The following is a 54,456-nucleotide window of genomic DNA, read 5'->3' on the forward strand; positions in this document are numbered from 1 at the left end:
GGCCCCCCCCAACACCCCCCCCCCCCCCCCCCCCCCCCCCGGCGGGGGGGGGGCCCCCCCAACGCCGGAACCGCGAGATTCCAACGTTCCCGATACTCCCCCACGACTACCATTCGTCGGGGGCAAGTTCGAGCTCTACTACGACATCTGATCGGTCGTAGGAGCAGCACTCGACGCTTCGACGTCACCCCGAAGGCCCCGGCACCCGCCGGGGCCTTCGTCGTTCCGTGATGATCGAACTGGTCCGGAATGATCGGGCGCGGACGCCTCCCGTTCCCGGAGGCTGGTACGCGGAAGGAGGCCCGCGATGTTCGCAGCACTGAACCGCCTGATGGACGCCGTCGAGGAGGCGGCGGCCGAGCAGGTCGACGTCGCCCGGGTGGCGGCGGAGCACGGGACGACGGAGCACCACCTGCGACGGATGTTCTCGTCGCTGGCGGGCATGCCCGTCTCCGAGTACGTCCGCCGCCGCCGGATGACGGTCGCCACCGCCGACGTGGCGGAGTCGTCCGACGACCTGCTGACGCTCGCTGTCCGGTACGGCTACGGCTCGACCGAGGCGTTCGGACGCGCGTTCCGCGCTGTCCACGGCGTCGGGCTCAGCGACGCACGCCGCACCGGGGGTCCCTTCCGCAGCCAACAACAGCTCAGGTTCCGCCTGACCGTCGAAGGGAACAGACCCATGCACGTCCGCCTCACCGAACGGCCCGACCTCCGCCTCGTCGGCCACGCCACCCGGGTGCCGCTCGTCCACGAGGGCGTCAACCCGCACATCCAGGAGCACGTCGCCGCGATCCCGATGGCGGAGCACCTGCGGCTCAAGGAGATGAGCAACACCTCCCCCGCCGGCCTGCTGCAGGTCAGCGACGAGCTGGCCCAGGACAGCCCGGAGGGCACCGAGCTGACCTACCTGCACGGGGTGGCGGTCAGCGACGGCACCCCCGTCCCCGACGACCTGGACAGCATCGCCGTCCCCGCCGGGACCTGGGCGGTCTTCACGACCGAGGGACCGCACCCGCAGGCCCTGCAGGAGGCCTACGCGGCCACGGCGTCGGAGTGGTTCCCGTCGAACCCGTGGCGACTGCGACCCGGACCGTCGATCGTGGCGGTCCTCGAGCATGACGAGGACTTCACGACGGCCACGTGCGAGATCTGGCTGCCGATCGAGCGCGCCTGAGCGATCGGCACCCGGGCCATGGGTGAATCCCCTGAGCCTGCCCTGATCTCCGACGCCAGGCCTATCGGCCGCTGACCTGCACCGCTAGCGTGAGGCGCGTGCCAGTCATCTCCACGGAACGCCTCACCAAGCGATATCCGGGTGTCACCGCCCTCGAGTCGCTGTCCATCGACGTCGGCGACGGCGTCACGGGACTTGTCGGTGCCAACGGCGCCGGCAAGTCGACGCTCATCAAGATCCTCCTGGGGCTGACCGGTGCGACGTCGGGCGGAGCCCGGGTCCTCGGCCACGACATCGAGGCCGACGGCCTGGCCCTGCGCAGCCGGGTCGGCTACATGCCGGAGCACGACTGCCTGCCGGGCGACGTCTCCGCCACCGAGCTGGTGGTGCACCTCGCACGCATGTCGGGACTGCCGACGTCGGCTGCCCGGGAGCGCGCCGCCGACACGCTGCGGCACGTCGGGCTCTACGAGGAGCGCTACCGGCCGATCGGCGGGTACTCCACCGGCATGAAGCAGCGCGTCAAGCTCGCCCAGGCGCTGGTGCACGACCCGGACGTCGTGTTCCTCGACGAGCCCACCAACGGCCTGGACCCCGCCGGCCGTGACGAGATGCTGGCGTTGGTACGGCGCATCCACACCGACTTCGGGATCTCCGTGCTGGTCACGTCGCACCTGCTGGGCGAGCTGGAACGGATCTGCGACAACGTGGTGATCATCGACGGTGGCACGCTCCTGCGGTCGTCGTCGGTGGCCGACTTCACCCGGTCCAGCGCCCAGCTCGCCCTCGAGGTCGTCGCGGAGCCTGCCGCGGCGCTCGCAGCGCTGCGGAGCGCGGGCCTGGAGGTCACCCAGGACGGGGCGCTCCTGCTGGTCGAGCTGCGGGGCGACGAGACGTACGACCTGGTGCGCGACGTCGTCGCGGACCGTGGGCTCGGGCTCGTCCGGATGGAACCGCGGCGTCATCACATCGCCGAGGTGTTCGACGAGGAGGCCACCCATGTCGCACGCTGACAGCTCGCCGACGGGCGTCATCCACAACATCGGCTACCGCGGCTACGACGGCGAGCGCCTCGCCCGCCGCGCGATCACGCTCAGCCTCTACACGCACAGTCTGCGCGGCGCCTTCGGCCTCGGCCGGGCAGCGCGGTCGAAGGTCGTCCCGATCGGCATGTTCGTCGTCCTGCTGCTGCCGGCCGTCGTCCTTGCCGTGGTCGCCGTCGTCGGCGCCGGGATGGGCCAGATCACGGGCCCGGTGGTGCCGTACACCCGGTACGCGATGATCATGCAGGCGGCGCTGGCGATCTTCGTCGCGGTGGCGGCACCGCAGGCGGTGTCGCTCGACCTGCGCTTCCACTCGCTGCCGCTCTACCTCGCCCGGCCGCTGGAGCGCGTCGACTACGTGCGGGCCAAGCTCGCCGCGACGACGACGGCGGTGCTCATCCTGCTGGCGGTGCCGCTGGTCGTGCTGTACCTCGGGTCCTTGGCCGCCGGGTTCGACGCCGGGCGCGAGTCCGTCGACCTCGCCCAAGCCCTGCTGGGCGCGGTGCTGTTCTCCGCCGTGCTGGCCAGTCTCTCGGTGCTCATCGCCTCCTTCACCGCGCGCCGCGGGTTCGGGATCGCAGCGATCGTCACGGTGCTGGCGCTGAGCTACTCGATCGTCTCGAGCCTGCAGGGCGTGGTCGCGTTCGACGCCGACGACCCCGACACGGCCGGATGGATCGGCCTCTTCTCCCCCATGACCCTGGTCGACGGCGTGCAGGTCTGGGCGTTCGGCGTCTCGTCCTCGACGCCCGCGGGTCCGCCGAGCGATCTCGCCGGACTCGTGTTCCTCGTCGTGGCGCTGGGGGTCGTCGCCCTCGCCTACTGGGCCCTGACCCGGCGCTACCGGAAGGTGAAGGTCTGATGGCCACGCTCACGATCGACACCTGCTCGCGCTGGTTCGGCAACGTCGTCGCGGTCAACGACGTGACGATGTCCATCGGCCCAGGGATCACCGGGCTGCTCGGACCGAACGGCGCCGGCAAGTCCACCCTCATCAACATGCTCGCCGGGTTCCTGCCGCCGTCGGCCGGTTCCGTGACGCTCGACGGCGCCGAGACCTGGAAGAACCCAGAGGCCTACCGGGTGCTCGGCATCGTCACCGAGCGGGAGGCCACCTACGACTTCCTCACGGGGCGCCAGCTCGTCGTCGCCAGTGCGGAGCTGCACGGCCTGGCCGACCCGGGTGCCGCCGCCCAGCGAGCGCTGGAGACGGTTGCGATGCAGGAGGCGCAGGACCGCAAGATCGGCGAGTACTCCAAGGGGATGGGGCAGCGGGTCAAGATGGCCTCCGCGCTGGTGCACGACCCGACGGTGCTGCTTCTCGACGAGCCGTTCAACGGGATGGACCCGCGCCAGCGTCTGCACCTGATCGAGCTGCTGCGCCGCATGGGCGCCGAGGGGCGCACGGTGCTGTTCAGCTCCCACATCCTCGAGGAGGTCGAGCAGCTCGCGCACCAGATCGAGGTGGTGGTCGCCGGCCGGTACGCCGCGTCGGGCGACTATCGCGAGATCCGGCGCCTGATGACCGACCGCCCGCACCAGTACACCATCACCTCCAGCGACGACCGCGCGCTGGCCTCGGCTCTCGTGGCCGACGCGTCGACGGCCGGCGTCAGCCTGGAGGACGGGGTGCTGCGGGTCCAGGCCCGGGAGTTCCTCCGCTTTGCCGAGCTGCTCCCCCGCGTCGCCCGCGACGCGGACGTCCGCCTGTTCGAGGTCTCGCCCGCGGACGAGTCGTTGGAGAGCGTGTTCTCCTACCTCGTCGAGAACTAGGAGCCATCGTGAACCGCACCATCGTCCGCCTGACCGCCCAGGGCATGCTGGGCGGCCGACGCCTGTGGCTGCTCGGCGCCCTGGCGCTGCTGCTCGTCGTCATCGCTGTGGCCACCCGGCTGCTCGCCTCGGTCTCGGAGGCCGACGCCGCCGGACTGCTGCGCGCGATCGCTTTCTCGACGTTCCTGCCGCTGTTCGGTCTCATCGTGGGCACCGGGGCGATCGCCCCGGAGATCGACGACGGTTCGATCGTCCACCTGCTGGCCAAGCCCGTCTCCCGGCACACGATCGTGCAGAGCAAGCTGCTGGTGGCCGTGGGGACCGTCGTCGCGCTCGCCGTCGTGCCGACGATGCTGGCCGCCGTCGTGCTCGGCGCAGGGCCGCGTACCGTGCTCGCGTTCGGTGCCGGGGCGCTGGCCGCCGGGGCGGTGTACAGCGTGCTCTTCCTGCTGCTCACCATCGTCACCCGGCACGCGGTCATCATCGGCCTGGTCTACGCGCTGATCTGGGAGAGCCTGGTCGGCAGCTTCGTGCCGGGCGCGCGCAACCTCAGCGTGCAGCAGTGGGCGCTGTCGGTGACCGAATCCCTCGCGCCCTCCGGCCTGCTCACGGCAGACGTCGGCCTGGGGCTCGCGTACGCGCTGATCATCGGCGGCTTCGTCGCGGCGACCTGGTTCGCGGGCAGCCGGCTCAACGCCCTCACCCTCAGCACGGAGGACTGACGCGGAGCGCAGCGCAGGGTGGGACCGACGAGGTCCACCCCGCAGCGGCAGTCCGACCAAGGGATCGGAGGACTGACGCGGAGCGCAGCGCAGGGTGGGACCGACGAGGTCCACCCCGCAGCGGCTCAGTCCTCGCCGTACACCACGCGTTCCATGACGGTCCTCGCCCGTCGCGACGTCCGCAGGTAGAGCTCCTCGAGCTCGACGCCGCTCCCGACGTCGCCCATGAGGTCGGCGAGCCCGGACAGCGCCCAGGAGTCGGCGGGCAGCACGTCACCGCGCGGCCCGCCGACCTTCCCGGACCAGAGCACGAGCGCGGACCGCAGGCGCGAGGCGAGCATCCAGGCCTCGCGCAGCCATTCGGCGTCGAGGTCGTCGAGGAGCCCGGCCGATTCCGCGGCGTCGAGCGCTGCGACGGTCTCCGTGACCCGCAGCGCCGGTACCTCGTGAGCGTGCTGGAGCTGCAGGAGCTGGACGGCCCACTCGACGTCGGAGACGCCGCCGCGACCGAGCTTGAGGTGCCGCGTCGGGTCGGTGCCGCGCGGCAGCCGCTCCGCCTCGACGCGTGCCTTGATGCGGCGGATCTCGCGCGACGCCGGTTCGGGCAGACCGCCCGCCGGGTAGCGATGCCGGGCGATCATCTCGGTGAAGCGCCGCGCGAGGTCGGCATCGCCGCTGAGCGTCCCCGTGAGGGGGCGGGCCCGGAGCAGGGCCTGCTGCTCCCAGACGTCGATCCAGCGTTCGTAGTACTCCGCGTAGGAGCCGAAGGTGCGGACCAGCGGCCCTTGGCGACCCTCGGGACGCAGGTCCGCGTCGACGGGCAGGTTCGGCTCGGGGCCGACGGCGGAGAGCATCTTCTGCAGCATCCGCGCCGTCCGCAGGGCGAAGTCCTGAGCCTGCTGGGTGTCCGCTCCGGGCACCGGTTCGTGCACGAACATGACGTCGGCGTCCGACCCGTACCCCATCTCGCGGCCACCGATGCGGCCCATGGCCACGACGAGGGTGCGGGTGGGGTTCGCCGCGGCGGCCGGGCCGAGCCCCATCTCCGCGCGCACCGCGTACTCGGCCACACGCATCCCACCCAGCAGCACCATGTCCGCGGCATCGGAGATCGCGGCCTGGGTGCGGACCGGGTCGAGGACGCCCAGCACCTCGCCGGCGCCGGTACGGGCGAGCTCACGCCGCCGCAGCGCCCGCAGCTTGCTGGCTGCGGTGCCGGGGTCGTCGGAGCGGGTGAGGACGGCGTCGGCCTCGGCGGCGAGCCGCTCGGGTCCGCGCGGCTCCAGCCGCGTGGTGTCGGCCAGCCACTGCACCGACTCGGGCGACCGGGCCAGCGCGTCGGCCAGGTAGCGCGACGAGGCCAGCAGGTGCGCCAGGTGATACGCGGCGTTCCCGGAGTCGCGCAGCAGCCGCAGGTACCAGGGCGTCGCGCCGAGGGTCTCGGAGAGCTTGCGGAAGGCCAGCAGCCCGGCGTCGGGGTCGGCCCCCTCGGCGAACCAGCCGAGCATGACGGGCAAGAGCTGGCGCTGCAGCGACGCGCGCCGCGACGTCCCCTCGGTGAGCGCCACGACGTGCCGCATCGCACCGTCGGGGTCGCGGTAGCCGACGGCGGCGAACCGCGCCCTCGCTGCATCCGGCGCGAGCGACAGCTCGTCGTCGGACAGCTGGGCCCACGCCGGTAGCAGCGGCCGGTAGAAGACGGCCTCGTGCAGCGCCCGGACCTCCCGGCGGGTGTCGCGCCAACGGCGCATCAGGTCGTCCGCGCCCTGGCCCCGCATGCCCAGCGACCGGGCGAGCCGGCGCAGGTCCTCCTCGGATGTCGGCAGCAGGTGCGTCCGGCGGAGCCGGAAGAGCTGTACCCGGTGCTCCAGCGAACGCAGGAACCGGTAGCACTCGCCCATGCGTGCCGCGTGCTCGCGCCCGACGAACCCTGCGCTCGCGAGCGCGTCCAGGGCGGAGAAGGTGTTGGCGCCACGGATGCTCTCAGCCGTCCGGCCGTGGACGAGCTGGAGGAGCTGGACGGTGAACTCGACGTCGCGCAGCCCGCCCTTGCCGAGCTTGATCTGCCGGTCCGCCTCCGCGGCGGGCACGTTCTGCTCGACGCGACGGCGCATCGCCTGCGCGTCCTCGACGAAGTGGTCACGGTGCACCGCTGCCCACACGAAGGGGTCGACGGCGGCACGGTAGGCGGCGCCGAGCTCGGCGTCGCCCGCGACGGGCCGCGCCTTGAGCAGGGCCTGGAACTCCCACGTCTCGGCCCAGCGTTCGTAGTAGGCCAGGTGGCTCTCGAGCGAGCGCACCAGCGGGCCCTGCTTGCCCTCGGGCCGCAGCGCGGCATCGACCTCCCACAACGACGGCTCGGTCGACGTCCCGGCGCACACCTTCTGCAGGCGGGACGCGAGCTGCGTGCCCACCCGCATGACGGCGGACTCGTCCATGGCCGGCGTGCCGTCGCTCGCCCGCACGGGCTCGCACACGTACACGACGTCGACGTCGGAGACGTAGTTGAGCTCGCGTCCTCCGGTCTTGCCCATGCCGATGACGGCGAGGCGCACGCCCGCCCCGTGGTCCGGCAGCTGCGAGCGGGCGACGGCGAGCGCCGCGTCCAGGGCGGCGACAGCGAGGTCTGACAGTGCCGCGGCCACGCCGGGCAGCACGGTGAGCGGGTCGGTGGTCGTCAGGTCGGTCGCGGCGATCCGCAGCAGCCGTGCCCGGTAGGCACGCCGGAGGGCGTCGGTGGCGGTCCGGGCGTCGGCGTCCGGCCACGACGGCGGCTCTTCCGTGCCGGCCGCCGGGTCCGCGGCGGCCACGGGCACCTCGGCGGCGGGGTCGGCCCCTACCGCGCGCAGCATCCCGGCTCGGACGGCTGCGGGGTCCGCGCCGGTGCCCGGCTCCTCGTCGGCGAGCACGTCGAGGAGCTCTGGGCGGCGCGCGATCTCGTCCCCGAGTGCCGACGACGCACCCAGCACCGCGAGGAGCCGCGTGCGGGCGGCTCCCTGCGGCGTAGCGGCGTCGGCGGTCAGGAGATGGTCCACGCGGTCACCGGCACCCGGCGCGCCCGCGAGCCGGACGAGCTGGAGCAGGGCGAGGTCGGGGTCCGCCGTCGTCCCCAGCGCCCGCAGGAGAGACTCGCCGTCGTCCTGTCCGAGCCGGCGTTGGAGGTCGTCGTCGGTCCACAGGGAGGCGGATCGGGTCAGGTCCGCGAATCCTGCCCGCAGGAGCCTGCGGGTCAGGGTCTCGCGTCTACCGGTGCCGGACGTCGTCGAGCTCACGTGTCGACCCTAGCGGCACCGTCCCCGACCAGGGCTCAGAGGAACTGCAGCGACGTCTGCAGCTCGTACGGCGTCACCTGGGCGCGGTACGCGTCCCACTCGTTGCGCTTGTTCCGCAGCACGTAGTCGAACACGTGCTCGCCGAGAGTCTCGGCGACGAGCTCCGACGACTCCATGAGCTCTATCGCCTCGTCGAGCGAGTCGGGCAGCGGCGCGATGCCGAGCGCCCGCCGCTCGGCTCCCGTGAGCTCCCACACGTCGTCCTCGGTCGCCTCGGGGAGGTCGTAGCCCTCCTCGATGCCCTTGAGACCGGCGGCCAGCAGCACCGCGAAGGCGAGATAAGGGTTGGCGGCGGAGTCGAGCGCGCGGTACTCGACCCGCGACGAGTTCCCCTTGCCCGGCTTGTACATCGGCACCCGCACCAGCGCGGAACGGTTGTTGTGGCCCCAGCAGATGTAGCTCGGCGCCTCGGCACCGCCCCAGAGCCGCTTGTACGAGTTCACGTGCTGGTTGGTCACGGCGGTGATCTCACCGGCGTGCACGAGCAGGCCGGCGATGAACTGCCGGCCGGTCTTCGACAGCTCGAACTGCGCACCCGGCTCGTGGAAGGCGTTGTGGTCCTCCTCGAACAGCGACATGTGGGTGTGCATGCCTGAGCCGGGCTTGTCGGCCAGCGGCTTCGGCATGAAGGAGGCGAAGACGCCCTGCTCGAGCGCCACCTCCTTGACCACGGTGCGGAAGGTCATGAGGTTGTCCGCCGTGGTGAGCGCGTCGGCGTAGCGCAGGTCGATCTCGTTCTGGCCGGGGCCCGCCTCGTGGTGGGAGAACTCCACCGAGATGCCCATCGACTCGAGCATGGTGATCGCGGCGCGGCGGAAGTCGTGCGTGCTGCCGCGGGCCAGGTGGTCGAAGTAGCCGCCGTGGTCGACCGGCACCAACGGCTGGTCGGCCGCGGACATCTGGTTGAACAGGTAGAACTCGACCTCGGGGTGCGTGTAGAACGTGAACCCCTTGTCGCTCGCCTTGGCGAGCTGGCGCTTGAGGACGTTGCGCGAGTCCGCCAGGGACGGCTCGCCCTCGGGGGTCAGGATGTCGCAGAACATCCGGCCGGTCCCGTGCCGTTCCCCGCGCCAGGGCAGCACCTGGAACGTCGTCGGGTCGGGCTTGGCGATCATGTCCGCCTCGTAGACCCGTGTCAGCCCTTCGATCGAGCTGCCGTCGAACCCGATGCCTTCGATGAAGGCCTGCTCGAGCTCCGCCGGGGCGACCGCGACGGACTTGAGCACCCCCAGCACGTCGGTGAACCAGAGACGGATGAAGCGGATGTCGCGCTCCTCGACCGTGCGGAGAACGAACTCCTGCTGCCTGTCCATGACCCCATCCTGCCCGATACCTGTTAACCGTGGGTGACGTACCGCTCCGGCACCGCCGACCGGAGCGAGACAGGGTCCCGACCGGCTGTCGCCTACGCTATCGACCATGGCAACCACGAGCCAGAACTCTCCTGCCCCGAGCGACCCCACGTCCGGTGTGAGGTCCGTCACCTCAAGCGGCGGAGCACCTGCCGGGATCGCCGCGGGCGCCCGGCGCGTGCGGGTCCACCACCTGCGGCAGGCCAAGGAGCGCGGCGAGAAGATCACCATGCTGACCGCCTACGACGCCCCCACCGCGGCCGTCATCGACGCGGCCGGCATCGACACGATCCTCGTCGGCGACTCCATCGGCAACACGATGCTGGGGCACGCGACCACCCTGCCGGTCACGCTGGACGACATGGTCCGGGCCGGTCGCGCCGTCGCGTCGGTGACGCAGCGCGCGTTCGTCGTCGTCGACCTGCCGTTCGGGACCTACGAGGCAGGACCGGAGCAGGCGCTCGCCTCCGCGGTACGGGTCATGAAGGAGACCGGTGCCTCCGCGGTCAAGCTCGAGGGCGGACGGCGCTCCGCCGCCCAGATCCAGGCCATCAGCGCTGCCGGCATCCCCGTCGTCGGGCACCTCGGCTACACGCCCCAGGCGGAGAACTCCCTCGGCGGGCCGCGAGTCCAGGGCCGCGGGGACGACGCCGCGGAGGAGCTGAGCCAGGACGCCCTCGCCGTGCAGGAGGCCGGTGCGGTCGCCGTCGTGCTGGAGATGCTGCCGGTGGAGGTCGCCGCGCGCATCACCGAGTTCCTGCAGATCCCGACGATCGGGATCGGCGCCGGGCCGGACGTCGACGGTCAGGTGCTCGTGTGGACCGACATGGCGGGGATGACGGACTGGTCGCCGCGCTTCGCCCGGCGCTACGCCGAGCTGGGCCGCGTGCTCGGCCAGGCGGTGGCCGACTTCGCGGCAGAGGTGCGCACCGGTGCGTTCCCCGCCGCGGAGCACTCGTTCCAGCAGTAGCGGGCGGTCGACCTCGGGCCGGCGTCAGGACGGGTCTCGCCAGTCGGCGTCCTCGTCCTCCCATGCCTCGTTGCGCCGCGAGGCGGTGTCCAGCGCTTGCTGGGCCGCCTCGCGCGTGGGGTAGGGCCCCATGAGGTGCTTCCACGACGACTTCTGCGCCGCCTCCTCCACCTCACCGGTCTCGGTGTTGTACCAGTACTGCGCCTGACGTGGACTGTTCTCGCTCATGGCACGATCCTGCACCAAGATGGTCCCCATGGCTGAGCAACGAGAGCACCAGGTGGCCTTCGGCATCGACATCGGCGGCTCCGGGATCAAGGGCGCACCCGTGGACCTGACCACCGGAGAGTTCACCGCGGACCGGCAACGGGTCCGCACTCCCGACAGGTCGACACCCGAGGCCGTGGGCAAGATCCTCGCGGAGCTCGTCGGGGGCTTCGACCTGGCCGACGACGCCCCGATCGGGGTGGCCTTCCCCGCGCCGCTGGACCACGGCGTCGTCCGCTTCATCGCGAACCTGCACAAGTCCTGGAAGGGTGTCGACCTGCCGGCCCTCGTCCGTGAGGCGACCGGGCACGACGCCGTCGCCGTCAACGACGCCGACGCAGCCGGCGTCGGCGAGCAGCGGTACGGCGCCGCGAAGGGACGCGACGGCGTGGTCCTCCTCGCGACGCTCGGCACGGGCATCGGCTCGGCGCTGCTGGTGGACGGTGCGCTCGTACCGAACACCGAGCTCGGACACCTGGAGATCGACGGGCACGACGCCGAGTCCCGCGCCGCGGAATCGGCCCGCGACCGCGAGGACCTGTCCTGGGAGAAGTGGGCCAAGCGGCTGCAGCGCTACTTCGAGACGGTAGAGATGCTCCTCTCACCCGACCTCATCGTCGTGGGCGGGGGCATCAGCAAGCAGCACGAGAAGTTCCTGCCCCTGCTCGACCTGCGGGCCGAGATCATCCCGGCGACCCTGCGCAACCGTGCGGGGATCGTCGGTGCCGCCTCGCTGGCAGCACGCCCCCACTGAGCCCGGGACGCACCGGTGCCGGTCACCCGAGGAGTGACCGGCACCGGTGGATCGGCTCAGCGTACGACGAGCGAGTCGAGCTCGAGCGTGCGCAGCGCGTCGCGGATGGTGGCCGGCGGATCGTGCAACGTGACCTGGAGCCCTTCGTCCTGCCCGATGCGGCAGAGCTGGACGAGGAAGGCGATGCCCGCAGAGTCGATGAACGTCACCCTGGAGGCGTCCACGACCACGGGCAGGTCACGCTGGAAGGCCCCGGAGAGTGCTGCCGAGGCTTCGTTGCGCAGGGCGATGTCAACTTCGCCCCACATCGTCACCACACACACCGACGAGCGCTCGGTCAGAGCGATCCCGCCGGTCTGAACCTCACTGGTGAGGGTCACTTGTCACACCTTCGTCCCTGGAGTCCACGCCCCCTGCGTGCCACGGCGTGGCAACCGGCGATCAGGACACGCGACCACGTTGTCGCGATGGCGCAAACGTACACCAGCCGACGCCCGAAGTGAACCCCGTCACAGGAGGCTTCTTGACCAAACGCTCACGTTCAGCCAATGTTCTTCACATGTTTCACCCGGGCGCCCAGCGCGCAGCAACGATCACCACCGTCGTGGTCGGCGGCACGTTCGGTGCCGCGTGCCGCGAGGGGGTCACCTGGGCGGTCCCGGACCTCGACCAGCTGCCCGTCGCGACCCCGGCCGTCAACGTCGTGGGCGCCTTTCTCCTCGGCTACCTCTATGTCGCTGTGACCTACCGGCTGCCCGGCGACCCTCGCGGCGCACGGCTCAGGCTGCTCCTCGGCACAGGCTTCTGCGGCGGCTTCACCACGTACAGCTCGCTGGCCACCGACACGGTGGTGCTGCTCGACGGCTCGCGCACCGACCTGGCGACGATCTACGTACTGACGACCTTGCTCCTCGGTGCTGTCGCGACCTTCGCGGGGATCGTGGTGGCGTCCCGGGCGCATGCCCGGATCCAGCCCGGTCAGGAGGAGACGCAGCGATGACCCTCGGCGTCTTCCTCCTCCTCGCGGTCGCAGGCGGCCTGGGCGCAGGTACCCGATTCGTCGTCGACGGCCTCATCAGCTCGAAGCTGACGAGTGCGTTCCCGTGGTCCACCGTCATCATCAACACGTCCGGGTCCCTGGTTCTCGGGGCCATCACCGGGCTGGTCGCCAGCAGCATCCCGGCCACCGACCTCGGTCCGGTCGTCGGCGCAGGATTCCTGGGCGGGTACACCACGTTCAGCACCGCCAGCTACGAGACCGTGCTGCTGATCCGAGACAAGCGCTACGGCCACGCGTTCGCCTACTCCGTCGGAACCTTGGTGGCATGCGTGGTCCTCGCCTATGCCGGCTACCGGTGGGGCGCCTCCATGTGAGCCGCCGTGCGCACGCCGGACGGCGGAGGGCCACGGTGCGCCACCGACGGGCGACCGCTAGCGTCACCAGACATGACGGCTGAAGCGCACGAGCCGCCCGCCCGGCACGCACCGTCGACCGGTGTGGTCGTCGTTCTGGCGCTGCTGCTGCTGGCGCCCATGATCGGGTTGAGCGTCTCCGCCTGGCACACGAACGGCTCGCTCTGGTACCTCGGCATGCTCCCCGTCGTCATCGGGCTGTTCGCCGGGACGCGGGTGGGGTTCGCGGCGGCCTTCGTCACCCCCGCGCTCATCGGGACGTCTCTCCTTCTGCACGACCTGCCGATCGTCGGCGCGCTGTACATGGCGGCGATCGGCGTCGCGACAGGACTCACCGCGCTGCGCGGCTGGCACATGATGCTCTCGTTCGCCGGCCCGCTGGCGGCCCTCGCCCTGATCGGCGACCTCGACGTCCGGGTCCCCTCCGGCACGGTGGCCGCAGAATCGTCGCTGACCTCCGGCCTCGTCACCGTCGGCGTCGTCCTCCTGGGAGGCCTCTGGACCGCGGCACTCGGTCAGATCCTCGTCCGAGCGTTCCCCGTGCAGCCGCCGAAGACATTTCCCCTGCACACGGCCGGCTACTTCGCCGCAGCGCTCGGACTTCTCGTCGGGACCGCGACCCACGTCGCCATGACCGGGCTCGGTGCGGACTCGTGGTGGTTGATCCTGACCTTCTTCGTCGTCGTCCAGCCGTACTACGTCGACACCGCCAGCCGCGTGGCGGCACGGGTGGCCGGGACCCTCGCCGGCGCGTTGGTCGCGGTCGCGATCGTCGCGGCGTTCAAGGACCTGCCGGCGGTGATCACCGCGCTGGCTCTCGTGCTGACGGTCGCGGCCGCGTGGGCGAACATGAAGCTCCCGTACTGGGCGTTCGTCACCGTCCTCACACCGGCAGTCGTGCTGCAGACCGCCGGCGGCTCGGACGCCATCGTCGACAGCATCGTCGACCGGGCCCTCTACACCCTCGTCGGAGCCGTCATCGCGATCGTCGTCATCGCCGTGGGCCACACGGTCGTCACGAAGAGGCCGGTGCACGAGAGCGACCGGACGCCCTGACAAGACGGGCCGACCGGCCGCATCAGCGGTAGCGTCCCGGCCATGACGGAAGGGCAGCTGCTCGTCGACAACCTGGCTTCGGTGTGGTGGATCGCGCTGGTCGCCTTCCTCGCGCCGGTCCTGGCCCTGGTGACGCGCCGCAGAGTTCCCGACGTCGTCTGGCTGCTGGTCTTCGGGACTGCCATCGGCCCGCACGCGCTCGGTCTGGCCTCCGCCACGGCCCCCGTCGAGTTCCTGCGCGAGCTCGGTCTGGGCTTCCTGTTCCTGCTGGCCGGGCTCGAGGTCGACATCGCCGACATGCGCGGTCGCCAAGGACGCCAGGCGGCGATCACCTGGTTGGTGTGCGCCCTGCTCGGGCTGGGTGCGGGCCTGCTCCTGGTCGACGGGCAGGTACACGTCGCCGTCGTCCTGGCCATCGCCTCGACCTCCACCGCGTTGGGCACGCTCCTGCCGATCCTGAAGGACTCCGGGACCACGGGCACACCGCTCGGACGCGCGGTCATGGTCCATGGCGCCTACGGTGAGCTGCTCCCGATCGTCGCGATGTCGTTGCTGCTCTCCACGCGAGGCACCTGGCAGGCCGCCGCCGTCCTCGTCGCCTTCGCCGCGGCGGCCGCCCTCGTCATCGCAGTCCCCCGTCGGGTCTTCCGGGCCGCACCTCTGCTGAGCGAGGCGTTCGCACGGGCGTCGAACACCACGATGCAGACGACGCTGCGCCTCACCGTGCTCATCCTGATCACGCTCATGCTGCTCACCGCCGTCCTCTCGCTCGACGTCGCCCTGGGCGCCTTCACCGCCGGCATCCTCCTCAACGCCGTGCTCAAGGGTGCGGCTCCGGACCATGCGCGCGAGATCACGCACAAGGTCGAGGTCGTCGGATTCAGCCTGCTGATCCCCGTGTTCTTCGTGACGAGCGGTATGAACATCGACCTGTCCGCCGTCGCGGCCGGGTGGCCCCTGCTGCTGGGGTTCGTCACCATGATCCTGCTGGTGCGCGGGCTTCCTGTCGTCGTCCGCGAGCAGTGGACCACCACCCACTCGGGCCTGACGACCTTCCGAGAACGGGCCGCCCTCGGCCTGTACGCGTCCACCGGACTGCCGATCATCGTGGCCGTGACCCAGATCGCCGCGTCCTCGGACGTCATCAGCATCGACCTGGCGTCGATCATGGTGACGGCGGGGGCCGTCACGGTGCTCGTCTTCCCGTTCTCCGCCGCCCGGCTCAGCGCCGCTTCCCAGAACTCGCCTCAGTAGTCGATCCGCATCACGCGACGACGCGTCGTCGGGGCTGAGACCTGCTGCATGCCGGTGGCCGCGAAGATCTGCGGGGTGCCCACGCTCGCCTCGTCCCAGACGACCTCACCGCCGCCGCGGGCGACGATCGGGTAGCCCTCGAGCGCCGTCGCACCCTGGCTCCGTGCGAAGTCGACGGCCGCCTGGGCGAGCTCGTACGTCAGTCCTTGCCCGCGAGCGCCGGCGCGGACGATGAAGCACGCGACGGCCCACACCGACGGGTCCTCACGGTCCTCGTGCCGGCCGGTCCAGACGACGGGGCTGCGTCCGTAGTAGCGGCGATAGGTCGGGCGCGGCGCGACGGCGACCCACCCGATCGGCCCCTCGGTCGAACGGCACGTCGTCGAACGGCACGTCGTCGGCCGGACGGAAGGTGAGCACGCCGGTGTCGCTCATGCCACGAGCGTACGACCTGCGGGGCGGACGAGTCGGTCTGTACGCCGGGTTCTGTCCCCGTGCCCGGTTGCCCCGGCACGGGTGACGGTCATCCATCTAGGCCCTGCGTTGCCGCAGGGCTCCAGCGGTCTACCCGACTGCGCTTCTCCGAAGAGAATCGGGCGGGCCGCCCTCCGACACAGTCTGTCTGACCTTGCTCCAGGTGGGGTTTACCGAGCCACGACCGTCACCGGCCATGCTGGTGGTCTCTTACACCACCGTTTCACCCTGACCTGCACGCCGAAGCGTGCGGGCGGTCTGTTTTCTGTGGCACTGTCCCGCGGGTCACCCCGGGTGGCCGTTAGCCACCACCTTGCCCTTCGGAGCCCGGACGTTCCTCGGCACCGCCGAAGCGATGACGCGACCGTCCGACCGACTCGTCCGCCCGGCAAGGATACCCGCCCTCAGACGTCCACCCGGTAGTCCAGCTCCAGCTCGTCCGCGCTGCGGCCGCGGATGCCCCAGTTCTCGCGGGGGCTCTCCACGACGACGACCTCCAGGTCGTCCTCCGCGAGCCCCAGCGCCGGGGCGACGTCGTCGTACATCGCTCGGACCAAAGCCCTCTTCGCCGCCGCCGTGCGACCGGTGAAGCACAGGATCTCGATCACGAGGTAGGCCTCGGAGCGCGGCGCGACCAAATCGCCGTCGTCCAGCAGCAGGAAGCGGTGGAACCGCTTGCCCTCGGGGAGCTGCCACGCGCCGACCAGGGCCGCATGGACGGCGTCGGACACCTGCGCCCGTCGCTCGCCCCACACCGACCGGTTCCCGTAGATCTTCACCTGAGCCATGGCGCGATCCTACGGACGTCACGGCCTCAGTAGGGAGACTTGCCGTCGAACGCGGTCCAGGCCTCGAACGGCGCCAGCGCACGGTCCACGGACCGGCGCTCCACGGGCACGGGGCCGGGTGCGCGGCCCGCGAGCACGTCGTGGAACATCCGGTCGTCGAAGCCGGCTGCCGCGGCGTCGTGGCGATCAGCGGCGAACACCACCCGGTCGACGCGCGCCCACAGCGCGGTCGCCAGGCACATGGGGCACGGCTCGCACGAGCTGTACAGCACGGCGCCGGGCAGCCAGTACGCGGCGACCTCCTGGCAGGCCGCCCGGATCGCCACCACCTCGGCGTGCGCGCTCGGGTCGAGGTCGACCGTCACACGGTTCGTCCCCTCCCCCACGGCCTGGCCGTCGCGCACCACGACCGCTCCGAACGGGCCCTGTCCTGACGGCACGCCGGTCACCGCCAGCTCGACCGCTCGGGTGAGCCACTGCTCGTCGGACGTCATGCTCCCGATGCTCCCACAACGAGGCGGACCACCGGCCAACGACCAGGAGCCGCCCGCCAGGCTCTAGGGTGTCCGGGTGCTGATCTGCCTCCCGCCCTCCGAGGGCAAGACGCCCGCGCCCGACGGCGGCGCCCCGGTCGACCTGCGGGCGCTCGCCGCGCCGCAGCTCGCCCCCCAGCGGGAAGCCGTCCTGGACGCCCTCGCGACGGTGAGCGCCCGACCCGACGCCACGAAGGTCCTGAAGGTCGGCGCGACGCTGGCCAAGGAGGTCACCCGGAACACCGCGTTGCGCACGGCGCCGGCGGCACCGGCCACGGACGTCTACAGCGGCGTGCTCTACGCGGCGGCGGGCCTCGGCGACCTGACAGGTCCGGCGGCGGCGCTCTGCGCGGACTCCGTCCGCATCTTCTCCGGGTTGTGGGGGGTCGTCGCGCCGCAGGACCGTATCCCGGCCTACCGGCTCTCCATGGGCGTCGACCTGCCGGGCGTCGGCAGGCTCGCCACGGCCTGGCGTCCGCACCTGGCGGACGCGCTGACGGGGCGCGCGGCGGGCGACGTCGTCGTCGACTGCCGCTCCGCCGCGTACCTGGCGGCGTGGAAGCCCACGACCACCGGTCCCGACGCCGCCGACTGGGTCACCGTCCGGGTCGTGCGCGACGTCGACGGTCAGCGCACCGTCGTCTCGCACAACGCCAAGCACACCCGCGGCGTGCTCACGGGTCACCTGCTGCGCCGCGCGGGCGCCCCGCCGTCGTCGGCAGAGGCGCTGCTCGACGCGGCCCGCGAGCTCGACGGGCAAGTCATCGGCACCGAGATCGGCACCGGCCTGAGCTATCGCATGGTCGAGGCGACGCTGGGCGACGCGGCGGGCCGGGCGCGCAGCGGTCCGCGCACGCTCGAGCTCGTCATCGCCTAGAGAGCCGGCCCCGGCCGCGTCAGTCCGCGGCCGGGAACCCGACGACGCTGACCTCGCGGGCGCCGTCGGGCCAGAGCCTCAGCAGGGACAGCGAGCCCGGCGGGACACGCACCCGGCCCCAGGCGTTCGGCGGGGCGTCGAGCGCCAGGCCCACCAGCGTCCGGATCACCGCGGCGTGCGCCACGACGACCGACGTGGAGCTCTCGGCTCGCGCGACGACGTCGTCCAGGGCCGGCTGCACGCGCGTGGCGAGGTCGGCGTACGACTCGCCACCGGGCGGGGCGAACGTGCCCTCGGTGACCCACCGCACCAGGTCGCCGGGCCAGCCGGCGTGCACCTGCTCCGGGACCATGGCCTCCCACTCGCCGAAGCGGATCTCCGCGAAGCGCTCGTCGGTCCGCACGTCGGCCCCGATCCGCCGGCTCACGGCCGCGGCGGTCTCCTGGGTGCGCACGGTGGGCGAGGCGAACAGCGCGTCCGGGCGCGGCACGTCCGGCCACAGGTCCTTGCCGATCCGGAACACCGCGTCGGATGCCTGCGCCGCCTGCCGCTGGCCCGCCGTCGTCAGCGAGGGTCCAGGCACGTCACCGCCGGACAGCGCACCGACCTCCGTCAACGGGGTGACCCCGTGGCGCACGAGGACCACGGTGGCCGGGACCACGCCGTCGTACCGGGCGAGCGCGCCGGACGGAGGGCGCCGCATCAGCCCTGGGCGGCTCGGACGAGGATCCGGCCGCACTCCTCGCACCGGACGACCTGCTCCGGCGCGGCGTTCTTGGCGGCGGCCAGGTCACCGGCGTTCAGCTCGAGCCGGCAGCCCTCGCAGCGGTTGCCGTTCAGCGCGGCCGCGCCCGACCCGCCGAGCTGGGCACGCAGCCGGTCGTAGAGGGTGACGAGCCCTGCGTCCAGGCCCTCGGCGGCCTTGGACCGCTCGGCCGTCACTCCCGCGGCCGTGCCGTCGATCTCGGCGAAGGCCGCGTCGCGCTCGGCGATCGCCTTCTCCTGGGCGGAGACGAGCTCGCCGTGCGCGGCCTCGACCTTGGCCAGCGCCTCCTGGTGCGCCTCGAGCCGTTCCATGAGCTCGAGCTCGGCCTCTTCGAGGACGTTCTGGCGGCGCGCGAGCGACTCGAGCTCGCTCATGACGGCCGTCGCGTCCTTCGCCCCGAGCGCGCCGGCGTCCAGGCGCTGCTGGTCGCGCGTCGCGCGGTTGCGGACCTGCTCGACGTCGCGCTCGGCCTTGGTGACCTCCCGCTCCAGGTCGGCGACGGCGGTCCGCGAGTCGACCAGGGAGCCGTGCAGGTCGCGCATGCGGGCGTCCAGCTCGGCGATCGTGGCGAGCGCCGGGTGGTTCCGGCGCTGGTGCGCGAGCTGCTGGAGCCTGGTGTCGAGGGCCTGGACCTCGAGCAGGCGACGCTGGTCCTCGACGGGTGCGGTAGCCATGGGTGGGTCCTCTCGTGCAGCTCTTCAGATGACGGTCAGCGACCCGTGCTCGCGACCCGGGTCGTCCACGGGTCCGTCACCAGGGTGCTCACTCTGGTGGTCACCGTACCGTCTCCCAGTCGGTCGACGAGATCGGTCGCGGCGTAGGCCAACCAGGGCCACTCGGAGGCGAAGTGGGCGACGTCCACGAGGAAGGGACGCCCCGACCCGGCCGGCGTGTCGCGCCCCGCCTCGAAGGCCGCCCGCTCCCGCAGCTCGGACGCCGGGTGGTGCCGCAGGTCAGCGGTGACGTAGACGTCGACGGCGGCGGCCCGGACCGCGTCGAACAACGAGTCCCCGGAGCCTCCGACGACGGCGGCAGTGGTCACCTCGGCGTCCAGGTCTCCGGACACGCGCACACCCTGGGCGGTGTCGGGCAGGACGTCGGCCACCCGCCGGGCGAGCTCGCCCAGCGTCGTCGGCCGCTCGAACGTCCCGACGCGACCGATGCCTCGCGTGGTGTCGTCGACGTGCGCCACCAACGGGCGCCGGTCCGCGATCCCGACGAGGTCCGCGAGCGCATCGGCGACCCCGCGCGGCGCGGAGTCGGCGTTGGTGTGCGCCACGTGCAGACCGCAACCGGCGGCGAGCAGCCGGTGGACCACGCTGCCCTTGAACGTGGTGGCGGCCACGGACGTCACCGGCTTGAGGAACAGCGGGTGGTGGGTGACGAGCAGGTCGGCGCCCCACGCGATCGCCTCGTCCACGACCGCGTCCACCGGGTCGACGGCGAACATCACCTGGCGCACCTCGCGGTGCGGGTCGCCGGCCACCAGGCCGACCGCGTCCCAGCCCTCCGCCGTCGACGGCGGGTACAGGTCGTCCAGGGCGGCGACGACGTCGGCGAGGGTGCGGGGCGCGGAGCTCATGGGCCGACCCTAACCATCGGCTCCCCCCGGCACTGGATTTAGCGATCCCTAAATCCATTGGTGCGATCTCACCGTGGACACCCAGCCCCTGTACACCGTCAAGGCGGACCTCTTCCGCGCTCTCGCCCACCCGGCCCGTATCCAGGTGCTCGAGGTCCTGGCGGTGGAGCCCGACCGCACGGTCCTGGTCCCCCGCCTGCTCGAGGCCACCGGAGCCGAGCCGTCCGCGCTCTCCCAGCACCTCGCGGTGCTCAAGCGGGCCGGTGTCGTCGAGTCCCAGCGGTCCGGCAACGCCGTGCGCTACCGGCTCACCGAACCACTGGTCGCCGAGCTCCTCGTCGTCGCGCGCGCGTTCCTGCTCCGGCGCCTCGCCGCCGACGACGACGCGAGTCGCCTCGACGTGGTCCGCAGGCTCCCCACCCTGCCCGGCGCGACGGCACGCGGCGTCCTCGACGCCGCCGAGGCCGACCTGCCTGACAAGGTCCGCACGACCGTCACGGAGGAGTCCCGGTGACGATCCGCGACGCCATCGCCCGGCTCGACGTCCGCGACCTGCTCCCCGGGCGGTCCGACTACGACCTGCGGCCGCGCACGCTCGGCGCCGACCTGGTCGCCGGCATCACCGTCGGCGTCGTCGCGCTGCCGCTGGCGCTCGCTTTCGGCGTGAGCTCCGGGGTCGGGCCCGCCGCGGGTCTCGTCACCGCCGTCATCGCCGGGATCGTCGCCGCGGTGTTCGGCGGCTCCAGGTTCCAGGTCTCCGGGCCGACCGGTGCGATGGCAGTGGTGCTCGCACCGGTCGTCGCGGCGCACGGCGTCGGGTCCGTCGCACTCGTGACCGTGCTCGCAGGAGTCCTGGTCCTGGCGCTCGGCCTGCTCCGGCTCGGCCGGGCGGTGACCTACATCCCGTGGCCCGTGGTGGAGGGGTTCACGCTCGGCATCGCCGCCATCATCTTCCTGCAGCAGGTGCCCGCTGCGCTCGGCACGGACGCGGCCGTCGGCGAGAACTCCCTGGCCACCGCCGTGAGCTCCGTCGCGACGACGGCCACCGACCCGGGCACCGAGACGGCGTGGACCCTCGGCGCCGTGGCCGTGGTCGTGCTGCTCATGGTGCTCCTCCCACGCCTGCACCACGCCGTCCCCGCCTCCCTCGTGGCCGTCGTCGTGGTCACGGCGCTGGCCGAGATCACCTCCGCGCCCGTCGCGCGCATCGGCGCCCTGCCCGACACGCTGCCCTCCCCCGTCCTGCCGAGCCTCGACGCGGGTGCCCTGCGGGAGGTGGTGGGCGCCGCCGTCGCGGTCGCCGCCCTCGCGGCGATCGAGTCCCTGCTGTCCGCGCGCGTCGCCGCTTCCATGGCACCGGGCGGCTCCGTCTACGCTCCGGACCGCGAGCTCCTCGGTCAAGGCCTCGCGTCGGTCGCGTCGGGACTCTTCGGGGGGATGCCAGCGACCGGCGCGATCGCTCGCACCGCCGTCAACGTGCGCTCCGGGGCCCGCACGCGGCTCGCCGCCCTCGTCCACGCGATCGTGATCCTCGGCGTGATCTACCTCGCCACCGGACCGGTCTCCCAGATCCCGCTCGCCGCCCTGTCCGGCGTGCTCATGGTCACCGCCACGCGCATGATCGGCCCTCGCACCGTGCGGGCGATCCTGCGCTCGACGCGGTCCGACGCCAGCACGTTCGCCATCACGGCGTTCATCACCGTCGCGTTCGACCTGATCGAGGCCGTGCAGATCGGGCTCGTCGTCGCCGCGTTCTTCGCGCTGCGCCACGTCGCCCGGGCATCCACCGTGCACCGCGAACCGCTGCCCGGTCCGGCGCACGAGGGCGACGACCGCATCGCCCTGTTCCGGCTCGACGGCGCGATGTTCTTCGGCGCGGCGGACCGCATCCTCACCGAGCTCACCGAGGCCTCCACCCGCGGCGACGTCGAGGTGGTGATCCTGCGCCTGTCCCAGCTGCAGATGGTCGACGCCACCGGAGCCAAGGCTCTGGCCGACCTCATCACCGAGCTCGAACGCCGTGGCGTCACCGTCCTCGTGAAGGGAGTCCAGGACCGACACCGCTCCCTCATCGTCCGGGTCGGGGTGCTCGACGAGCTCCGGCACGAGAAGCACGCCTTCGACACCCTCGCCGACGCCGTCGAGCACGCACGCTCGCACGTCCGCCGGGCAGCCATCGGTTGAGCCGGGCGCTGCGTGCGGGCTGGGCGGCCGGGCTCACTTCGCGTCGGCGTACGAGTCGACGGTCGCGACCGTGAGCGGGAACGAGACCGGGAAGTCGCCGAACAGCAGGCGCCCGGCCTCGACCGCCGCCTCGCGCAGCTCCCGTGCGACGTCGGCGGCGAGCGCCGCCGGGGCGTGCACCACGACCTCGTCGTGGAGGAAGAACACCAGGTGCGCACGGTCGGCGAACGGTGCGGGCCCCTCGTTCGAGCGGGTGGCGACGGGCAGGTTCCACAGCCGTCGCCGGATGGACGCGATCCAGCACAGCGCCCACTCGGCGGCGGTGCCCTGCACCACGAAGTTGCGGGTGAACCGTCCCCAGGACCGCGCCGAGGAGCGCGCCAGGGTGGCGGCGTCGGCCGGCGCCCCGTCCCCGAGCGCCCCGGACTGCGCCGCGTCCCACGCCTCTCCCGGCGGTGGCGAGGTGCGCCCGAGCCAGGTGCTGACGACGCCGCCCCGCTCGCCGGTGCGCGCGGCATCCTCGACGAGCCCCATCGCGCGGGGGAACGCGCGCGACAGCCGCGGCAGCACCTGGCCGCTCGCGCCCGTCGTCCCGCCGTACATCGCGCCGAGCATCCCGACCTTGGCGAGCTCACGGGTCGGCACCGCGCCCGTGGCGACGATGCCGGCGTACAGGTCGCCACCCGCGCCCGCGGCGGCCATCGTCTCGTCCGCCGCGAGGCCCGCGAGCACGCGGGGCTCGAGCTGTGCCGCGTCGGCGACGACGAGCACCCACCCGGGGTCGGCCTGGACGGACCGGCGCACCGACCTCGGCAGCTGCAGCGCCCCTCCGCCGGTGGACGACCAGCGCCCGGTCACGACCCCACCGACCACGTAGTCCGTGCGGAAGCGACCGTCGCGCACCCAGTGGTCGAGCCACGACCACCCGTTCGCGGTGTAGAGCCGGTACAGGTTCTTGTACTCCAGCAGCGGCGCGACGACGGGGTGGTCGATCTTCTCCAGCTCCCACTTGCGCAGGCTCCGCGCGCCCACGCCCGCGTACTCCATGGCTCGCAGCAGGTCCGGGTGGGAGTCCGGGTTGAGAGTGGGTGGCGCGTCGAGGGCAGCACGGATCTGCCCCGCGAGCGCCTCCAGCTTCTCGGGCCGCCGGCCCTCGGCAGGCCGGGGACCGAGCACCGCGGTGAGGATCTCGTCGTGGACGTCCGCCCGCCAGGGCAGCCCGGCGTGGTGCATCTCGGCCGCGGCGAGCGCTCCCGCGGACTCGGCGGCGAGGAGCAGCCGCAGCCGGCCCGCCCCGGTCGACCCGGCGACCGCGGCGTGCTGCGCCGCCAGCTCGGCGAGGAGGTCGGGCGCCCGGCCCGTCGACGGCCCCGCCGGGCCGGCGCCGCCCCGCGCCGGGGCGGGCGCGGCGCGGGCGCCCAACGACTCCTCCTGCGGACGGCGCAGCGCGCCGACGGCGACCTCGCCGCCGGGCGGGGTGAGGCCCATCGCGTCCCAGTCGCCGGGCGGCGCCGTGGCGAGGGCGGAGCCGGCGGACAGGCTCGAGCCGCGCAGGATCCGGTGCGCGAGGCGCAGGTCGTGCCCGCGCTCGATGCGCACGCCCGCCGTGAGCAACGCCGGGTACCACCGGTTGGTGTCCTGCCCCGTCCACCGCGGCGGGACGGCGGCGGACGCCTCGACGTCCCGCACGACGGCGGGGAGGTCGTCGGGGGCGACCACCAGCGAGTCCGCAACGCCCTCGTCCCCCGGTGTGCCGCCGTCGTCGGCGACGCGGACCAGGCGGACGGAGCCCGCGGGCTCCGGGGCGAGGACGACGTGCACGGGCCCATCGTGCCCGGTGCTACCGACACTCCGCCTCGACCGCCCCCGGTGGGAGGGCGTCGAGGACGGCGTCGTGGCGGCGCAGCGTTGCCGGACCCGGGGCGCAGGGCACGCAGTGACGGCACGCGCTCAGCGATGACACCCTGGTCCACGAGGCTCCCGCCATCATCGGCCGCCTCTCCCCCAGCGCGCTCGCCCACCACCCACACCCCGAAGGAGCACGATGACCATGTCCGACGGCGGCACGCCGCACGTCCGGGCCGTCGCCCCCGACCTCGCCCGCGGCCTGATGCTCCTGCTCATCGCATTGGCGAACGTCCCCTGGTTCCTCTACGGGTCCGAGGTCGCCCAGACCAGCGCGCACCGCCCCGGGGCCACCGGGCTCGACGCGATGTGGCAGACCGTCGCGATCATCGCCGTCGACGGTCGCAGCTATCCGCTCTTCGCCTTCCTCTTCGGTTACGGCATCTGGCAGTCCTTCACGCGCCAGCGCGCCGCGGGGCTCGACGAACGGACCGCGCGGCGGGTGCTGCAGCGTCGCCACCTCTGGCTGCTCGCCTTCGGTGCCGTCCACGCGGCACTGCTCTGGTACGGCGACGTCCTCGGCGCCTACGGACTGGCCGGGCTCCTCGTCGTCTGGCTCTTCCTGCACCGCCGCACCAGGACCCTGCTGGTGTGGGCCGGGGCTCTGACGGGCCTGCTGGCGATCGGAGCGGTCATCACCATGGCGGCGGGAGCGCTCCTCCCTCCCGAGATCACCGCCATGTCCGGCGACATGACGCCCGGGCTCGCCGGCATCAGCCCGTACCTCGCCTCGATCCTGCCGCGGCTCGCCTTCTGGCTGCCCATGACGGTCACGCAGGGAATCCTCGGCCTCGTGGTGCCCGCCGCGATCCTCCTCGGCATCGCCTGCGCACGCGCCCGGGTGCTGGAGGAGCCTCGCGCCCACCGCCGGCTGCTCGTGCGCACCGCCGCCCTCGGCATCACGCTCGGCTGGGCCGGAGCGATCCCCTCGGTGATGATGCACCACGGGGAGTGGGCGCTGCCCGAGTGGGCGCCGACCCTGCTGCACCTGGTGACGGGCCTCTTCGGCGCGCTCGGCTACGCCGCGGCCTTCGCGCTGGTCGCGGCACGCTTCACGGACGAGCGCCGGCCAGGACGTGTCGTGGAGGCGCTGACGGCCGTCGGCAAACGGTCCCTGACCAGCTACCTGCTGCAGTCGGTGATCTTCGCCCCGCTGCTGTGCGCCTGGGGACTGGGGCTCGGCGGTGTCCTGGACCAGTGGCAGGCCGCGCTCGTGGCGGTGGCTGCGTGGCTGGTCACGGTCGCCGTCGCGGTGACGCTCGACCGCCGAGGTCTGCGCGGGCCTGCGGAGCGGGCGTTGCGCGCCCTGTCCTCGCGTGGCACGGCGACGTCTCCGACGCCCGTCGGCCGCAGCTCCACGTGAGCGCGCCGGGTCACCGGCGCACCAGGAACGCGCACGTCACGCCCCCTAGCGCCTATCCTGTGGGGGCTGATGACTGAGATGACCACGACCTCCCGCCCACTCGTGCCGCGGTGCACGGCAGCCTTCGTCGACGCCCCGTCCGGGCAGAGGTGCACGGCATGACGCCCACCGGGCCGACCGAGGAGCCGAGCGACGGGCAGGTGGTCCTTGGCGGGAAGTACGTCCTGGGCGACATCCTGGGCACGGGCGGTACCTACACCGTCTACGAGGCCGCCCGCCTGCGGGTCACGGACGCCGAGGAGACCGCCACCGAGCCCGAGGCCGCGCTCCTGGTCAAGGTCCTGCACCCGCACCTGGTCGACGACGAGACGGCCCGCGCCGCCATGACCCGCGAGATCGTGGCGTCGGCCCTGGTGAACCACCGCGGCGTGGTGAAGGTGCTGGACACCGGAGAGGACGAGGTCGCGGGGGCCGACGTGCCCTGGCTCCTGACCCGCCGCCTTCCTGGTGCACCGGTCTCCGAGGTGGCCGGCGGAGACGGCCTGCCGTGGCGAGAGGCACTCGCCCTGATCGACGGGCTGCTCGACGCCCTGGCGGCGGTCCATGCCGCCGGGCTGGTGCACCGCGACGTCGGTCCGCGCAACGTCGTGGTGGACCGGCGCGAGGACGGCGGGCTGACGGTCGGTCTGCTCGACCTCGGGCTCGCCGGCCCCGCCGGCGGGGACGGCGACGGCAAGACGGTCGCCGGGTCCGTGGTGGGCATGTCGCCCGAGCAGGCCCAGGGCCGGCCGCTCGACGCCCGTAGCGACCTGTACGGGGTCGGGGCGCTGACCTACTACGCCCTCACCGGACATGCGCCGTACGAGCGCGCCCGGCCGGAGGACGTCCTGCGGGCCCATGTCGGAGCACCGGTCCCCGCGCCGTCGGCACGGCGAGCCGCAGTCCCGGTCTCCGTCGACCGCTTCGTGGCACAGGCGATGGCCAAGGACCCGGCACAGCGGTTCGCCTCCGCCGACGCGATGCGCGCGGCGGCCGCGGCCCTGCTGGGAACCGGCGCCGCCGACACCCAGGCAGACGCGGCCAGCTCGGACGCGACGATGACGCTGGGTCAGATCGCTGCGAACGATCCGCACCGGACGGCCGTCGTCGGGGCGGCAGGCGCAGCGGCGGCTGCGGCCGCAGCCGCGGCGGGCGAGGAGGCCGAGCTCCAGCGCACCCGTCAGGTCGGTGCCGTGGGCGCCTCTGCCACCCCGCCCGAGGGTGTCCCCGCCACGACGGCGGCGGACGACGCCGCACCGCCGGCGCCAGAGGGGCCGGAGGGGCCGGAAGGGCCGGAGCAGGACAAGCGCTCCCGGCGGAGGATACTCGCCGTCGTCCTCGCGCTCGTCCTGGTCGGCGCCGTCGGAGCGTTCGCGTTCTGGGCCCTGCGCGACACCGACGACGGTGGACCGGTCTCGCCGGCCACGCACAGCCCGTCACCGACGCCCAGCCCGTCGCAGTCCCAGGCGACGACGGCGCCGCCACCGCCGGCCGACCCGACCACCCGGTCGACGCCGACCGCGGACCCGACGCCGACGCCGTCCGAGACGCCTACGGACGACTCGACGCCCACGCCGTCACCCACGGACGAACCGACCGACGAACCGACCTCGACCCCGACGGCCGACCCGGAACCGACCGACGAACCGGAGCCGACCTCGACGCCCGACCCGGATCCCACCGGTGACGCGACACCGCCCACGGAGCCGAGCGCACCAGCGGATCCGAGCCCCGGCGACGACTCGGCAGACGGCGGCGACCCGGTGGGCGATGACGCCCCCGCGGGGTCCTGACGGCACCACGTCCTCCAGCGGGGTCGGTCAGCGGCGGATCGCGGCCACCGCGTCGTCGTAGAGGCGCTCGAGCGGGATCGCCCCGTCCCGGCGCACCCACCAGGCACCCGCCACGTCCAGGCACGCGAGAGCGCCCACCACGACGGCTGCGGCGGCGAGCTCCGGGTCGACGCCGGCGTCAGGGTCCGCGGCCCGGATGCGCTCGGCGAGGATCGGCACCAGCAGGTCCTGCCAGGCGAGCTGCTTCTCGAGGTGCCGTGCGCGCAGCGTCTGGTTGCCGTAGAGCATCCGGCCGATCTCGAGCTCGTCCGCCTCGTCGGTCGTGACGGCGTCACGCAGCGCCAGCAACGCCGCCCTGACCGCCGCCCACGGCGGCTCGTCCGCCGGCCGCCCGGCGAGCGCCGAGGCGACGATCCGGCCGCGTTCGACGAGCTCGCCCAGCACCACGTCCTCCTTGGTGGCGAAGTACCGGAAGAACGATCGGCGGCTGATGCCCGCCTGTGCGGCGACTTCGTCGATGGTCGTCTCCTCGAAGCCTCGCTCGGCGAACAGCCGCATCGCCGTGCGGGCGATCTCCTGGTGGACCGCGCGGCGGGTGCGTTCGCGAAGACTTTCTGGAGCGTTGCCGGTCATCCGGCCAAGGTAGCCATCTTCGGCAGCTAGCGCCACGTCTGTCACTCAGTGCCATCTATGTCCTACAGTGTCATCATGAGCTCACTCGACTTCTCCTCGCAGACCACCCTCGTCACCGGCGCCAGCTCGGGGATCGGCCGCGCGCTCGCCCGCACGCTCGCCGCCCGCGGCTCCGACCTCGTCCTCGTGGCGCGCCGGATCGACCGGCTGGACGCGCTCGCCGCCGAGCTCCGCGCGGCGCACGGCACGCGCGTCGAGACCGTGCCGGCCGACCTCGCCGTCGCACGCCCCGGAGCCGCGGTCCGCGCGGAGCTGCAGCGTCGCGGCGTGCAGGTCACCAGCCTCGTCAACAACGCCGGCTTCGGCACGGACGGCCGGTTCGACGACGAAGACCCGGACCGGCTCGCCGACGAGATCGCGGTCAACATCGGCGCCGTCGTCGATCTCTGCCACACCTTCCTGCCCGATCTGCGCGCGGCGGGCCACGGTTTTCTCGTCAACATCACGAGCGACGCCGCGTACGCGCCCATCCCCGGGATGGCCGTGTACGCCGCGACCAAGGCGTTCGTCCTCGGCTTCACCGAGGCGCTCTGGTGGGAGCTGCGCGACAGCAGCATCCGCACGCTCGCCTTCGCGCCCGGCCTGACCGCGACCGAGTTCTTCGACGAGATCGGGACCGAGCAGTACGGCGGCAGCTACCAGTCGCCCGAGCAGGTGGCCGACGCGGCGCTCCGTGTGCTCGAGCGCCGGTCACCCGGGCCGAGCGCCAGTGCCAGGCCGGGAAGCAGCATCATGTCGTCCATGGTCGGGCTCCTGCCCCGGGCTGCCCGGGTCCGGGCGGTCGCACGAGTTGCCGGTTCCGCGCGGCTCGTGCGCAGTTGATCGCTCATACAGACCTGTGAGTTCACCCGTGCCCGGCGAACGGCTCCGTTGCGGCGCCTCGTGCTCGTTCCCTGGCTCCCAGAAGTCTCACAGAACCACTGAGAGACCTCTCGGTCCGGTTGGCGATGATCCGGAGCATGACAACTATCGACGTCCGCGGCCTGACCAAGCGGTACGGGCCTGACACCGTGGTGGATGACGTGTCGTTCACCGTCGAACCGGGACAGGTGACCGGCTTCCTCGGGCCGAACGGAGCCGGCAAGTCCACGATCCTGAAGATGATCACCGGCCTGGCCGCTCCGACGCGAGGCTCGGTGACCATCGGCCGCCGCCGCTACCGCGACCTTCCCGTCCCACTCACCGAGGTGGGTGCGCTGCTCGATGCCGGCGCGGTGCACGGCAGCCGGACGGCGTACCAACAACTGCTGGCGCTCGCTGCGAGCAACGGTCTCGCGCGACACCGGGTCGACGACGTACTGACCCGGGCGGGCATGGAATCCGTCGCCGGGAAGCGGATCGGTGGGTTCTCCCTCGGGATGCGGCAACGACTCGGTATCGCGGCAGCTCTGCTCGGCGAACCGAAGGTGCTGGTCTTCGACGAGCCTGTCAACGGGCTGGATCCCGAGGGCATCCGCTGGGTTCGACGGCTCATGCGCTCACTCGCCGGGGAAGGCCGTGCGGTCCTGTTCTCCAGCCACCTCATGAGCGAGATGGCACAGACCGCCGACCACCTGGTCGTGATCGGACGAGGCCGGCTCATCGCCGATACGACTGTCGACGAGTTCGTGCGGTCCGGTGGCGAGGAAACCGTGCTCGTGCGCACCTCCGACCCGCACTTCTTCGCACCGCGTCTGGTCGAGGCCGGGGGCGCCGTGCGGGACCGGTACGCAACCTCGATGGTCGTCTCCGGCATGACGCCCGACGAGATCGGCGCGCTCGCAGCTCACCACGACATCGTGCTCAGCGAGCTCACGCCGCAACACGCTTCGCTGGAGGACGTCTTCATGGAGATGACCCGCGAGAACATCGACTACCACGGGACAGTGGCGTGAGCGCCGTCGGTGCGCCGAGCAGCGTGAAGTTCACGCATGCGCTTCGTGCGGAATGGATCAAGCTGCGCAGCCTGCGCTCCACATGGCTCACCCTGGTGTGCCTGTTCGTGGTCGGGATCGGGATCAGCCTCTTGGCGACGAGCGCCGCGGGAGCGCAATATTCGGACGCGACCGCGGCGGAGCGGGCGGCGTGGGATCCGACCGGGAGCAGCCTGACGTCATACATCGTCGCCCAACTGATCGTCGGCGTGATCGGCATCCTCGTGGTCACCTCGGAGTACGCCACCGGCGAGATGCAGACGTCCGTGATGACCAGCCCGCGCCGCTACCGTCTGCTGGCGGCCAAGGTGGTGACGGTCACCGCCGTCGCGGCGATCGCCGGCCAGTCGCTGATGTTCGCCGCGTTCGGCGGGGGGCAGGCCGTCCTCGCCGCACACGGCGCGCCCCATGCGACGCTGGGTGATCCCGGCGTGCTCTCCGCCGTCGTGGGCGGAGGGGTCTATCTCACCGCGGTCGCGCTGCTCGCGGTGACGCTCGGCGTGATCACACGAGCGACGGCTGGTGCCCTCGCCATCCTCGTGGGAATCATCTTCGTCATCCCGGGTTTCGCGGGACTGTTTCCCTCGTGGGTCCAGTTCCTGCTGGACTACTGGCCGACCCAGGGTGCGGCCACGGTCATGACCACGATGCCCGACGCCGACTTTCCGTACCCCTGGCTGAACCTCGGCGGGATGTGCCTCGGAGTCGGCACCCTGCTGGTCGCCGCGTTCGTCCTCTTCCGGCGCCGTGACGTGTGATGCGTGGTCAGGTGACGTTGCGCGACATGAGCCGGGGCGCCGGTGCGTCGGTCGCGGCGTTGGCCGCGATGGCGGCTGTCGCCGCGGCCGGTCTCCTGCTTCTCGACGCAGACCGGCTCGGTGGGCTCGCGACGCAGACGGTGGCCGTGCTCGTGCTGGCCGCGGGAGGCTCCGTCGAGATCGAGGCAATCCTGTCCGGGCTTCCGGTCGGCCTGCGAGGGTTCGTCGAGGTGATGCCGCTGGGGGTCTCGCTCGTGGGGGCTCTGGTGCTGGGCGCGCTGCTGGTGCGCGGCGGCAGGGTCGGGCTGCTCGTCCGCGGCGCGACGGCCGTCGCCGTCCTGCTGGCGGGTATCGCTGTGGTGTCGCTGTCCGTGCGCGGAACGATCACCCTGCGGCTGCCCCAGATCGCGCCCACGGCAGCCAGCGGCTCCACCGCTCGCAGCTGTCCGGAAGGGGCGCCCCTGGGTGGCCTGGGTGGCCTGGGTGGCCTGGGTGGCCTGGGCGGCCTGGGCGGCCTGGGCGACGCGGTCGGTGCGTTCGACGTCGGGCTCTCCGTGGCCATCGGACCGACGATGGTGGCGGCGACATGCTGGACAGTCGCTGTCGTCGCGGCGTGCTGGGTGGTGACGCGAGTGCGGTCCGTCGCGCGAGCAGCACGCGCCGCAGCATCGTCCATCGGCGCGCTCACGGTGCTCCTTGTCGCCGGTGCCTGGGTGCTCTGGGGGTCCTCGGCGGGCGGCGGCGTCTTGCTCGGCTCGCCGCTGGCGCTGTCGGCGGCCCTGCTGACCGGGCTCGGCGTGCCCTGGACGCTGCACAGGGAAGAGATCCTCGCCTGTCTGCTCGACGGCACCGGCTCCCTCCTCGGCTCCGGGCTGATCGCCCCGGGCGGTCCGCTGACCTGGGTGGCGCTCGCACTGCTCCTGGGCATCGGGATCGTCGGCGCGCGAGCCGTTCCCCCCACGGGCGGTCCGATGCGCCGGGCACTCGGCGCTGCCGCCGCGCTGGCTCCGGTGATGAGCCTCGTGCTGACCATCCTCGCACTGGCCACCCGGATCTCGGTCGACCTCGGCGTCGCTGTGCGCGGCTTCGTCCAGCCCGTGCTGGACGTGAGTCTTCACACCGACCTGTGGACCGCAGCCGGAACCGGGCTGGTGGCGGGCGCGGTCGCAGGCTTCACCGGCACCCTTCTCGTCACCGGGACGAGAAGCATGGCGTCGGTAGGGTGGCGGGCATGGACCGACCGGGTCAGGCGATGACCAAGGGCAGCACCAGCGAGCGCCTGCTGGTGGTCGACGACGAAGACACGGTTCGCAACCTGCTCTCGGCCGCGCTCCGGTTCGCCAGCTTCCAGGTGGGCTCTGCCGCCACCGCTGCGGAAGCGGTGGCCGCCGCAGCCGAGAATCCTCCCGATCTCGTGCTGCTCGACGTCATGCTTCCGGACCTGGACGGCTTCGAGGTGGTGCGTCAGCTGCGCGAACAGCGTCAGGAGAGCCATGGCGGCCCCGTCCCGGTCCTCTTCCTCACCGCACGGGACCAGCAGATCGACAAGGTCACCGGGCTCTCGCTGGGCGACGACTACGTGACCAAGCCGTTCGACCTGGAGGAGCTCATCGCCCGGATCCGCGCGATCCTCCGCCGCACCACGGGCCGGCAGACCGACCTGCTGACGCTCGGCACACTGACGCTCGACGTGGCGGGCCACCAGCTCACCCGGCAGGGGCAGCCGGTGCGCCTCTCCCCGACCGAGCTCCGGCTGCTGCACTACCTGATGGAGAACGCGGGGCAGGTCGTCTCGAAGGCACAGATCCTCGACCGGGTATGGCGATACGACTTCGGCGGCGACGCCAGCATCGTCGACACCTACATCTCGTACCTGCGGCGCAAGGTCGACGGGGCCGGGCCGAAGCTCATCCACACCGTCCACGGCGTCGGCTACGTGATGCGGGAACCCCGGCCGTGAGGGGCCCTGTCCACCGGTTCTCGCTTCGGACGAGGCTCCTGCTGATCACGGCGGGCCTCCTGCTGACCGGACTGGGCATCATCGGCACGGTCCTGACTGGTCACCTGGAGCGGTACCAGCTCGGTCGGTTGGATGATCAGCTGGGCATGATGGCTTCGATCATCGCGACCGGGCCCGGTACGAGGGCGCCGGACCTCGAGCGCACCGCCGACGCCGCACTCCTCGAACCCGCCCTCGACGTCTTCGGCGATCCCTACCTGGTCCGCCTCGATCGCGACGGCACTCCGCACGGCACGATCCGCTCACCGCAGTTGGACCCGGCGAGCCTGCCGAGCCTCGACGACCTTCGGGCGGTGCCCACGGACGGGTCGGCCACCGACCTGCCCGCCGCTGACCGGTCGGCACGGTGGCGAGTGGTCGCCCAGCCGGCCTCCGGTGGGGACGGAACGGTGATCGCGGCCGCACCGCGCACCGACATCGATGCCACCGTCGCTCAGATCCGCGCGAGCAGTCTGATCAGCGGTCTGGTCCTGCTGGTCACGCTGACGGCCGTCGGCTGGTTCGCGCTCGGACGAGGGCTTCGGCCGCTGCGCCGCGTCGAAACCACTGCGTCGGCCATAGCCGACGGAGACCTCACCCAGCGCGTGCCCGACCTGGCCGTGGCGGGAACGGAGATCGGGCGGCTCGCGCGTTCGCTCAACGCCATGCTCGGTCAGCTGGAGCGAGCGTTCGCCGACCGGGCTGCCTCCGAGGCACGGATGCGAACCTTCGTGGCGGATGTCAGCCACGAGCTTCGCACCCCGCTGTTCGGCATCACGGGCACCGCCGATCTCTACCGGATGGGTGCGCTTCCCGAACGGGCCGACGTCGACGAAGCGATCAGCAGCATCCGCCGGGAGGCAGCTCGGCTGACGGCGCTGACCGAGGACCTGCTGCTGCTCGCGCAGCTCGACGAGGCACCCGACGGACAGCTCGACCGGGCGCCGATGGATCTGCGTACCCTCGCAGGTGACGCGCGGAGCATCCTGCGCGCTCTCGACCCCACCCGCCCGGTCGAGCTCACCGGCCCGGGCGGCAACGGTCCACCAGGGCCGGCTCCCGCCCACGCCGATGAGGCCCGACTGCGCCAGGTCGCTACCAACCTCGTCGGCAACGCCACCGTCCACACCCCGCCAGGAACGCCCGTCCGCCTCGGCGTGGGGACCTTCGACGGCGGAGCGATACTCGAGGTGGCCGACCACGGGCCGGGGATGACCGCCGCACAGGCGGATCGCGTCTTCGAGCGCTTCTACCGCGCCGACCGCTCGCGCAGCCGGTCCGGTGGCGCCAGTGCCGGGCTGGGCCTGGCGATCGCGCGCTCGCTCGCGCGAGCGCACGGCGGAGACATCGAGCTCACCACAGCACTCGGCGAAGGCGCGTGCTTTCGCCTCGTGCTCCCCACGCCGGACCAAGGTCGGCACCCGGGATGAGGACAACGCCGAACTGAGGCGACCAGAGTGGGCCCGGAGGGACTCGAACCCCCGACATCCACGGTGTAAGCGTGGCGCTCTGACCAACTGAGCTACAGGCCCTGGCAGCGCAGGCAAGGATACCGGCCCCGCGACCCGGTTCGGGACGACTCGGGCGGGCGCGCCGTCGACGGGCTCCGGATCAGATCTCTGCGAGCGCCGCCCGGTACGCCTCGAGCTCGCGGCGCTCGCCGCGCGGGTGCACGACCGTCCAGCGGACGATGCCGTCGGCGTCCACGAGGAACGAGCCCCGCAGCGCGTGACCGGACTCCGGGTCGAACACACCGAAGGCGGTCGCGGCGGCCCCGTGCGGCCAGAAGTCGCTGAGCATCTCGAACCCGAAGCCTTCGATCTCCTCCCACGCCTTGAGGGTGAAGACCGGGTCGGTGGAGACGGCCAGCAGACGCACGCCGGCCGCCTCGAAGTCCTCGATGTTGTCCCGGAGCTCGCTCAGCTCGCCCGTGCAGGTACCGGAGAAGGCGAACGGGAAGAAGACCACGAGCACGCTCTCACCGCGCAGGTCGGCGAGGTGGGTGGGCGTGCCGTGCGTGTCCGGCAGCGTGAAGTCCGGTGCCGGGTCGCCGGCACGCAGGACGGGGCTGCTCATCCGGGGCTACCGACCGCGCGGTGCCAGTCGCGTGGCGGACCAGTCGTCGCCCGCGGCGAACGTGCTGGTCGCGTGCAGGCCTGCCGTGGTGGCGGCCTCCATGATCTCGTCGTGGGCCACATGGCCTTCCCGGCGCGGCTTGCGCGTCAGGAGCCAGACCTGGCCTCCGTCGTCGAGCGCGGTCTGGACGTCGACGAGCGTGTCCGTCAGGTCGCCGTCCTCCTTGCGCCACCAGACGATGACCCCGTCGATGACGTCCCCGTAGTCCTCGTCCACGAGCTCGCCGCCGACCAGGCCCTCGAGCGCTTCGCGCAGAGGCTCGTCGACGTCGTCGTCCCACCCGAACTCCTGCACGACCTGACCGGTGGTGAACCCGAATCGCTCGGCCGGGCTTTCCGCCTGCTGTCCCACGTGGACCTACGTTCCTTCCGTCGTCGTCAGGCGCACCCTGCGGTGCGCCTGTGAGCGTCAAGGTAGTGCACGCGGCGCCGTCGTGCGCGCCGGTCCACCGCCCCCACCGGCGCCCTCGACCGAGTCCGGACACATCACCATGACGTAGATCACGGATTCTTGACCGCCGCCTGGTGTCCGGGCTGAGAAAGTCAGGACACAATGAGTAGTGACCACCCCGTGGGTGGACCGCGCCGTCGCGACCCCGGCGACGCGGCCGCCCGTGCACGGGACGCCTGACACGAGCGGTCGCCGGACCACGGCGGCAGCCCGCAGAAGAGAGAGGTTGCTGGTGGCTTCGTACGACGAGACCGGACCGCTGATCGACGGTCTGCTCAGCGCGGTACCGGACATCGACCCGTCGGAGACGTCGGAGTGGATGGAGTCCCTGGACGGGCTGATCGACGACAAGGGCGGCCCACGGGCGCGCTACGTGATGCTCAACCTGATGCGTCGCGCACGCGAGCGCAGCGTGCAGATCCCCACCTCGGTGGCGACCCCGTACGTCAACACCATCGGTGTGCACGAGGAGCCCTACTTCCCCGGCGACGAGGCCATGGAGCGCAAGTACCGCTCCTGGAACCGCTGGAACGCCGCCGTCATGGTGACGCGCGCCCAGCGTCCCGGTCTGTCCGTCGGCGGGCACATCTCCTCCTACGCCTCCGTGGCGACGCTCACCGAGGTCGGCCTGAACCACTTCTTCCGCGGCAAGGACCACGCGGGCGGCGGCGACCAGATCTACTTCCAGGGCCACTCCTCCCCCGGCATGTACGCGCGGGCGTTCCTCGAGGGCCGGCTCAGCGCCGACCAGCTCGACGGGTTCCGGCAGGAGAAGTCGCACCCCGGCGGCGGCCTGCCGTCGTACCCCCACCCGCGGCTCATGCAGGACTTCTGGGAGTTCCCGACGGTCTCCATGGGCCTCGGCCCGGCCTCGGCCATCTACCAGGCCTGGACGAACAAGTATCTCGAGAACCGCGGGATCAAGGACACCAGCCAGCAGGACGTCTGGGCGTTCCTCGGCGACGGCGAGATGGACGAGCCCGAGTCGCGCGGCCTGATCCAGCACGCGGCGCACCAAGGCCTGGACAACCTGACGTTCGTCGTGAACTGCAACCTGCAGCGCCTCGACGGCCCCGTCCGCGGCAACGGCAAGATCATGCAGGAGCTGGAGGCGCAGTTCCGCGGCGCCGGCTGGAACGTCATCAAGGTCGTCTGGGGCCGCGAGTGGGACGCCCTGCTCAACGCGGACAAGGACCGCGCCCTGGTCAACCTCATGAACTCCACGCCGGACGGCGACTTCCAGACCTACCGTGCGGAGTCGGGCGCGTTCATCCGCGAGCACTTCTTCGGCCGCGACCCGCGCACCAAGGCCCTCGTCGAGAACATGACCGACGACGACATCTGGAACATGAAGCGCGGCGGGCACGACTACCGCAAGATCTACGCGGCCTATGCGGCCGCTCGCGCGCACACCGGCCAGCCGACCGTCATCCTCGCCCAGACCGTGAAGGGTTACGCCCTCGGTTCGGGCTTCGCCGGCCGCAACGCCACGCACCAGATGAAGAAGGTCAAGAACACCGACCTCAAGGTGCTGCGCGACACTCTGCACATCCCCCTGACGGACGAGCAGATCGACGCCGAGCCGAACATGCCGCCGTACTACCACCCGGGCATGGACGACGACGCGGTCCAGTACATGCTGGAGCGTCGCCGCCAGCTCGGCGGGTTCGTCCCCGAGCGCCGCTCGAAGGCGAAGCCGATCAAGCTCCCCGAGGCGAAGACGTACGAGCTGCTCAAGAAGGGCTCGGGCACGCAGGAGGTCGCCTCGACCATGGCGTTCGTGCGCCTGCTCAAGGACCTCATCAAGGACAAGGGCATCGGCCCGCGCATCGTGCCGATCATCCCTGACGAGGCACGGACGTTCGGTCTCGACGCGATCTTCCCGAGCGCGAAGATCTTCAACACCGTCGGCCAGAACTACCTCGCGGTGGACCGTGAGCTCATGCTGAGCTACAAGGAGTCCGAGTCCGGGCAGATCATGCACACCGGCATCAACGAGGCAGGTTCCGCGTCTGCCTTCCAGGCGGTCGGCACCTCCTACGCCACGCACGGTGAGCAGATGGTGCCGTTCTACATCTTCTACTCGATGTTCGGCTTCCAGCGCACGGGCGACCAGTTCTGGGCCGCCGGCGACCAGCTCACGCGCGGTTTCATCATCGGCGCGACGGCGGGACGCACCACCCTGACGGGTGAGGGCCTGCAGCACGCGGACGGCCACTCGCCCCTGCTGGCCGGCACCAACACCGCGATGGTCCAGTACGACCCGGTGTACGGCTACGAGATCCGGCACATCGTGCGGGACGGCATCGAGCGGATGTACGGCGACGGCTCCGACGGCCGGGACCAGAACGTCATGTACTACCTCACGGTGTACAACGAGCCGATGGTCCAGCCGGCCGAGCCGGAGGACGTCGACGTCGAGGGCATCCTGCGAGGCATCCACCGCATCTCCGTCGAAGGCGGCGAGGGCCCCCGTGCTCAGCTCCTGGCATCCGGTGTGGGTGTTCCGTGGGCGCTCGAGGCGCAGCAGCTGCTGCGCGACGACTGGGGCGTCTCCGCCGACGTGTGGTCCGTGACGAGCTGGAACGAGCTGCGCCGGGACGCGCTGGCCGCGGAGAAGGACGCCCTGATCGACCCCGCGTCCGAGCCCCGCGTCCCCTACCTGACGCAGAAGCTCGGCGACGCGTCCGGTCCGTTCATCGCCTCCAGCGACTACGACCACCTGGTCCCCGACCAGATCCGGGCATGGGTCCCGGGTGACTACGCGGTGCTCGGTGCCGACGGCTTCGGCTTCTCGGACACCCGCGCGGCAGCCCGTCGACACTTCCTCATCGACGGTCCGTCGATGGTCGTCAAGACGCTCCAGCAGCTCGCCCGCCGCGGTGAGGTGCCTCGCGAGGTCGTCGCCCAGGCGGTCGAGAAGTACCGGCTGACCGACGTCACGGCCGGTACGTCCGGCTCCGCCGGCGGGGACAGCTGACCGCCTGCCCGCACGACGACGGCCCCCGCACCGATGTTCTCGGTGCGGGGGCCGTCGTCGTCCCCGGCTACTACCTCGGCGCGAACGCTCCTCCCTCGGAAGCTAGGTCGGAGATCCGGGCGTCGTGACGTCGGCGCTCTCCGCCGCCTCCACCAGCGCGGTGAGCTCCGCGTGCATCGGCGCCACGGCCTGCGTGTCCGGGTGCTCCGCCAGGGTGGCGAGATGCTGTCGCGCCTCGAAGACGCGTTCCGCCTCGATCGCCGCCAGCACGAGCTGGCGCCCCACCCCGGGCGTCTGCTCGCGCACCCGCCAGTGCCCGATGCCCAGGCCGAGCGCCTCGACGGGCATCCCGGCGTCACGCAGGATCTGCAGGCTCTCGGCGAGGGCCTCGCCCGTCCCTTCGCGTTCCGCCGCCGTGGCGAACCGGCGTGCCGCGCCCTCCGGGTCCTCGAGCACCGAGAGCCGCCCCAGCTCGAGCAGGGGCCGCCACGCCTTGGGATGGCCCGCGAGCTCCTCGGCGAGCGACCACACCGCCAGGTCCGCCGCCTCCTGGCGGTGAACCTCCTCCTCCGGCGCCGTCAACGGATCCTCGACCGTGGGCTCCACCGCCCGGCGCCGGACCAGATCGGCCAGCGCATCGAAAGCACGAGCATCGTTCGGGTCGTCCTGCAGCAGCGCCCGTAGCGCGTCCTCGTGGGCCGTGTCCCCGAACCGGCGGGTCTCCGTCGGTCGCCGCGTCCCCACGCGCGACGTCGAGCGCTGTCGGTGCAGGAGCTGGCGGAGTCGGGGCATCAGAGCCATGTCTCGACCATATCCGCTAGCGGCTCTCGGGGCCGGACAGAGCGTCCGGCGTGCGCTCGTCACCGCTGGTTTGTGCACTCTCCACAACGAGGGGCCTATCCTCGTGGCATGCCGACCTCGACCGTCTCGCGCGACGAGAACGTCCAGCGCGTCCGTGAAGGCCTCGGCCTGCTCACCGCGGCGGCGATGCGCCGCCTCGACGAGGAGGTCGCCTGGTACCGCCAGCTCCCCGCCGAGGACCGCTCCTACGTCGCGCTCGTCGCCCAGACCGGCATCAACGCGTTCGTCACGTGGTTCGCGGACCCCCAGCAGACCCCGCACGGGGTCGGCGAGATGTTCGCCGCCGCACCGCCCGAGCTGACCCGCTCGATCTCCCTGCAGCACACGCTGCAGCTCGTCCGTCTCATGGTCGACGTCGTGGAGTCGCACTCGGACCAGATCGCCTCGCCCGGTTACGAGCGTGAGCTGCGGGAGGCGGTGCTGCGCTACTCCCGGGAGGTCGCCTTCTCCGCGGCGGAGGTCTACGCCCGGGCCGCCGAGGTGCGTGGCGCCTGGGACGCCCGCCTGGAGGCACTGGTCGTCGACGCGATCGTGCGTGGCGACACGGACGACGCCCTGCGTTCCCGCGTCTCGGCGCTCGGGTGGACCGGCCGGGGCCACGCGCTCGTCGTCGTCGGCGAAGCCACGACCGGCCTGGACGACGTCGGCACCGCGGACCTGCGGCGCGCAGCCCGGCGCGCGGCCGGTGACACCCTCGTGGGGATCCATGGCGACCGCCTCGTGCTCGTGCTCGGCGGCGAGGGTGACCTCGTCACGGCGGCGAGCTCCCTGATCGGCCGGTTCGGCCCGGGTCCCGTGGTCTTCGGGCCGGTCGTGGCGAACATCACCGAGGCGCCGTCGTCCGCCCGGTCGGCCCTGGCCGGGCTCGCCGCGGCGCCCGCCTGGCCGCAGGCGCCGCGGCCGGTGCTGGCCGACGACCTGCTGCCGGAACGCGTGCTGACCGGCGACCGCACCGCCCGCCGGATCCTCGTCGCGCAGGCGTACCGCCCCTTGCAGGAGGCCACGGGGTCCGTCCTGGAGACACTGTCGGCCTACCTGGGCACGGGCCGCTCGCTCGAGGCGGCCGCGCGCCGGCTCTACGTGCACCCCAACACGGTCAGGTATCGGCTCCGGAAGGTCTCCGAGATCACCGGCTGGGACCCGCTCGACGCCCGCGAGTCGTTCGTCCTGCAGGTGGCGCTGGCGCTCGGCCAGCTCGGCCCCGAGGACTGAGGCGGCCGACGGCGGTTGAGGATTCCCACAATCGCCCACCGTGAGGTTGGTACGGGTCGCCACGCTCCATGGCGGGTTCCAGGTGGCACCGTGGACTCGTGCTCGCCGTCGTCTGCCCTGGACAGGGCTCTCAGACCCCCGGGATGCTCAGCCCCTGGCTGGAGCTGCCCGGAACCACCGACCTGCTCGACTCGTTCTCCGCGGCCGCGGGCTGCGACCTGACGCTGCACGGCACGACCTCGGACGCGGAGACCATCCGTGACACCGCCGTCGCCCAGCCGCTCATCGTCTCGGCCTCCCTGGCCGCCCTGCGGGCGATCCTGGACGGTCGCCCGGCGACCGACGTCGTGGACGTCACGGCCGGGCACTCGGTCGGTGAGCTGTCCGCCGCCGCCGTGGCCGGCGTGCTGGACGACGCCGGAGCCGTCGGCCTCGTGTCGCACCGCGGTCGGGCCATGGCCGACGCCGCGGCGTCGGCCTCGTCCGGGATGAGCGCCGTCGTCGGCGGCGACCCCGACGAGGTGCTGGCCGCCATCGAGGCCGCGGGGCTCTTCCCCGCGAACGTCAACGGCGGTGGACAGGTCGTCGCTGCCGGTGACGACGAGCGCCTCGCCGCGCTCGCCGAGAACCCTCCTGCCCGCACCCGCGTGATCCCGCTCCCGGTGGCCGGCGCCTTCCACACCCCGTTCATGGACGCGGCGCGCACCTCCTTCGAGAAGGTCGCGACGACGTGGCTCGCCACCGACCCGCGCCTGCCGCTGCTCAGCAACGCCGACGGCAGGGACTACTCCGGGCTCGGTGAGGGGGCCCACGGCCACGGCCGCTCCCCGGACGTCCTCGCACGGCTCACTGCGCAGATCACGGCGCCCGTGCGCTGGGACCGGTGCCAGGAGACGCTCGCGGAGCGGGGCGTCACCGGCATCCTCGAGCTGGCGCCCGGCGGTGTCCTGACGGGCCTGGCCAAGCGGGCGCTCAAGGGCGTCGAGTCGGTGGCCGTGAAGTCGCCCGCGGACGTCGAGGCCGCCCGCGATCTGATCGCTCGCCACTCGGCCGTCGGCGCGGCCGCATGAGCGCGCGCAGGACGCTGCGCCAGGCGGAGCCCGTCCGGTACTCGCGGCTCCTCGCCGTCGCCGCCGAGCGCGGCAGCGAGACGGTCACCAACGACGACGTCGCGGGCCCGATCGACTCGTCCGACGAGTGGATCCGTCAGCGCACCGGCATCGTCACGCGTCGTCGTGCCACCGCCGACGTCGACGTCCTCGACCTCGCAGAGGCCGCGGCCCGCAAGGCGATGGACGCCGCCGGCCTGCGCGGTGCCGACATCGACGCGGTGATCCTGTCGACCATCACGTACTTCCACCAGACACCGTCGGGCGCCGCCGTGCTGGCCGACCGTCTCGGGGCGACGCCGGCCGCGGCCTACGACATCTCGGCGGCCTGCGCGGGGTACGCGTACGGCATCGGGCAGGCGGACGCCCTGGTGCGCTCCGGCGCCGCGCGCAACGTCCTGGTGATCGGCGCGGAGAAGCTCAGCGACATCATCGACCCCACCGACAGGTCGATCTCGTTCCTGCTGGGAGACGGCGCGGGCGCGGCCGTCGTGGGCCCTTCCGACGTGCCGGGCATCGGCCCGACCGTCTGGGGCTCGGACGGCTCGAAGGCGCAGGCGATCCGCCAGACGCACTCCCTGCAGGAGCTGGCGGCCGACGGGACGCTCGGCATGCCGACGCTCCGCCAGGACGGCCAGACCGTCTTCAAGTGGGCCAGCTTCCAGATGGCCCCGATCGCGGCCAAGGCGATGGCCGAGGCGGGCGTCGAACCGGGAGACATCCAGGTGTTCGTGCCCCACCAGGCGAACATGCGGATCATCGACCAGATGGTCAAGCAGCTCAAGCTGCCCGAGTCGGTGGTCGTCGCCCGCGACATCGCCGACTCCGGGAACACCTCGGCAGCGTCGATCCCGCTCGCCACCGAGCGGTTGCTCGCCGAGGGCAGCGCGCGTCCCGGCGACCTCGCGCTGCAGATCGGGTTCGGCGCCGGCCTCGTCTACGCCGCACAGGTGGTCGTGCTCCCGTAGCCACGCCCCGTAGAGTCCGAACCCGGTGGTGCGCGAGAATCGCACTGCCACACCCCGACCCGGTGCCGGACGGCCGGTACCCAGTACAAGGAGATACGCACCTCATGGCTCACACTGCTTCCGAGATCCTCGAAGGCCTCGCCGAGATCGTCGCCGAGGAGACCGGCCTGCCGACCGACGCCGTCGTCGCCGAGAAGTCCTTCACCGACGACCTCGACATCGACTCGCTGTCGATGATGACGATCGTCACCCACGCCGAGGACAAGTTCGGCGTCCGCATCCCGGACGACGAGGTCAAGAACCTCGCGACCGTCGGCGACGCCGTGAAGTACATCGAGGGCGCGCAGGCCTGATCTCTCAGTCCTGAGCGGCGTCCCCACGCCGTCGCCGCGCGGGCGGGCCTCCTCGGCCCCGCCCGCGCGGTCCCCCGCACATCGCACGCACTGAACCTTCAGGAGCTCCACCATGACCGCTGCTGCCTCGCGCGAGGTCGTCGTCACCGGCCTCGGCGCCACCACCCCGCTCGGCGGCGACGTGCCCACCACGTGGTCGGCCGCGCTGGCCGGCACCTCGGGCGCACGGACCATGGACAACGACTGGTCGGAGGAGTACGGCATCCCGGTCACCTTCGCCGCGACCATCCAGGTCAAGCCGGAGGAGGTGCTCCCCCGACCCGAGATCAAGCGCATGGACCCGTCCGCGCAGTACGCGATGATCGCGGCTCGCGAGGCCTGGCAGGACGCCGGCGCCCCGGAGGTCGACGGCGAGCGGCTCGGTGCGGTCGTCTCGTCCGGCATCGGCGGCATCTGGACCACCCTGGACGGCTGGGACACCCTGCGGGACCGGGGCGCACGCCGCGTGCTCCCCATGACGGTGCCCATGCTCATGCCGAACTCGCCGGCCGCCTACGTCTCGCTCGAGCTCGGTGCGCAGGCCGGCGCGCACGCGCTCGTCTCGGCCTGCGCCTCCGGCGCCGAGGCGATCGGGTACGGCATGGACATGATCCGCAACGGCCGCGCCGACGTCGTCGTCTGCGGCGGCACGGAGGCGACCATCCACCCGATGCCGATCGCGGCCTTCGCGGCGTCCCGCACCCTGTCCCTGCGCAACGACGACCCGGCCGGCGCCTCGCGCCCGTACGACGTTGACCGCGACGGCTTCGTCATCGGCGAGGGCGCGGCCGTCGTCGTGCTGGAGAGCGCGGAGCACGCCGCTGCCCGCGGCGCCCGGGTGTACGCGCAGCTCGCCGGAGTGGGCCTCTCGGCCGACGCCTACCACATCACCTCCCCGGACCCCGAGGGCAAGGGGCAGGTCTCGGCCATGCGCCGGGCGCTCGCCGACGCCGGCGCGACCGGGCCCGACGTCGTGCACATCAACGCGCACGCCACCTCCACCAAGGTCGGGGACCTGACCGAGACGCGATCGATCCGTGCCCTGCTCGGATCGGACGCCGACCACGTGCAGCTCTCCGCGACGAAGTCGATGACGGGCCACCTGCTCGGTGGTGCCGGGGCGCTGGAGACGTTGTTCGCGGTCAAGGCCGTGCACGAGCGGCTCGCACCACCGACGATCAACGTCGCGAACCCTGATCCAGAGCTCCAGGTCCCGCTGGTCCGCGACCAGCCGTCGGCGCTGCCCGACGGTGACATCGTGGCGCTCAACAACTCGTTCGGGTTCGGCGGACACAACGTGGCGCTGGCGGTGACGAACGTCTGACCCGCGGAGCAGCCCGAGCGGGTGCAACGGCAGACGGCCCGGCGCGAGAGATTCTCGCACCGGGCCGTCTGCCGTTCTCACCCGACGCGGTGCAGCCAGCGCACGGGGGCGCCCTCACCGGCGTACCGGAAGGGCTCGAGCTCGTCGTCCCACGCGCTGCCCAGGACGAGGTTCATCGCTGCCCGCAACGCGTGCGGGTCGTGGATCGACTCCATCGCGCTGCGCACCCTGTCCTCGGGCACGACCACGTTGCCGTGGACGTCGGTCATCGCGTGGAAGAGACCCAGGTCCGGGGTGTGCGACCACCGGGCACCATCCGCCCCATGGCTGGCATCCTCGGTGACCTCGTAGCGCAGGTGGTCCCACCCGCGCAGGGCGGAGGCCAACGCTGCACCCGTCCCCTGGGTGCCCTGCCACGGATATTCCGCGCGGTAGAGCCCTCGGGCCGCCGGCTGTGGCGACCAGTCGAGCGACACGTCTCCGCCCAGCACGTTGCCCGCCGCCCACTCGAGGTGGGGGCAGAGCGCGCGCGGCGCAGAGTGCACGAACAGCACGCCGCGGGTGATTGCGCCAGCCATCTTGTCCTCCCTGGGTTTCGAGGTCCGTCTTCCCCTACGTCCTCAAGACCCATGAAGTTGCTGGTCAGCGCACTTCTTCGGCGTGTCGCGTTGCGTTCCTCGTCACAGTCTGCCCGAACCCCCACGCCCGTGCGAGAGGAATCCAGACATTTGAGGCACCTCAGAGGCGCTCTCGCAGCTCCCGCATGGCCTTCTTCCGGGTTCCCCGCTCGAGGCGGTCCAGGTAGAGCTTGCCGTCGAGGTGGTCGCACTCGTGCTGCAGGCACCTCGCCATGAGGTCGGTCCCCTCGACCACGACCGGCTCGCCGTCCAGGTCGATCCCCTCGACCCGGGCGTACCACGCACGCTCGGTCGGGTAGTAGAGCCCGGGCACGGAGAGGCAGCCCTCGTCGCCGTCCTGCGTCTCCTCGGAGAGGTCGACGATCCGGGGGTTGAGCACGTAGCCGATCTCGTCGTCGACGTTCCACGAGAACGCCCGCAGGCTCACCCCGATCTGGTTGGCGGCCAGTCCGGCACGGCCCTCGGCGTCCACGGTCTCGAGGAGGTCGTCGACGAGCCCACGGACCCGGTCGTCGATCGTCGTGATCTCGTCGCACGCCGTGCGCAGCACGGGGTCGGGCACCACCCGGATCTCTCGCATCGCCATGGCGGTCATTCTTCCACGTCGAGGCCATGACCTGCGGCATCCAGGCGCCCGACGACGGTACGTCACACCGGCGGGTCGGTGACGTTCCGATAGGCTCACGCCGCGCCCCGTTAGCTCAGCTGGTCAGAGCAGTCGACTCATAATCGATCGGTCGCGGGTTCAAGTCCCGCACGGGGCACCATCCCCCCTGCGGGTATCACCAGGCCGCCGCCCGGCCTCTCTTCGGGTATGGACACCGCACGTTCCGTGCTCGTCCTCGACGACAGCTCCGATCTCGCCGAGATGCTGGAGAGCGCCACCTGGCTGAACCGGCGTCGCATCGACGACGTCCAGGTTCGCCTCCGCGCGCTCACCTCCTCGCCGCGAGCCGGGCCCGACTGCGCACCGAGCTGCGGCGGCTCGGCGCCCTGACCGGCCGAGGTGAGTCCGATGGCAGAGATCTGCCGTGACATCGACGAATGGATCGAGGAGGAGGTCTCCCGCCCCATCGAGGAGTGGGAGGAGCGACAGGAGGAGAGGTGCCGCGAGGAGGAGTGCAACTGGTGGATGCTCTGCCTGAACAAGCTCTTCTGCTGGTTGGTGACGGTGCTGGTCAAGGTGGTGCGCTGGATCGTCGTCACCGTCGGGCGCTGGGTGACCCGCACCGTGTGCACGATCATCGCCATCGTCGTCGACCTGGTCGTGGCGCTCGCGACCGGGCTGTGGGACGTCGCCGTCGGCATCTTCACGTGGGACTGGGAGCGGGTGTGGGACGGCTTCGTCACGGTCCTCGGCGGCGCGCTCGTGGCCGTGCTCGGGCTGCTGCGCGTCGGCCTGCTGCTGGACACGGTCGACTTCGTCCGCGAGGAGATCCAGGAGTCGCGGCTGCGCGATCACGTCCGCGGACTGCTCGCTCGCCGGTTCGCCAGGGATCCCGAGGCCCTCGCAGCGGCACGTCGGGCGACGGGAGTGGACCACGGCGCGTTCGGCCTGCGCCTGCTGGGCCGGGCCACGCGGACCTTCGTCCGGTCCGACCGCTCAGGGCCGGACGGCGGCATACCCGAGCTGGTCCGTTGGCACGAGGATCCGGAGCTCGACATCGACGTCCGGGTGCTGGCCGGCTACGACAGCGAGGGCTTCTGGCGACACGGGCGCCCGCAGGTCGTCGGGGCCGATGAGAGGCAGGTGGACGCCTACCTGCGCGACCGCGGTGGCCGCAGCTTTCGGATCTACCCGATGAGCGAGGGCACCCTGCGGCACAAGACGTCTGTCTGTGCGCGTCGACCCGGTGGGTGCACGCGAGGACCTCCCGACGCCGCACGCCGGGACGGTCTTCGCGTATGCGGGCACTCTCATCGGGCTGAGCGCCCACCTGGACGACGCCACCGGCGTCGACGGCACGCCGTTCCCCGGGAGCTTCACGTCGGGGGTGTCCGTGCGGGACCGCGTCCCCGACCTCGTCTACGAGTACGTCCTCGCGCACGAGCTGGGCCACTACTTCGGTCTGACCCATGTGGGCGGGTACCACCGGATCATGTACACGGCGAACCCCGATGCCGAGACGGCGCCCGTCACGTGGTGGACGCTGCCGTCACTCATCCTCGTCGAGCAGCAGCCCAAGTTCGTGCTCGACGAGGCCAAGGCGGTGTGGGACTACATCGTCGCGGGCTTCCCGACGGAGGCGCTCACGACGCGCGCGCACTGACGCACGTCGTGAGTGCTCGTGTCGCTACTTCTTGAAGGCGTCCCTCACGTTGTCCCCCGCCTGCTTGAAGTTGGCCTTGGACTGGTCCGTCTCGCCCTCCGCCTGCAACTTCTCGTCGTCCGACGCCTTGCCCGCGCCTTCCTTGAGCTTGCCCGCCGCCTCTTCCGCGGCGTGCTTGGCCTTGTCGCCGATACCCATGAGTGGCCTCCTTCGTCGGGCTATCGACGATACGAGCGCCAGCGTGTCGTCGCACCCGGGACATCGGCTGTCCGGCGGCCGCTACCGTGGCCCCATGTTCTCGCGCCGCCGACAGCTCACGCCCGCCGCCCGCCGTGCCGTCCCCGTCCGGGGAGGCGAACGGCACCTGGCAGCGGCCGAGCTGGCCGACGGCGGCCGGGCCGTGGCGACGACGGCGAGCCTGGCGGTCGTCAGCGGCGGCGACGACGCTCTGCTGACGCTGCGGCGCCCGTGGTGCGACGTCGACCGGGCGGCGTTCGACCCGGAGCGGTCGGTGCTGACGGTGGAGTGGGTCGACGCCGAGCCCGACCTGCGCCTGCAGATGACCGACCCGACGGTGACCGACCTTCCCGCCGTCCTGCACGAACGCGTCCTGTGGTCCGTCGTCCTGGCCGAGACCGTGGACGTGCCGGGCGGTCGGGTGAAGGTGGCGGTGCGGCGCCGGCCCGACGGCTCGCTGTTCTCCCAGGCGCTCGCCGAGGAGGGTGTCGACCTCGCCCGGCCGGAGATCGCCCACGTGGTGAACGCCACCGAGTCCAACCTGCGGGGTGCGTGCGGACTACCCCTGTGAACCTGGTATTGTTTTCCCCGGTTCGCCGATCCCGCGTAGCTCAGCTGGCAGAGCATCCGACTGTTAATCGGACGGTCACTGGTTCAAGTCCAGTCGCGGGAGCACCAGAAGAGGCCCTGTCACCGAGTTCGGTGACAGGGCCTCTTTGCCGAGGTTCCTTCCGTAGCGGAATATCGCACCGCCGCCGCACGCTTGCCAGTGACGTGGCCCACAACACCTCCGTCGGACTGCGTTCCGAACGCGGACCGATCCTCCTCGCCCTCATGCTCTCCACAGCGTTGGTCGCGCTGGACGCGACGATCATCGCGACCGCGTCGGCGACCATCGCCAGAGACCTGGGCGGGTTCGAGCAGCTCCCGTGGCTCTTCTCGACCTATCTCCTGGCGCAGGCGGTGGGGACGCCGCTGTCCGGCCGCCTGGCGGACGTCCTCGGCCGCAAGCGCATGATGCTGGCCGGTGTCGCGCTGTTCTTCCTCGGGTCGGTGCTCTGCGGGGCCGCATGGTCGATGGGTGCCCTCATCGCGGGCCGCGTCCTGCAAGGGCTGGGCGCAGGTGCCGTGATGCCGGCGTCGCTGACCATCGCCGCGGACATCTACACGCTCGAGGAGCGCGCCAGAACGCAGGGCTATCTCGCGTCGGTGTGGGCGATCTCGTCGGTCGTCGGCCCGACGCTCGGCGGGGTCTTCTCGGAGTTCGTGAGCTGGCGCTGGATCTTCTTCGTCAACATCCCGCTCTGCGCGTTCGCCGCCTGGATGCTGGTGCGCCGCTACCACGAGTCCCCACGCGAGGGCGCACGGGAGCCCATCGACTACCTCGGTGCGGCCCTGCTGGCGAGCGGCAGCACCTTCCTGCTCCTGGGACTGCTGGAGGGCGGCAGCTCGTGGAGCTGGGACTCCCCCGCGTCCGTGGCGATCTTCGTGGCCGCCGCGGCCCTGCTCGCCGGGTTCGGGCTGCGGGCGCGCCGTGCGCGGCACCCGATCATCGACCTGGGCATCCTGCGACGGCGGGTGGTCGCCGTCCCCACAGCCGTGGCGCTGATGGTCGGCGTCATCGTGCTGGGGCTGGCCACCTACGTCCCGATCTACGCTCAGGGGGTGCTCGGCGTCGGACCCCTGGTGGCCGGCTTCGCCCTCGCGGCGATGATGGTCGGGTGGCCGCTGTCCGCCACCAACGCCGGCAGCCTCTACCTCCGGATCGGGTTCCGGCTGACCGCGATGATCGGTTCGTCCCTCGTGCTCACCGGGCTGGCGCTCGCCCTGCTGCTCGGCGCGTCGAGCACGGTCGTCGCCGTCGCCGGCGTGTGCTTCCTGGTGGGCGTCGGGATGGGCCTCACCGCGGTTCCCACCTTGATCGCCGCCCAGTCGTCGGCGTCCTTCTCCGAGCGCGGCGCCGTGACGGGGACCAACATGTTCGCCCGGTCGCTGGGTTCCGCCGTCGGGGTCGCCGTCTGCGGGGCGATCGTCAACGCCCGCACCACCGCGGGGCCGGACGGCGTCCCGGAGGGTCCCGGACTCCTGTCGGCGATGCACGTCGTGTTCATCATGCTGGCCGTGTGCGCCGTGGTCCTCGTGGCGCTGACCACGCTGATGCCGGTCGACCGGCAGGAGGCGCGCGGACGCCGCGCGGGTGTGGCGGAGGATCCCGCCCCCACCCGCGCGGCATAGCGGCGGTCAGGTGGTCAGTCCGCGTCCCGGGCAGCTCGAGCCGCACCGAGCTCGGAGCTCTCACCAGCCGTGGACAGCTTCCCCGACGCCGACTCGAGGTGTGCCCGCACGAACCAGTGGAACTGCTCCAGGTCGCCCAGGTGCCCGATCAGCATGTCGTTGGTGACGTCGTCGAGCTCCTCGGTCGCCTTGGCGGCCTCGCGATGTGCGGTGATGACGCCCTCGTAGACCTCGTCGAGCGCGCCGAGGTGCTCGATGGTCGTGGCCCTGCCGAGGTGGTAGTCCTCCCAGGTGCGGGACGCGACGAGGGCTCCCGGCGTGCCCACGGGCTCCGCACCGAGCGTCGCGATCCGCTCGGCCGTGGCGTCCGTCATCAGGCGCACCGCGTCGACCTGCGGGTCGAGCATCTCGTGCACCGCGATGAAGTGCGGGCCCACTACGTTCCAGTGGACGTGCTTGAGGGTCAGGTGCAGGTCGGTGAGCGAGTTCAGCCGGTCCTGCAGGATCTCGGCGACCTTCGCACCGGCCTCGGCCGTCAGCGACGGCACGGTATAGGTGGGCACGTGCTTGGCAGCGGACATCAGCAGCTCCTTCTCTCGGGTCCGCCCATCGTGCCCAGGTGTGCTCGCCGCCGCGACCGGGGCGTCACGCGCTGTCGCGCAGCTCGCGACGCTCCTTCTCGATCGCGACGAGGCGTTCGAAGGCGATCCGGTAGGCCTCGGCGTCCGCAGCCGGGTCGAGCCGCTGGACGCGGCTCTTGGCATCCGCGATGCGGCGCGTGAGGCCGAGGTCGATGACCTTGCGGACGACGTCGGCCACGTAGGCCGCGATCACGTTCTCCCGGTCCTCGGGCACGGGAGCCACGGCCAGCTCCGTGACGAGGGGCCCGACGGCGTCGCCAGCCTCTTCGACCACCGACTCGACCCAGCGGCTCCCGCCGAGCCCTCGGCCGGTGCCGACGCCGCCGGCCGCCCGGACGGCTGCGTGCACGGCACGCCACGCGGGCGTGGCGAACGCGTCCTCGTCCAGCCCGTCGAACGTCGCGGGGACGTGCTGGGGATACTGCAGCGCGACGACCAGGGCGAGCCGCTCGATGCGCGCCACCGGGTCGCGCGGGTCCGGTGCCGTCACCAGGGGCGTGACCGGCCCGTCCGTGCCCGACGCCGGCGCCTCGGCGCGCGAGCCCCGGACGTCGCGCTCGTCCCGCCGTCGGCCCGGCGCAGGGCGTCCGGAGACGCTGCCCACCTCTCGGCGGACCTCGTCCGGGTCGAGGCCGATCCACCGGGCGAGAGAGCGGCTGTAGCCGAGCTGCATCGAGCGGTCACGGATACCGGCCACGAGCGGCGCCGCTGCTCGCAGCGCGCCCACCCGGCCCTCGACGGTCTCGAGGTCGTAGGCGTCCAGGGTGGTGCGGATGACGAACTCGAACAGCGGGACACGGCCGTCCACGAGGGACTTGACCGCCTCGGGGCCGCGAGCCATGCGCAGGTCGCAGGGATCCATGCCGCTCGGCTCGACGGCCACGAACGTCTGGGCGTGGAAACGCTGGTCCTCGCCGAACGCCCGCATCGCCGCCTTCTGCCCGGCGGCGTCGCCGTCGAACGTGAAGATGATCTCGCCGCCCAGGGAGGCACCCGAGGCGAGCTGGAGGCCGCCACCGGCGGTGGTGTCCCCCATGAGCCGCCGCACCACCTTGGCGTGGTCGCCGCCGAACGCGGTACCGCAGGTCGCCACGGCCACCTCGACGCCGGACAGGTGGGCCGCCATGACGTCGGTGTACCCCTCCACGATCACCACGCGCTTGGACTGCGCGATCGCACGCTTGGCCAGGTCGATGCCGTACAGGACGTGCGCCTTCTTGTAGAGGCTGGTCTCGGGGGTGTTGAGGTACTTGGGTCCCTGGTCCTCGTCGAACAGCTTGCGTGCGCCGAAGCCGATGACCGCACCGGTGACGTCGCGGATCGGCCAGACGAGCCGGCCGCGGAAGCGGTCGTAGATGCCGCGCTGGCCCTGGCTGACGAGCCCGGAGGCAACGAGCTCCGCCTGGGTGAAGCCGCGGCCCTGCAGGTGGCGCATCAGTGCGTCCCATCCGGTGGGCGCGAAGCCGAGACCGAACGTCTCGGCGTCGTCGCGGCCGAAGCTGCGCTCGGCGAGGAACGCCCGCGCGGCCTGCGCCCCGGGGGCGAAGAGCTGGTCGGCGTAGAACTCCGCGGCGACGCGGTGGGCCTCGATGAGCCGCTGCCGCCGTCCCGGCTCCTCCCGGGGTCCGCGCTGGGCGGCACCGCCGGTTCGCGAGTCCTCGTAGCGCAGCTGCATGCCGACCCGGTCCGCGAGGTGCTCGACGGCGTCGGTGAAGCCCATGCCGTCGATCTTCTGCACGAACGAGATGACGTCGCCGCCCTCGCCGCAGCCGAAGCAGTGCCAGCGGCCGACCCCCGGGCGCACGTGGAACGACGGCGTGCGCTCGTCGTGGAAGGGGCAGAGACCCTTCATCGAGCCGACGCCGGCCGTCTTCAGGGTGACGTACGCCGAGACGATCTCCTCGATCCGCGCGCGCTCGCGAACGGCCTCGACGTCCTCCCGTTTGATCAGCCCAGCCACGCAGGGAGTCTATGCCCGGGAGAGAGCCCCCTCCCGCGCTCGTGCACAACGCCGGGCGTAGGCGGCCGGTGTCGTGCCGAGGACGCGGGCGAAGTCGGCCCCGAGGTGCGCCTGGTCGTAGTAGCCGACCGTTGTCGCCAGCATGGCGAGGTCGGCCGAGGGGTCCGCTGCGAGCGCCTCCGCCGCCACGTGCACCCGGTGGCGCGCCAGCACCCACTTGGGGCTCACGCCGACCCAGTGGGCGAACAGCCGCTGCAGCGTGCGTGGTGTGGTCCCGGCGAGCGTCGCGAGGTCGGGCACGGTGGCGTGCGGGCCGACGGCGCCGCTCACGACCGCGCTCAGCACGTCGGCCACCTGGGCGAGCGCCGCGGCCGACCGCCGGGTGCGCCCGCGCTCCGCGGCGGCGAGCAGCAGGGGCGTCACCGCGGCGACCGCCTCGGCGTCGCGCCCGTCCCGCGCCGCGAGGACGGCTGCTGCTCCCGCGGTGCCGGCCGCCGGTCCGAGCACCCGTTCAGCGGGCAGCACGACGTCGGGCCGGACGGAGTCCGGGTGGTCGACCAGCAGGCGCAGCGCTCCGGGGCGGAGCTTGGTCCCGACGACGGCGCCGCTCCCTCGCAGCGTCCGGTCGAACAGCCCGGAGGGGATGCCGTGTGCGGCGAACACGTCGGCCTCGGCGACGACATTGGCGTGCGGGTGCGGGATGACGGTCTGAGTGAACTCCGCGCCGGGCGGCAGGTCCCAGCGGATCACCCAGTGCCGCTCGACGACGTCGGCCAGGTCGGGTGCCGGCTCCAGCCGGACGAGCTCGAACGCGCGGCGCGCCGCCGCCGGGTCCACGATGCCCGCCTCGCCCCGTGGCCCGGGCACCGGTCGCTCGAACACCTGTCGCATTCTTCCAAGAATGGCACGCACCGCCGACAGCACCATGGGAGCACGACCACCACCAGACCGGGAGGAACCATGGACCTGTCCCCGCTGCACCCCAACCTGACCGTCGCCGACCCCCGTGCCGCCATCGACTTCTACGTCGCCGGCCTCGGCGCCGAGCTCCTCGACGAGATCACCGCCGGCGACGCGATCATCCACTCCGACCTGAGGATCACGACGGCGCGCGGCAGCTCGACGTTCACCGTGGCCGCGGCGTTCCCGGGGGCCGGCACCGTCGCTCCCGAGCCGGACGGCGGCACGACGGCGTCGTTCACGCTGCACGTCGAGGACACCGACGCCGCGCACGACCGCGCCGTCGCGGCGGGCGCCACCAGCGTGCAGCCTCCGGAGGACTGGTTCTCCGGCTTCCGGCAGGCCGCCGTGCGATGCCCGGCCGGGCACCGCTGGTTCCTCGTGACCGTCGCCGACCACGTCACCACCGCGGACATCCAGCGGGCCAGCGACGCGTGGACGGCCGACCAGCAGTCGTGACGTCGTTGCGGCGACGGGCCGGTGCCGCACCGGCGCCGCCCGCGTCCGGATAGGGTGCGGAGAATGCCCACCGCCGCGCAGATCGTGACCTTCGACGACGCACCCGGACCACCCGGCAGCACGCCGTGGGTGGACGGCGCCCTCCTCGAGACCGACGTGGCGATCGCCGACCACGACCCGGCCTGGGCAGACCGCTTCGCGCAGGTCGAGAGCCTGGTCCGCGGGGCGCTGGACTTCCGCGCGCTCGTCGTGGAGCACGTGGGGTCCACCGCGGTGCCGGGCCTGCCGGCCAAGCCGATCATCGACATCGACCTCACGGTCGCCGACTCCACCGACGAGCAGGCGTACGTGCCCGCCCTGACCGCTGCCGGGTTCGTGCTCCGCGTGCGCGAGCCGTGGTGGTACGAGCACCGGTGCCTCCGCCACGACGGCCTGCCGACCAACCTGCACGTCTGGTCCCCGGGGAGCCCGGAGGCGTTCCGGCACCGCCTGTTCCGCGACTGGCTGCGCTCCGCGCCCGAGGACCGCGCCCGCTACGGGCACGCCAAGCTCGCAGCGGCCGAGGCGGCGAACGCGGCCGGAGAGCACGTCATGCAGTACAACGCCCGCAAGCAGCAGGTCGTGCGGGAGATCTACGCGCGCGCCTTCGCCGCGGCAGGGCTCGTCTGACCCGCCGGCCCGGTACGCGGTCAGTCGCCGCGCACCAGCCGCGCGTGCAGCTGCATCGCCGAGACGTCGGTGAGCGAGGCCACCTGGTCGACGACGACGCGCAGCCGGGCGTCGTCGTCGGCCGCCTCGGCCCAGTCGGCCGCGAAGGCCGGCTCCAGCGCCACCGGCGCCCGGT

Annotated in this window: 56 protein-coding genes, 3 tRNA genes and 1 other RNA gene (1 of these 60 cut by a window edge); 36 read left to right on the forward strand and 24 right to left on the reverse strand. The window is 72.2% G+C overall.

Annotated features, from left to right (window positions below):
- The first annotated feature begins 307 nt into the window (after positions 1–307).
- The 5 genes from ACH5HR_RS02800 (at position 308) to ACH5HR_RS02820 (ending at position 4,715) form a co-directional block, all read left to right on the forward strand.
- Positions 308–1,177: an AraC family transcriptional regulator gene (locus ACH5HR_RS02800; RefSeq protein WP_402371397.1), complete on the forward strand. Its 870-nt coding sequence runs from the start codon at positions 308–310 to the stop codon at positions 1,175–1,177.
- Between the two features lie 98 nt (positions 1,178–1,275).
- On the forward strand, positions 1,276–2,190 hold the full coding sequence (locus ACH5HR_RS02805; protein WP_416476126.1) for an ABC transporter ATP-binding protein: 915 nt from the start codon (positions 1,276–1,278) through the stop codon (positions 2,188–2,190).
- Positions 2,177–3,082 carry an ABC-2 transporter permease family protein gene (locus ACH5HR_RS02810; RefSeq protein ID WP_416476127.1) on the forward strand — a complete coding sequence of 302 codons (906 nt, stop codon included), beginning with the start codon at positions 2,177–2,179 and terminating at the stop codon, positions 3,080–3,082. Before ACH5HR_RS02805 ends, ACH5HR_RS02810 begins: the two co-directional genes overlap by 14 nt.
- Positions 3,082–3,993, forward strand: coding sequence for an ABC transporter ATP-binding protein (locus tag ACH5HR_RS02815; RefSeq protein ID WP_416476129.1), 912 nt, complete (start codon positions 3,082–3,084; stop codon positions 3,991–3,993). Before ACH5HR_RS02810 ends, ACH5HR_RS02815 begins: the two co-directional genes overlap by 1 nt.
- Positions 3,994–4,001: 8 nt before the next feature.
- Positions 4,002–4,715 (forward strand): ABC transporter permease, encoded by a 714-nt coding sequence (locus ACH5HR_RS02820; RefSeq protein WP_402371386.1) that lies wholly within the window; start codon positions 4,002–4,004, stop codon positions 4,713–4,715.
- Between the two features lie 125 nt (positions 4,716–4,840).
- Here ACH5HR_RS02820 and ACH5HR_RS02825 read toward each other — a convergent pair whose 3' ends face one another.
- Complete coding sequence (locus ACH5HR_RS02825; protein ID WP_416476132.1) at positions 4,841–7,987, reverse strand: bifunctional [glutamine synthetase] adenylyltransferase/[glutamine synthetase]-adenylyl-L-tyrosine phosphorylase; 3,147 nt, start codon at positions 7,985–7,987, stop codon at positions 4,841–4,843.
- A gap of 35 nt (positions 7,988–8,022) precedes the next feature.
- Positions 8,023–9,360 carry a type I glutamate--ammonia ligase gene (gene glnA, locus ACH5HR_RS02830; protein ID WP_402371381.1) on the reverse strand — a complete coding sequence of 446 codons (1,338 nt, stop codon included), beginning with the start codon at positions 9,358–9,360 and terminating at the stop codon, positions 8,023–8,025.
- 106 nt (positions 9,361–9,466) lie between these two features.
- Between glnA and panB the strand changes: the two genes are divergently transcribed.
- On the forward strand, positions 9,467–10,369 hold the full coding sequence (gene panB / locus ACH5HR_RS02835; RefSeq protein WP_416476134.1) for a 3-methyl-2-oxobutanoate hydroxymethyltransferase: 903 nt from the start codon (positions 9,467–9,469) through the stop codon (positions 10,367–10,369).
- A gap of 24 nt (positions 10,370–10,393) precedes the next feature.
- On the opposite strand, the gene ACH5HR_RS02840 is transcribed toward panB, so the two are convergent.
- A complete protein-coding gene (locus tag ACH5HR_RS02840; protein WP_402371377.1) occupies positions 10,394–10,597 on the reverse strand; it encodes an SPOR domain-containing protein in 204 nt (67 codons plus the stop codon).
- 28 nt (positions 10,598–10,625) lie between these two features.
- Here ACH5HR_RS02840 and ppgK point away from each other — a divergent pair, with 28 nt between their 5' ends.
- The gene (gene ppgK / locus ACH5HR_RS02845) at positions 10,626–11,390 is read left to right on the forward strand and encodes a polyphosphate--glucose phosphotransferase (protein WP_416476136.1); all 765 of its coding nucleotides are present in this window, start codon (positions 10,626–10,628) and stop codon (positions 11,388–11,390) included.
- 56 nt (positions 11,391–11,446) lie between these two features.
- Here ppgK and ACH5HR_RS02850 read toward each other — a convergent pair whose 3' ends face one another.
- Complete coding sequence (locus tag ACH5HR_RS02850; RefSeq protein ID WP_416476138.1) at positions 11,447–11,770, reverse strand: STAS domain-containing protein; 324 nt, start codon at positions 11,768–11,770, stop codon at positions 11,447–11,449.
- A gap of 179 nt (positions 11,771–11,949) precedes the next feature.
- Here ACH5HR_RS02850 and ACH5HR_RS02855 point away from each other — a divergent pair, with 179 nt between their 5' ends.
- The 4 genes from ACH5HR_RS02855 to ACH5HR_RS02870 all read left to right on the forward strand — a co-directional run bounded on the left by ACH5HR_RS02855 (position 11,950) and on the right by ACH5HR_RS02870 (position 15,113).
- On the forward strand, positions 11,950–12,390 hold the full coding sequence (locus ACH5HR_RS02855; RefSeq protein WP_416476140.1) for a fluoride efflux transporter FluC: 441 nt from the start codon (positions 11,950–11,952) through the stop codon (positions 12,388–12,390).
- Entirely contained in the window at positions 12,387–12,764 is a 378-nt protein-coding gene (locus tag ACH5HR_RS02860; RefSeq protein WP_416476141.1) for a fluoride efflux transporter FluC, read from the forward strand. Before ACH5HR_RS02855 ends, ACH5HR_RS02860 begins: the two co-directional genes overlap by 4 nt.
- A 72-nt stretch (positions 12,765–12,836) precedes the next feature.
- The gene (locus ACH5HR_RS02865; RefSeq protein WP_416476143.1) at positions 12,837–13,859 is read left to right on the forward strand and encodes an FUSC family protein; all 1,023 of its coding nucleotides are present in this window, start codon (positions 12,837–12,839) and stop codon (positions 13,857–13,859) included.
- 42 nt (positions 13,860–13,901) lie between these two features.
- Entirely contained in the window at positions 13,902–15,113 is a 1,212-nt protein-coding gene (locus tag ACH5HR_RS02870; RefSeq protein ID WP_416476145.1) for a cation:proton antiporter, read from the forward strand.
- On the opposite strand, the gene ACH5HR_RS02875 is transcribed toward ACH5HR_RS02870, so the two are convergent.
- The 4 genes from ACH5HR_RS02875 to ACH5HR_RS02890 all read right to left on the reverse strand — a co-directional run bounded on the left by ACH5HR_RS02875 (position 15,107) and on the right by ACH5HR_RS02890 (position 16,869).
- Positions 15,107–15,469 (reverse strand): GNAT family N-acetyltransferase, encoded by a 363-nt coding sequence (locus ACH5HR_RS02875; protein WP_416476406.1) that lies wholly within the window; start codon positions 15,467–15,469, stop codon positions 15,107–15,109. The two genes, ACH5HR_RS02870 and ACH5HR_RS02875, sit on opposite strands and share 7 nt — an antisense overlap.
- Before the next feature lie 103 nt (positions 15,470–15,572).
- Positions 15,573–15,967: RNase P RNA component class A (gene rnpB, locus ACH5HR_RS02880), an RNA gene on the reverse strand.
- Between the two features lie 24 nt (positions 15,968–15,991).
- Positions 15,992–16,375: a tautomerase family protein gene (locus ACH5HR_RS02885; protein ID WP_402371361.1), complete on the reverse strand. Its 384-nt coding sequence runs from the start codon at positions 16,373–16,375 to the stop codon at positions 15,992–15,994.
- Positions 16,376–16,401: 26 nt separating this feature from the next.
- Positions 16,402–16,869: a nucleoside deaminase gene (locus ACH5HR_RS02890; RefSeq protein ID WP_416476148.1), complete on the reverse strand. Its 468-nt coding sequence runs from the start codon at positions 16,867–16,869 to the stop codon at positions 16,402–16,404.
- Positions 16,870–16,945: 76 nt separating this feature from the next.
- On the opposite strand from ACH5HR_RS02890, the gene ACH5HR_RS02895 reads away from it, so the two are divergent.
- On the forward strand, positions 16,946–17,785 hold the full coding sequence (locus tag ACH5HR_RS02895) for a YaaA family protein (protein ID WP_416476150.1): 840 nt from the start codon (positions 16,946–16,948) through the stop codon (positions 17,783–17,785).
- 19 nt (positions 17,786–17,804) lie between these two features.
- On the opposite strand, the gene ACH5HR_RS02900 is transcribed toward ACH5HR_RS02895, so the two are convergent.
- Genes ACH5HR_RS02900 through ACH5HR_RS02910 form a run of 3 tightly spaced genes read right to left on the reverse strand, consistent with a single transcriptional unit; the run spans position 17,805 to position 20,133 of the window.
- Entirely contained in the window at positions 17,805–18,488 is a 684-nt protein-coding gene (locus tag ACH5HR_RS02900; protein ID WP_416476151.1) for a histidine phosphatase family protein, read from the reverse strand.
- A complete protein-coding gene (locus ACH5HR_RS02905; protein ID WP_416476152.1) occupies positions 18,488–19,225 on the reverse strand; it encodes a zinc ribbon domain-containing protein in 738 nt (245 codons plus the stop codon). The genes ACH5HR_RS02900 and ACH5HR_RS02905 overlap by 1 nt, the downstream gene beginning before the upstream one ends.
- A gap of 35 nt (positions 19,226–19,260) precedes the next feature.
- Positions 19,261–20,133 carry a Nif3-like dinuclear metal center hexameric protein gene (locus ACH5HR_RS02910; protein ID WP_416476153.1) on the reverse strand — a complete coding sequence of 291 codons (873 nt, stop codon included), beginning with the start codon at positions 20,131–20,133 and terminating at the stop codon, positions 19,261–19,263.
- A 73-nt stretch (positions 20,134–20,206) separates the two neighbouring features.
- Here ACH5HR_RS02910 and ACH5HR_RS02915 point away from each other — a divergent pair, with 73 nt between their 5' ends.
- Both ACH5HR_RS02915 and ACH5HR_RS02920 read left to right on the forward strand, forming a co-directional pair.
- On the forward strand, positions 20,207–20,647 hold the full coding sequence (locus ACH5HR_RS02915; RefSeq protein WP_402371349.1) for an ArsR/SmtB family transcription factor: 441 nt from the start codon (positions 20,207–20,209) through the stop codon (positions 20,645–20,647).
- The gene (locus ACH5HR_RS02920; RefSeq protein WP_416476156.1) at positions 20,644–22,317 is read left to right on the forward strand and encodes a SulP family inorganic anion transporter; all 1,674 of its coding nucleotides are present in this window, start codon (positions 20,644–20,646) and stop codon (positions 22,315–22,317) included. The genes ACH5HR_RS02915 and ACH5HR_RS02920 overlap by 4 nt, the downstream gene beginning before the upstream one ends.
- Before the next feature lie 33 nt (positions 22,318–22,350).
- Here the strand turns inward: ACH5HR_RS02920 and ACH5HR_RS02925 are convergent, their stop codons facing one another.
- On the reverse strand, positions 22,351–24,138 hold the full coding sequence (locus tag ACH5HR_RS02925) for a bifunctional 3'-5' exonuclease/DNA polymerase (RefSeq protein WP_416476157.1): 1,788 nt from the start codon (positions 24,136–24,138) through the stop codon (positions 22,351–22,353).
- 223 nt (positions 24,139–24,361) lie between these two features.
- Here ACH5HR_RS02925 and ACH5HR_RS02930 point away from each other — a divergent pair, with 223 nt between their 5' ends.
- Both ACH5HR_RS02930 and ACH5HR_RS02935 read left to right on the forward strand, forming a co-directional pair.
- The gene (locus ACH5HR_RS02930; protein WP_416476158.1) at positions 24,362–25,585 is read left to right on the forward strand and encodes a DUF418 domain-containing protein; all 1,224 of its coding nucleotides are present in this window, start codon (positions 24,362–24,364) and stop codon (positions 25,583–25,585) included.
- Positions 25,586–25,743: 158 nt separating this feature from the next.
- Entirely contained in the window at positions 25,744–27,417 is a 1,674-nt protein-coding gene (locus ACH5HR_RS02935; protein WP_402371340.1) for a serine/threonine-protein kinase, read from the forward strand.
- 27 nt (positions 27,418–27,444) lie between these two features.
- Here ACH5HR_RS02935 and ACH5HR_RS02940 read toward each other — a convergent pair whose 3' ends face one another.
- Positions 27,445–28,050 (reverse strand): TetR family transcriptional regulator, encoded by a 606-nt coding sequence (locus ACH5HR_RS02940; protein ID WP_402371338.1) that lies wholly within the window; start codon positions 28,048–28,050, stop codon positions 27,445–27,447.
- A 75-nt stretch (positions 28,051–28,125) separates the two neighbouring features.
- Between ACH5HR_RS02940 and ACH5HR_RS02945 the strand changes: the two genes are divergently transcribed.
- The 6 genes from ACH5HR_RS02945 (at position 28,126) to ACH5HR_RS02970 (ending at position 34,210) form a co-directional block, all read left to right on the forward strand.
- Positions 28,126–28,932: an SDR family NAD(P)-dependent oxidoreductase gene (locus ACH5HR_RS02945; RefSeq protein WP_402371336.1), complete on the forward strand. Its 807-nt coding sequence runs from the start codon at positions 28,126–28,128 to the stop codon at positions 28,930–28,932.
- A 137-nt stretch (positions 28,933–29,069) separates the two neighbouring features.
- Positions 29,070–29,984, forward strand: coding sequence for an ABC transporter ATP-binding protein (locus tag ACH5HR_RS02950; RefSeq protein ID WP_416476162.1), 915 nt, complete (start codon positions 29,070–29,072; stop codon positions 29,982–29,984).
- A complete protein-coding gene (locus ACH5HR_RS02955; RefSeq protein ID WP_416476163.1) occupies positions 29,981–30,781 on the forward strand; it encodes an ABC transporter permease in 801 nt (266 codons plus the stop codon). Before ACH5HR_RS02950 ends, ACH5HR_RS02955 begins: the two co-directional genes overlap by 4 nt.
- A gap of 26 nt (positions 30,782–30,807) precedes the next feature.
- Positions 30,808–32,037, forward strand: a complete 1,230-nt coding sequence (locus ACH5HR_RS02960; protein WP_416476165.1) for a streptophobe family protein — start codon at positions 30,808–30,810, stop codon at positions 32,035–32,037.
- Positions 32,013–32,741: a response regulator transcription factor gene (locus ACH5HR_RS02965; RefSeq protein ID WP_402371327.1), complete on the forward strand. Its 729-nt coding sequence runs from the start codon at positions 32,013–32,015 to the stop codon at positions 32,739–32,741. Before ACH5HR_RS02960 ends, ACH5HR_RS02965 begins: the two co-directional genes overlap by 25 nt.
- Entirely contained in the window at positions 32,738–34,210 is a 1,473-nt protein-coding gene (locus tag ACH5HR_RS02970; RefSeq protein WP_416476168.1) for a sensor histidine kinase, read from the forward strand. The genes ACH5HR_RS02965 and ACH5HR_RS02970 overlap by 4 nt, the downstream gene beginning before the upstream one ends.
- 28 nt (positions 34,211–34,238) lie before the next feature.
- Here the strand turns inward: ACH5HR_RS02970 and ACH5HR_RS02975 are convergent.
- From ACH5HR_RS02975 to ACH5HR_RS02985, 3 genes are all read right to left on the reverse strand, one after another.
- Positions 34,239–34,312, reverse strand: a tRNA-Val gene (locus ACH5HR_RS02975).
- 79 nt (positions 34,313–34,391) lie between these two features.
- Complete coding sequence (locus ACH5HR_RS02980) at positions 34,392–34,856, reverse strand: peroxiredoxin (protein WP_402371322.1); 465 nt, start codon at positions 34,854–34,856, stop codon at positions 34,392–34,394.
- A gap of 6 nt (positions 34,857–34,862) precedes the next feature.
- Positions 34,863–35,267: a DUF3052 domain-containing protein gene (locus ACH5HR_RS02985; protein WP_402371320.1), complete on the reverse strand. Its 405-nt coding sequence runs from the start codon at positions 35,265–35,267 to the stop codon at positions 34,863–34,865.
- 331 nt (positions 35,268–35,598) lie between these two features.
- On the opposite strand from ACH5HR_RS02985, the gene aceE reads away from it, so the two are divergent.
- Positions 35,599–38,346, forward strand: coding sequence for a pyruvate dehydrogenase (acetyl-transferring), homodimeric type (gene aceE / locus ACH5HR_RS02990; protein WP_416476170.1), 2,748 nt, complete (start codon positions 35,599–35,601; stop codon positions 38,344–38,346).
- A 102-nt stretch (positions 38,347–38,448) separates the two neighbouring features.
- On the opposite strand, the gene ACH5HR_RS02995 is transcribed toward aceE, so the two are convergent.
- Complete coding sequence (locus ACH5HR_RS02995) at positions 38,449–39,147, reverse strand: hypothetical protein (RefSeq protein WP_402371316.1); 699 nt, start codon at positions 39,145–39,147, stop codon at positions 38,449–38,451.
- Between the two features lie 108 nt (positions 39,148–39,255).
- Here ACH5HR_RS02995 and ACH5HR_RS03000 point away from each other — a divergent pair, with 108 nt between their 5' ends.
- From ACH5HR_RS03000 to ACH5HR_RS03020, 5 genes are all read left to right on the forward strand, one after another.
- A complete protein-coding gene (locus ACH5HR_RS03000; RefSeq protein WP_416476171.1) occupies positions 39,256–40,419 on the forward strand; it encodes a PucR family transcriptional regulator in 1,164 nt (387 codons plus the stop codon).
- 98 nt (positions 40,420–40,517) lie between these two features.
- Entirely contained in the window at positions 40,518–41,489 is a 972-nt protein-coding gene (locus ACH5HR_RS03005; protein ID WP_416476172.1) for an ACP S-malonyltransferase, read from the forward strand.
- The gene (locus tag ACH5HR_RS03010; RefSeq protein WP_402371309.1) at positions 41,486–42,496 is read left to right on the forward strand and encodes a beta-ketoacyl-ACP synthase III; all 1,011 of its coding nucleotides are present in this window, start codon (positions 41,486–41,488) and stop codon (positions 42,494–42,496) included. Before ACH5HR_RS03005 ends, ACH5HR_RS03010 begins: the two co-directional genes overlap by 4 nt.
- A gap of 104 nt (positions 42,497–42,600) precedes the next feature.
- Positions 42,601–42,849, forward strand: a complete 249-nt coding sequence (locus ACH5HR_RS03015) for an acyl carrier protein (protein WP_106269616.1) — start codon at positions 42,601–42,603, stop codon at positions 42,847–42,849.
- Positions 42,850–42,961: 112 nt separating this feature from the next.
- Entirely contained in the window at positions 42,962–44,212 is a 1,251-nt protein-coding gene (locus ACH5HR_RS03020) for a beta-ketoacyl-[acyl-carrier-protein] synthase family protein (protein ID WP_416476174.1), read from the forward strand.
- A 77-nt stretch (positions 44,213–44,289) separates the two neighbouring features.
- Here ACH5HR_RS03020 and ACH5HR_RS03025 read toward each other — a convergent pair whose 3' ends face one another.
- A complete protein-coding gene (locus ACH5HR_RS03025) occupies positions 44,290–44,790 on the reverse strand; it encodes a DUF3145 domain-containing protein (RefSeq protein WP_402371305.1) in 501 nt (166 codons plus the stop codon).
- A 160-nt stretch (positions 44,791–44,950) separates the two neighbouring features.
- Positions 44,951–45,436, reverse strand: coding sequence for a peptide deformylase (gene def / locus ACH5HR_RS03030; protein ID WP_402371302.1), 486 nt, complete (start codon positions 45,434–45,436; stop codon positions 44,951–44,953).
- Between the two features lie 104 nt (positions 45,437–45,540).
- On the opposite strand from def, the gene ACH5HR_RS03035 reads away from it, so the two are divergent.
- The 3 genes from ACH5HR_RS03035 to ACH5HR_RS03045 all read left to right on the forward strand — a co-directional run bounded on the left by ACH5HR_RS03035 (position 45,541) and on the right by ACH5HR_RS03045 (position 47,120).
- A tRNA-Ile gene (locus tag ACH5HR_RS03035) sits at positions 45,541–45,617 on the forward strand.
- A 47-nt stretch (positions 45,618–45,664) separates the two neighbouring features.
- On the forward strand, positions 45,665–45,847 hold the full coding sequence (locus ACH5HR_RS03040) for a hypothetical protein (protein ID WP_416476176.1): 183 nt from the start codon (positions 45,665–45,667) through the stop codon (positions 45,845–45,847).
- Positions 45,848–46,688: 841 nt separating this feature from the next.
- Complete coding sequence (locus ACH5HR_RS03045; protein ID WP_416476177.1) at positions 46,689–47,120, forward strand: hypothetical protein; 432 nt, start codon at positions 46,689–46,691, stop codon at positions 47,118–47,120.
- Between the two features lie 24 nt (positions 47,121–47,144).
- Here the strand turns inward: ACH5HR_RS03045 and ACH5HR_RS03050 are convergent, their stop codons facing one another.
- Entirely contained in the window at positions 47,145–47,318 is a 174-nt protein-coding gene (locus ACH5HR_RS03050) for a CsbD family protein (RefSeq protein WP_402371295.1), read from the reverse strand.
- A gap of 94 nt (positions 47,319–47,412) precedes the next feature.
- Between ACH5HR_RS03050 and ACH5HR_RS03055 the strand changes: the two genes are divergently transcribed.
- The 3 genes from ACH5HR_RS03055 to ACH5HR_RS03065 all read left to right on the forward strand — a co-directional run bounded on the left by ACH5HR_RS03055 (position 47,413) and on the right by ACH5HR_RS03065 (position 49,592).
- On the forward strand, positions 47,413–47,928 hold the full coding sequence (locus ACH5HR_RS03055; RefSeq protein WP_402371293.1) for a hypothetical protein: 516 nt from the start codon (positions 47,413–47,415) through the stop codon (positions 47,926–47,928).
- Positions 47,929–47,957: 29 nt separating this feature from the next.
- A tRNA-Asn gene (locus tag ACH5HR_RS03060) sits at positions 47,958–48,030 on the forward strand.
- Positions 48,031–48,131: 101 nt separating this feature from the next.
- A complete protein-coding gene (locus tag ACH5HR_RS03065) occupies positions 48,132–49,592 on the forward strand; it encodes an MDR family MFS transporter (RefSeq protein WP_416476179.1) in 1,461 nt (486 codons plus the stop codon).
- A 14-nt stretch (positions 49,593–49,606) separates the two neighbouring features.
- Here the strand turns inward: ACH5HR_RS03065 and ACH5HR_RS03070 are convergent, their stop codons facing one another.
- The 3 genes from ACH5HR_RS03070 to ACH5HR_RS03080 form a co-directional block, all read right to left on the reverse strand.
- Positions 49,607–50,173, reverse strand: coding sequence for a Dps family protein (locus tag ACH5HR_RS03070; RefSeq protein ID WP_416476180.1), 567 nt, complete (start codon positions 50,171–50,173; stop codon positions 49,607–49,609).
- A gap of 64 nt (positions 50,174–50,237) precedes the next feature.
- A complete protein-coding gene (gene dnaG, locus ACH5HR_RS03075; protein WP_402371286.1) occupies positions 50,238–52,193 on the reverse strand; it encodes a DNA primase in 1,956 nt (651 codons plus the stop codon).
- A 9-nt stretch (positions 52,194–52,202) separates the two neighbouring features.
- Entirely contained in the window at positions 52,203–53,075 is an 873-nt protein-coding gene (locus ACH5HR_RS03080) for an AraC family transcriptional regulator (RefSeq protein ID WP_402371284.1), read from the reverse strand.
- Positions 53,076–53,153: 78 nt separating this feature from the next.
- Here ACH5HR_RS03080 and ACH5HR_RS03085 point away from each other — a divergent pair, with 78 nt between their 5' ends.
- Positions 53,154–53,612, forward strand: coding sequence for a VOC family protein (locus ACH5HR_RS03085; protein WP_416476182.1), 459 nt, complete (start codon positions 53,154–53,156; stop codon positions 53,610–53,612).
- Positions 53,613–53,675: 63 nt separating this feature from the next.
- Complete coding sequence (locus tag ACH5HR_RS03090; RefSeq protein WP_416476184.1) at positions 53,676–54,281, forward strand: GrpB family protein; 606 nt, start codon at positions 53,676–53,678, stop codon at positions 54,279–54,281.
- 20 nt (positions 54,282–54,301) lie between these two features.
- Here ACH5HR_RS03090 and ACH5HR_RS03095 read toward each other — a convergent pair whose 3' ends face one another.
- Positions 54,302–54,456, reverse strand: partial view of a deoxyguanosinetriphosphate triphosphohydrolase gene (locus ACH5HR_RS03095; protein WP_402371278.1) — the 3' end only. The gene runs 1,177 nt beyond the window's last position; the window shows 155 of its 1,332 coding nt (coding positions 1,178–1,332); its start codon lies beyond the right edge, outside the window — the gene reads right to left on this strand; it ends in the stop codon at positions 54,302–54,304.

The organism is Isoptericola maris (assembly GCF_048065335.1).
Taxonomy (GTDB): domain Bacteria; phylum Actinomycetota; class Actinomycetes; order Actinomycetales; family Cellulomonadaceae; genus Isoptericola; species Isoptericola rhizosphaerae.

Excerpts from the sequence above, each read along its gene's own strand:
- ACH5HR_RS02900 (WP_416476151.1), bottom strand. The coding sequence starts at position 18,488 with ATGCGGCGCCCTCCGTCCGGCGCGCTCGCCCGGTACGACGGCGTGGTC.
- ppgK (WP_416476136.1), top strand. The coding sequence starts at position 10,626 with ATGGCTGAGCAACGAGAGCACCAGGTGGCCTTCGGCATCGACATCGGC.
- ACH5HR_RS02840 (WP_402371377.1), bottom strand. The coding sequence starts at position 10,597 with ATGAGCGAGAACAGTCCACGTCAGGCGCAGTACTGGTACAACACCGAG.
- ACH5HR_RS02860 (WP_416476141.1), top strand. The coding sequence starts at position 12,387 with ATGACCCTCGGCGTCTTCCTCCTCCTCGCGGTCGCAGGCGGCCTGGGC.
- ACH5HR_RS02815 (WP_416476129.1), top strand. The coding sequence starts at position 3,082 with ATGGCCACGCTCACGATCGACACCTGCTCGCGCTGGTTCGGCAACGTC.
- ACH5HR_RS02865 (WP_416476143.1), top strand. The coding sequence starts at position 12,837 with ATGACGGCTGAAGCGCACGAGCCGCCCGCCCGGCACGCACCGTCGACC.
- ACH5HR_RS02995 (WP_402371316.1), bottom strand. The coding sequence starts at position 39,147 with ATGGCTCTGATGCCCCGACTCCGCCAGCTCCTGCACCGACAGCGCTCG.
- ACH5HR_RS03040 (WP_416476176.1), top strand. The coding sequence starts at position 45,665 with ATGGACACCGCACGTTCCGTGCTCGTCCTCGACGACAGCTCCGATCTC.
- ACH5HR_RS03090 (WP_416476184.1), top strand. The coding sequence starts at position 53,676 with ATGCCCACCGCCGCGCAGATCGTGACCTTCGACGACGCACCCGGACCA.
- ACH5HR_RS02905 (WP_416476152.1), bottom strand. The coding sequence starts at position 19,225 with ATGGCTACCGCACCCGTCGAGGACCAGCGTCGCCTGCTCGAGGTCCAG.
- ACH5HR_RS02950 (WP_416476162.1), top strand. The coding sequence starts at position 29,070 with ATGACAACTATCGACGTCCGCGGCCTGACCAAGCGGTACGGGCCTGAC.
- ACH5HR_RS02930 (WP_416476158.1), top strand. The coding sequence starts at position 24,362 with ATGACCATGTCCGACGGCGGCACGCCGCACGTCCGGGCCGTCGCCCCC.
- ACH5HR_RS03085 (WP_416476182.1), top strand. The coding sequence starts at position 53,154 with ATGGACCTGTCCCCGCTGCACCCCAACCTGACCGTCGCCGACCCCCGT.
- ACH5HR_RS02940 (WP_402371338.1), bottom strand. The coding sequence starts at position 28,050 with ATGACCGGCAACGCTCCAGAAAGTCTTCGCGAACGCACCCGCCGCGCG.
- ACH5HR_RS03025 (WP_402371305.1), bottom strand. The coding sequence starts at position 44,790 with ATGGCTGGCGCAATCACCCGCGGCGTGCTGTTCGTGCACTCTGCGCCG.
- panB (WP_416476134.1), top strand. The coding sequence starts at position 9,467 with ATGGCAACCACGAGCCAGAACTCTCCTGCCCCGAGCGACCCCACGTCC.
- ACH5HR_RS02960 (WP_416476165.1), top strand. The coding sequence starts at position 30,808 with ATGAGCCGGGGCGCCGGTGCGTCGGTCGCGGCGTTGGCCGCGATGGCG.
- ACH5HR_RS02855 (WP_416476140.1), top strand. The coding sequence starts at position 11,950 with ATGTTTCACCCGGGCGCCCAGCGCGCAGCAACGATCACCACCGTCGTG.
- ACH5HR_RS02935 (WP_402371340.1), top strand. The coding sequence starts at position 25,744 with ATGACGCCCACCGGGCCGACCGAGGAGCCGAGCGACGGGCAGGTGGTC.
- glnA (WP_402371381.1), bottom strand. The coding sequence starts at position 9,360 with ATGGACAGGCAGCAGGAGTTCGTTCTCCGCACGGTCGAGGAGCGCGAC.
- ACH5HR_RS02965 (WP_402371327.1), top strand. The coding sequence starts at position 32,013 with ATGGACCGACCGGGTCAGGCGATGACCAAGGGCAGCACCAGCGAGCGC.
- ACH5HR_RS03020 (WP_416476174.1), top strand. The coding sequence starts at position 42,962 with ATGACCGCTGCTGCCTCGCGCGAGGTCGTCGTCACCGGCCTCGGCGCC.
- ACH5HR_RS02945 (WP_402371336.1), top strand. The coding sequence starts at position 28,126 with ATGAGCTCACTCGACTTCTCCTCGCAGACCACCCTCGTCACCGGCGCC.
- ACH5HR_RS03010 (WP_402371309.1), top strand. The coding sequence starts at position 41,486 with ATGAGCGCGCGCAGGACGCTGCGCCAGGCGGAGCCCGTCCGGTACTCG.
- ACH5HR_RS03055 (WP_402371293.1), top strand. The coding sequence starts at position 47,413 with ATGTTCTCGCGCCGCCGACAGCTCACGCCCGCCGCCCGCCGTGCCGTC.
- ACH5HR_RS03000 (WP_416476171.1), top strand. The coding sequence starts at position 39,256 with ATGCCGACCTCGACCGTCTCGCGCGACGAGAACGTCCAGCGCGTCCGT.
- def (WP_402371302.1), bottom strand. The coding sequence starts at position 45,436 with ATGGCGATGCGAGAGATCCGGGTGGTGCCCGACCCCGTGCTGCGCACG.
- ACH5HR_RS02870 (WP_416476145.1), top strand. The coding sequence starts at position 13,902 with ATGACGGAAGGGCAGCTGCTCGTCGACAACCTGGCTTCGGTGTGGTGG.
- ACH5HR_RS02800 (WP_402371397.1), top strand. The coding sequence starts at position 308 with ATGTTCGCAGCACTGAACCGCCTGATGGACGCCGTCGAGGAGGCGGCG.
- ACH5HR_RS03015 (WP_106269616.1), top strand. The coding sequence starts at position 42,601 with ATGGCTCACACTGCTTCCGAGATCCTCGAAGGCCTCGCCGAGATCGTC.
- ACH5HR_RS02810 (WP_416476127.1), top strand. The coding sequence starts at position 2,177 with ATGTCGCACGCTGACAGCTCGCCGACGGGCGTCATCCACAACATCGGC.
- ACH5HR_RS02885 (WP_402371361.1), bottom strand. The coding sequence starts at position 16,375 with ATGGCTCAGGTGAAGATCTACGGGAACCGGTCGGTGTGGGGCGAGCGA.
- ACH5HR_RS03070 (WP_416476180.1), bottom strand. The coding sequence starts at position 50,173 with ATGTCCGCTGCCAAGCACGTGCCCACCTATACCGTGCCGTCGCTGACG.
- ACH5HR_RS03050 (WP_402371295.1), bottom strand. The coding sequence starts at position 47,318 with ATGGGTATCGGCGACAAGGCCAAGCACGCCGCGGAAGAGGCGGCGGGC.
- ACH5HR_RS02910 (WP_416476153.1), bottom strand. The coding sequence starts at position 20,133 with ATGAGCTCCGCGCCCCGCACCCTCGCCGACGTCGTCGCCGCCCTGGAC.
- ACH5HR_RS02980 (WP_402371322.1), bottom strand. The coding sequence starts at position 34,856 with ATGAGCAGCCCCGTCCTGCGTGCCGGCGACCCGGCACCGGACTTCACG.
- ACH5HR_RS02890 (WP_416476148.1), bottom strand. The coding sequence starts at position 16,869 with ATGACGTCCGACGAGCAGTGGCTCACCCGAGCGGTCGAGCTGGCGGTG.